Origin of the sequence: Mammaliicoccus sp. B-M6 (assembly GCF_022386965.1) — a bacterium.
Classification (GTDB): Bacteria; Bacillota; Bacilli; order Staphylococcales; family Staphylococcaceae; genus Mammaliicoccus; species Mammaliicoccus sciuri_A.
Map to the genome: position 1 here is coordinate 1 of NZ_JAJNHJ010000008.1, position 57671 is coordinate 57671.

Sequence of the window (57671 nt, forward strand, 5' to 3'; positions counted from 1 at the left end):
AGTCTAACAGACCATTTATCGCTTAATTAAGCTACTTATTTTTAAAAAAATAAGTAGTGATCAAACAACTATATCTGTTTAAACTTCAAAATAAATATAGTTGTTCGATTCATTAAAAACCAAAGGTTGATTACATTCTAAAGATATTACACAAACATATGGACTTGACTATAAAATAAATTACCGGTCCAGAAATGAGAAATACAGGCCGATAAATAAAAATATAGACCCGAAAACCTTGTTTTCGGGTCGCTCAATCTTTAAGATTCTATCAATTTTTCGTTATGTAAATTAATATAATATACTTCGTTATCTGTCCATTCATCAAATTCATAAATAAAGTTCTTTCTTAATACTTCAAATTCAAATCCTAATTTTTTAATGAGTTTTTTAGAAGGTTCGTTATCTACATTAATATGTGCTTCTATGCGATGAAGTTTTAATGTTTTATAACATTGGCTGATGACTTCTTTCATAGCTTCAAATGCATAACCTTGATTCCAAAATTGGTTGTGCAAGAAATAGCCACATTCTCCCCATTGGAAGTCAGACCTGCTTAATACTTTAATATCCAGCATGCCTACATGTTTGCCATTTTCTAGAAATATTCCAAATATAAACGTATCGTCTTGTTTAATGAGCGCTTGTTGTTTATCAACGAGTGCTTTAAACCAAGTTTCGTCGCATTCATCCATATTGATTTTCCCTTTGTCGTGTTTATATTGCGAAGGATATCGATTTTCAAAGCCTTCAATCCAATCTTTGTGGTCATCATAGTTTAAAGGTCGAATCGTCAACCTATTCGTACGGAAAGTTAATTCTTTATCTGTATACATTAAAAATCCCCTTTGTAAAAATATGTGTAATTTATTACATTATATACCTTAATTACCTAGGTTTGTAGAGGAAGCTTACAATAAAGATGTATGCTATTCATGAATTATTAGAGGTAATGAATACTATCCGATATAATTTGGTTATATAACGTCGAGTAAATATTATAGTATTAAATTATGATTAACCATGTAAGGAGGGAATGGAATGATAGATGATTTAAATAAAGCATTAGATTATATTGAAGATAATTTAACAAATGACTTATCTATTGAAAATATTGCTAAACATGTAGGTATATCTGATTATCACTTTCGGAAAATATTTCAGGCAATATCTGGTCTGCCTTTGAGTGAATATATTAAAAAGCGTAAATTGTCATTAGCTAATGTTGATTTAAAAAATGGTGAATCTGTTACTAAAGTAGCCTTTAAATATGGTTATCATTCAGTAGATGGATTTAGTCGCGCATTTAAAAACTGGACAGGTTCTTTGCCATCAAATGCAATGCATCTTGCATGTATAAAATCATTTCCTAAACTTACTTTTACGATAAGTATAAGAGGAGGTATAGATATGGAATATAGAATTGAAAATAAACCTGCTATCAAATTTGTCGGGGTTTCAACAAAGATACCTATGCAGTTTGAAGGTGTAAATCAAAGTATTGTAGAGCTTGCAAATAGTATTTCAAACGAACAAAAATCATATATGCATACACTTAATAATATTGAACCAAAAGAAGTATTAAATATTTCTTATGATGCTGATGCATATTTTGAAAAAGAAGAAGGATACTTAACTCATATGATTGGTGTAATTACTGATAAAGTAGAAATAAATCGTGAGTTATTAGATGTTTTTGAAGTTGAAGCACATACTTGGGCTGTATTTCCTAATGAAGGACATTTCCCATCTACAATGCAAAATACTATGGCAAGCATTTATGCAGAATGGCTACCATCTTCTGGGTATGAATTAGAAGATGTACCAAATTTCTCATTTACAAAAATGAATACCCAGGAAGAAACAGCTTACAGTGAAATTTGGATAGCAGTTAGAAGTATAGAAAAAGTCTAGGGTGCCATACCCTAGACTTTTTCTCATTAATAAGCTTTCTCTATATCATCTAATTGTTTAATTGTTGAACTAATGCCACCAGAACCGAAGAACCATGTGTTGGAATCAAACTTTAGTATATCTTTATTTTTGATGGCACTAACATTTTTAATGACTGGATTTTCAAGTTCTTGTGGTAATCCTTTAGAATCATCATCTGTTCTATTTATATAGAAGATTTTGTCTGGATTCTTTTCTGCGATATATTCATATGATACTAACTGTCCGCTTGAGTTTGCTGGCATGTCTGGATCAATATGTTTGATACCTAAATCACCACTTAAAAAGCCACCATATCTACCAGTTTTACCGTATGTCTTAATGCCTTTTTGGTCAATATTCGCAAACATAACGGTATCGTCATTCACTTTATTTTTTACAGATTTAACTTTTTGATCAAGTTTCTTTATGAGTGATTGAGTTTCATTTTCTTTATCGAATATTTTTCCAATATTTTGTGCATTTTCCTTAATAGATTCTATGTAACGATCATCATCAGGACTCACGTAAAGTACTTTTGCGTTAGGTGCGGCCTTTTTAAATTCTTTTAAGTTTTTAGTATAAGCTTGCCTAAATGATATTAAAATTAAATCCGGATCTTCTTCAGCGATTTTTTCAAAATTCGGTCTGCCGGGATTTCCTAAATTGGTATATTTATCATCTTTAAACTCTGATAAATAACTTGGTAAGAAATCACCATTTGGACCTTTAGGAATAGCTGTTATATGTTTTTGTAATTTCAAATCTTTCATAATATCTACAGCCCCATAATCCATGACAATAACTTTTTTAGGATTCTTAGGTATTGTTAAAGTTTCAGTTTTTTTCTTACCTCTATTATGATCTTTATTCTTTTCTTTATATTCAAAAGTATTCTTAATTGTGACAGTATCTTTATGACTGACTTCACCTTTACTATTACTACATGCAGATAATAATAAAAGAACACAAACGATGACGGTTATATACTTTTTCATGATTGCCTCCTATTTTTAATTGATAACATTTCTCAATTATACAAAATAATTTAAGAATAACAAGTGCTATTTTTAAAAATCGGGAATGTTTTAGAGGGTGCATATTTACTTATTCCCCATATAGAATAATTTGTATATAATTAAAGTAAGTCATGATATGGTGGTATGCAATATGAAGAAAAACTATATATTTATTATTTTATTTACCTTTTTTAGTATTATTGGCAGTAAATTATTTACATTTGCGCTTTCTTTTCATGTTTTAAAGATAACAGGAAGTGTACAAGCATTTTCTAATATTATGATTATATATTCGCTCATATTTATTTTGGGTAGCACTACTATCGGATATTATATAGATAAGATTAATAAAAAATCATTTATTATAACTATGCAGTGCATATCGATTTTATCAATTATAAGTATTTACTTAATACCAAATAGTTTAAACCAACTTCTATACATATACATAATTGTAGTCATTTTAACAGTTACAGATATGGCTGTATCACTCACTTTTAACAGTGGTTTGTTAAGTTTAGTTAGTGAACGTTTTATAGATCAAACAGTTTCATATAGAAATGTCATTCAGAATGTATTACAAATAGGTGCTCCAATTTTAGGTGGAATAGTATACGCTTATTTCGATATTAAGACTTTTATGATTATTATGTTTGTAACTGAGCTCATTTCATTAATAATAGTGCTTAATATTGCGTTTAATAAAGTTCTAGCAAGTAAAGTCTATGAAGAAGTTAAGGATACATTCTTTAACAGTTATAAAGTTGTATTTAAATTTTTGAAATCAAATAAAGATATATTTTTAATACTATTATCAGGATCTATCATTAACTTTATGTTTGGTTTCGTTACGGTAGGTATTCCAGGAAGTTTTGTCACTATATTTAATATGAATTCTAAACAGTTAGGAATCATTGAAACAGGATTTCCGCTAGCAGGTATATTGTTTGGTTTGATTTATCCTAAGTTGAAGAATAAAGGAACACTTGTAGCAAATATGCAAGTTGCCATGATTACTTTAGCTGTGGGAATACTCATATTATGTATTCCGTTTATAACAGATTTATATAATTTATCGATACTTGTAATATATTTTATAAGTATATTTATTATCGGAAGCGGCGTCGTACTGAGTAATGTACCGATAAACATTTATGTACAAAAAAATGTACCAGAACAAATAAAAGGTAAATATTTAGCATTGTCACAAACAATGTCACAAGTAATGATGCCTTTTGGAATTTTAGTTGCAGGTATACTCTTTGACATTAATTCAGTATTCTATATTATTTCGTTCACCTTTACCGCAATATTATGCTTTATCTTGGCATATCTTTACGCATTTATCAAAAAGCATGACGGCGTAATTTGAGGGATTATCAATAAAGAAATAGAAGTATTAGAATAAAGTATATATTAAACCCCAACTCGAAAATATCGGGTTGGGGTTTTTAAATTTATTAAAATGATTATTATTAAACAAAAGTAATAAAAATAAATAAATGTTTTATTTAATATTCCTTGTAATTGAAATTTAAAAGTGTAGGATGAAGGTGTATCATCTTATGATACATAATCTATATAAAGGGAGAGTAATCGAATGAACAAATTTTCAAAAGTTTTTGTTTCAACCGGTTTAGCAGTAGCGACAGTATTTACGGTAGGCGCGGCGGGTAACGGTCATTCCGTTGATGCGGCGAGCAACAGTAATATGGATAGCCAAGCTTCTCAACCTTATACTTCTTATTACAATGGATATGTGAGTTATGATCCTGGATTTTTCATAACGGATACATTCAAAAAAGGATTTGAATCAGGTAATTTCACGTTAAATGGATATGAAACACCTGCACATGAAGATTATGCTAAAGAACATCAAGATGAAGCTAAAAATATAAATTTATATGATCAAAATTTAAATGTATATAGTAACTACGGTTTAGATGCTAATGCACAACCGACAAATGCAAATCAATTTAATTTATCGATAGATGATGTTGTTGATTCTTACGGTACAGATTTCAGTAAATCAGGTAGTCCGAGAAGTGTTGAAGGTCAATATTCTTGGAGTTTAAATGGTTATAAAATTGCCTTCACTTCTGATGAAACAGGTACTGTAACGAGAATTGATTTCTATACGATTGTTGAATAATGCTATAGATTGTTAAATTGTTCTATACGATATTGAAGTTCATCAAAGTCTATTATACGGGCTTGTCGGTGAACTTCTTTTTGGTTGTAATAAAGTAATACGACAGGTGAAGTGAATAAATTTAATTGTCCGACTGCTTCTGGCATTTGATTAGCAACAATTTCGTATGCTGGAATGTCATAGTCTTCCACCATTTTTTGTACGATTGGATGATCTGCTTTACATACCGAACAATTCTCGCTAGATACATAGATTAGTGTGAATGTATGTGCATCAATCTGTTTATTTAATTCATCAAAAGTTGTGATGATTTTCATGAAATTTAGCTCCTATCATTTAATTATAATGGCAAATATTATACCATTATATGAGAACAGGAGGAAAAAATATGTTTGGTAATAAAGATAATGATTCAAAAGATAATAATCGATTTTATGTTAAATAGGTAGATAATGTTAAAGGATTAGGTCGCATTTCGATTCTTGTTGATCGTGAAACAGGCGTCAACTATATCAATGCTTGGGTAGGTACAGGTAGTGGTTTAACACCATTGTTAGATGAGAATGGAAAACCTGTAATAGATAAAGTTTAATAAAATATACATCAAAGTCAAAGGAGTATTTAAATGTCTAGAAGATTTCTAAAAATGATGATAACAGTTGTGACGATAATGTTAATCATCAATGTATCATCTGAAGAAGTAGAAGCGGCCCAAGAAGAAGGTACGATGGGTCATGGTTATAAGAAATACATAGAAAATGAAAATCAAAATACTTTTAGAAATAAACAAGAAATAGAGGAATCTTCGACAGTAGCTAAAGATGATTCGATACTTGATTTATCAGAATGGCAAGGTGAATTAACTGCAGCTCAAGTTAAAAAGCTTAAAGCCAATTATGACTTTATTATTTTAAGAGCACAGTATGGTTCAGACTATAAAGATGCAACATTTGATACAAATTCAAAATTACTTTCTGCCAATAATATGAAGTATGGTGTATATACATATAGTATGTATGAAAATGCAAGTGAAGCAAGAACAGAAGCGAAATCGCTATATAATAGAGCACCTAATGCAAGTTTCTATATCAATGATTATGAGGAAGAATCAGTTGCTTCAGGAGATACGAATGCAAGTACACTCGCTTGGTTAAATGAAATGAGGAAGTATTCAGGCGATAAGAAAGTATTACTATATTCTTATGAAGACTTTATGGTTAATCATACAGCAAATGCTGTCGGCTCTTATGATGGTTATTGGTTAGCCTCATATCAAGAAACACAACCTGAAAGAGAACATGTATTATGGCAATACACAGATAGTTACTATTCATCAGAACTTGATCAAAATGTCGATGCAAATGTACTAGGACCAAATGTGCAAACAAGCTGGTTTATAAATTAATGAGCATTATGATTTCTCTTTTGTAAAGTGAACGGTATAATCACTTGAAGAAAAGAAGGTGAATATAATGAACATATTAGATGAATACTTTATCTTATTTGATGAAGCAAGATACAGTGAAGAAAGTTTTCATAAATTAAATGAACTATTTCATGATGATATAGAATTTGTACTAAATAAGAAGACTTTTAAAGGTAAAGAAGCTTGGAAGCAGTTTGTTAAAAGTGTTTATACAACAAATAAAGATTTAAAACATATGCACAACGGTTGGACGCAAAACGAAGACGGTAGTTACGAAACAGATTGGGCAATTTGTGGTAATCGATATGAAACAGGTGTTTATACACAAGAAGGCAAAGATATCGCAAGATTAGATGCAAACGGCAAAATTATCTACTTAGAAAACCAACCTAAAGATGATCAATTGTTTTCAAATCAATCATAAAAAACTTAGAAGAGTTCCTAAAATTATTTTGGGAACTGTTCTTTTTCCATTAATGGGACGGGACCATTATTGACGATTGTTGTGAAATGTTTGATTAAATGAGATTTATCGATTCTATTTTCGTCTTGTATCCAATGTTTAATAAGTGAAATACCTGCACCTGATACATAGCTTGTGAAATATAGTAATGGAATATCACCAATAGTGTTGTTGATATTCTTATATGAACTTAAATGATCAAATATCAATGGTTAATAGATAAAAATCGAGAAAGAGCTTTTTCTGACAGACGATTATATTAAATAGTACGAATTTAATAGTTAAATAAATATTGTCTAATTTGACATAAATTGGTATAATAATGTTAATAAATAATCGGCGTTGTAGCGCAGATATAAAAATTAATACTACATAGAAATATTAAAAGAGACTGAGACATTACTTTGTGTCCCAGTCTTTTTTTAATTGAAAAATCAATCTAAACGTGAGGTTCTATGTTGCTTGTTTAGGCTGTCTTGCAACATACAGAGGTTCTATGTTGCTTGTTTCACCAGTCTTGATAAATACGAGGTTCTCAACATTGCTTGTCGAGCCCCGCTTGCAATATTCAGCCTCTCAACATTGCTAGTCACGCTCCACTTGCAATATTCAGCTTCTTATTTCTAAAAATGAAAAAAGTCTAGAACATTTCTGTCCCAGACGTTTGTATGTCTTAAATATCTATATAAATAGATACTTTAAAGCTAGGATTTTGTATCCCAGCTTTATTTTTTATGTTCTTCTATAAATGCTTTTGTCTTACTAGTAATGAGTGGTCCGCCTGTGTATATGTCTCTAGTTGATGGGTTTTTGACTTTTTCAGTTGGACGAATGCCATGTGCATGTATACCTATGACATGGTTGTCTTGATTAAATACTGGAGATCCTGAAAATCCTATAGTTCGATGCATGTGTCCGATATATTCGATATAGTCTTGAGTTGGTTTAAGATAGAATCCTTTTGATTGATACATATATTGACCGTCATATGGTTCTTCATTTGGATAACCTGCCATAAATAATGCTGATTTAGGTTTCAATTTTTGAATTTCACGTTCGGATGCTATAGTTAAAGGTTTAATTTTAGGTGTTAATGATTTTTCAGTAATGAGTACTGCGACATCTCTTTCGTTTGATTTATAAAATTGCTTAATCTTGAATTTCATCGGTGTATATTGATTAGATTTAGCTGGAAAGAAATAAAATTGTTTCTTTTCCTTATTTCCGTCATCATCACTTGCGACATGTGAAGCTGTGATAACTGTATGATCATCGACGACAAACCCTGTTGCGCCATTTCCTGACTTGCCTGTTTCATCAGATGTAACTTTACCAACAGCTTGACTGATAGTTTTGTCGTTTGAATGAAATGGTTTGATTTTAAGTTGCTCATTTGGAATTTGTGAACCTAATTTAAAAGCTTCTTGATAATCATGATGTGTTGCTTTAGTAAATGTATCTTTATAGGTTGCAGGGACATCAGTTGGTATCAATAAATAATTGAACATGGAAATTATGAGTATTAAATATAATTTAAGGTATAACAGCATTTAATCACAATCTTTCTCAAAATTGAATCATCACTATGTTATACCCTGATATTTCTATTATAAAAATCCAACGACAATAAATGTGATTACTGATAACACGATTGACGTTATAAGCATTGCTATCATTGGTTTGAATGCTTTCGTTTTTAAGTCACTGAAAGATACATTTAAACCGATACCGACCATTGCCATAATTAAGATGAGTGTTGTAAATGTACTGATTACATTTACTATTGATTCAGGAATAGGAATGAACGTATTCACAGCGCTCATAATTAAAAATCCAATTAAAAAGTACGGAAAGTCTATTTTTTGTGACACTTTATGTGATCTCTTTCTATTAACGATAATTAAGAAAATAATACTTAATGGTATTAATAGAAATACTCTACCTAACTTTGTTAATAAGCCAATGCCTAATGATGACTGTCCTCCGGCATCTGCTGCTAAAATAACGTGTGCAATTTCATGTAAGCTTGAACCTGACCAAATACCATAAAATTCAGCATTCATTGGAAAAATAGCGAATAATAGCGTGTAAGTTAAAGAGAATATTGTACCCATTATGGCCACTAAACCTACACTAATCCCAACATCACTGTCTTTAGATTTAAGAATAGGTGATATTGCGGCAATTGCAGCTGCACCACAAACACCAGTTCCAACACCTAATAACAAGACTAAATTGTTATCTCCTTTAATGATTTTATTTAAAAACAAAATAAACAATATCGCAAAAGCGACGACACCAACATCTAGTAATAATAATGTGCTACCTTGGTGAATAATCGTCCACAAATTTAATTTAAGCCCGTATAGAATAATCGCAAATCTTAATAATTTTTTTGATGAAAATGCAATCCCCGATTCGATTTGCGTAGGATATCCCCTGAAATGTCTATATAAAATAGCTGTAATAATCGCAATTGCGAGTGCACCAACTTTGTTAAATACCGGTAAATACGATAAAAGTATACTGACAATAGCAACTAAAAACGTAAATCCAATACCGAGTAAAAAACGTTTATTAAATTTCTCCCCCATAATGTTCACCTCAACGTAAGTTTAAGTGCAAGATGAATATTTGTGAAATGCTATTTTTAAATATATAATATAACAAAAATGATATGAGGTGGTTGTAATGGAAGATAAATTACAAATCTTAAAAGTTATTGTAGAAGAAGAGGGCTTTACGAATGCTGCCGAAAAGTTATATAAATCACAGCCATCAATAAGTAGAGATATCAAAACACTTGAAGAAAAATATCAAATTAAGATTTTTGAAAATACAAGAAAGCATATTATTTTGACAGAAGAGGGAAGAGAGTTATATAACTATGCATGCCAATTAGCAATATTAGATGAGCAATTGCAAACAAAAATTAATCAGCATAAAGAAGATGTGAAAGGGAAGTTTGTCATAGGAACGAGTCACACTTTCGGTCAATCGATGTTACTAGACTTAACAATCTATCTACAAACAAAATATCCAAAATTAAATATTCATATATATGTCTATAACTCAGCTGATATATTAAATAAGTTGAAAGATTACTCACTTGATCTAGGCATTATCGAAAAGCCAGTACTGGACGACAAAATCAATAGTGAAGTCCTAACGAGAGATAAACTATTACTCGTGAAAAATAAACAAACAAACCAAAATTTAAATCAATTAAGATGTTACGTTAGAGAAACAGGATCGGGTATAAGATATTATCAAGATATGCTATTACAGCAATTGAATTTAACATCTCGTAAAGTCGTCATTAATGATAACCAATTAATTTTAGAACTCGTTAAACAAAACATGGGCTTTACGATATTATCCAATTTCTCTATAAAATCATTTGATGAAGATTATATCGTCACAAACGACCTAGATTTAAATCGTAATTTCTTTATAGTGTCTAACAAATCAAGATACAAGACAAATAAATATAATACGATCGTAAATGAAATTAAGAACTATGAGTTTAGATAAATACATAAAGAGACTGGGACATAATATAATGTCTCAGTCTCTTTAAACATCTTGGCAGTAGCTGACTGAATTGAAAATGCGCTTTTAACAAGCTTTTTTCAACTCTAGTCATCCTTGCCGGGGCGGGACTACGAAATCTTTTTATACAAATTAGATTTCTGTCCCGCTCCCTTATGTAACAACATTTATTTATTATCTTCAATTTCTTTGGCCAATACTGTATCTACAGGATTTTCACTTTTATTAAGTTCCGAAACAATATTCTTTTTATCAATGTCACTACGATTCTGGCTTAGTTTATAAGCAGCATCAATTTCTTCAATTTCCATTTTAAAACCTACAATACCTTTAACTTGTTTTTTCGTTTGATCTGATAAATTGTTCCAAGTTGCACCATTTTGTCGATGACTTTCATATTTATTTAAAAGGATCGTCAAATCATCTACTAACTCTGACTCACTTAACAAATGCCCTTTACCATACGCATGTATACTTTGGTAATCCCAAGTTGGAACATCTTCTTTTTCATACCATGTAGAAGAAATATAAGCATGAGGACCATGGAATATGATAAGGATATGTTCGTTTGATTCGATTGTTTGCCATTGTTTATTAGCATTTGCAAAATGGCCTGACACATATAAGGTATTATCTTTTTCTTCAATATTAACCGGTAAATGTGTAGCAAGAGGTTTTAATTCGTCATAAGTAATGATGGTTACAAAATTATTATGCATCATAAAATCTTTGATTTTTCCATAATCCTTCATTTGATAATATTTTGGTACATACATGTAAAAGCCCCCTTATAAATCATTCATCATAATGCACGAAGGCTGAGAGATATCGTGCGCCACCCACTCTTTAAAATTACTTATTCTCTTAATGATACCCAAGTAATCTAGAAATTTTGTTAGCACATGTTTTTAATTCATCTACAAAGAACTCTTTCTTATCTAATTCTGTTGTAGGGAATGAAAGGCTGATAGCGCCTTGGACTTCGTTTCGATAGTTTACGAAGTATGTACTTACGCAATATATGCCTTTTTCGTTTTCTTCGTTATCAACGGAATAACCTTGTTCCCGGATGACTGCTATTTCATCGATGAATTGATCATAGTCTGTGATTGTATTTTCGGTTAGTTTAACAATGTTCGATTGATTCCATATTTCTTGGATTCTTTCATTCTCATACGTCGAAAGGATAGATTTACCTACTGCTGTGCAATACATTGGTGCTCGTTTCCCAATTTTTGATGCCATCGATCGATTGTTATTACTTGGTATAAATTTATCAATATATACCACTTCGTTATTGTCTTCCACTACTAAATGACATGTTTCCCCAACTGTTGTCATCAGCTGACTAATCATACTTTTAGCTACATTTAAAAAATCAATATTTTGTACACGTTTATTCCCAAGTTGGAACATTTTAAAAGTTATTTCATATTGATTGGTCAATGCGTTTTGTTGAACGTAGCCATTGCTAATCAATGAATTAACAAGTCTATGTACAGTTGCTTTAGATAATTGAGTTTCATCTACTAAGTCTTTTAATGATATTTGTTCTTTTTCAGATATGATTTCTAAAATGCTTAATGCGCGGTCAATGGATTGAACGTTAGAAGCCATAATCATCACCTCTTTGATAAAAATATAGCATAAATTATTCTATGAATTAAGTAACATAGATGAAAATAAATAATTGACAACGTTTTCACAAACGTTATAATAATACTAAATATTACTATACAATACATTGTATCATAATGTGGAACGGAGGGCTATTTTGAAAAAGTATAAAATTTTAAACCAGTTACATGAAAATTACCTCGTTGCAGTTGTTAGAGGGAATGACGAGGATGAAACAAAGAAAATTGTGGATGAAATCATTAAAGGTGGATTTAAAAATATAGAAATTACGTTTACTGTACCGAATGCTGAAGAAGTGATTAATCAAGTACATAAACAATATGGTGATGATATCGTTCTTGGTGCAGGTACAGTGTTAGATGCTGCTACTGCACAAATTGCGATTAATAAAGGGGCGCAATATATTGTAAGTCCGCATTTAGACACCAATATATCTAAATTATGTAATGTATATTCTATTCCATACTTACCAGGTTGTAGTAGTGCAACAGAAATTATAGAAGCGTTACGCTATGGCTCTGATTTAATTAAACTGTTCCCAGGAGGACAATTAGGTGCCGGATTTATTAAAGATATTAAAGGTCCAGTACCTAACGTAGAACTGATGCCTTCCGGAGGCGTGAATTTAGATAACGTATCTGATTGGATTGAAAAAGGTTCATTTGCTGTAGGTATTGGTGGCGACTTAACGAAAGAATTTACAGGAAATAATTATGAAGTTATTTCAGAAAAAGCTCAAAAGTATGTAGAAGCTGTTAGAAATCGATGAAAGTGAGTGGTAGAAATGAGGCTTTTCACAATAGGTGATTCCATGATAGCCATGAATCCTAGTAATAAAGGACCTTTGAAATTTAATCATACATTCCAAAGAACAATTGGAGGCGCGGAATTAAATGTAGCAATTGGTGCGAGTAGATTAGGGTTAGAAACAACTTTTTATTCAAAAGTTGGTAAAGATGAATTTGGTCAACATATTATCAATAATTTACGTGGAGAAGGTATTGATACAGAGCATATCGAACAAGTATCAGGAAAAAACACGTCCGTTTATTTTAAACAAATCAATGCAGATGGAAGCGGTGCTTCATTTTATTATCGAGACAATGCACCCATTAAAGACTTAACAGAAGAAGATGTCGCACATATTAACTTTGATGATATTGATTATTTCCACGTCAGTGGTGTGTTTGTCGCATTATTGCACCATAAAATCGAACTGATTCAATCAATGATAAAAAAAGCACAAAAAGCAAATACAACTGTAACTTTAGATCCAAATATTAGACTAAAAACTTGGTCTAAAGAAACAGCAAGTGAAAGTCTAGGCGCGTTATTGCCTTATACAGATATTCTGTTAACAAGCGATGAAGAACTAGAAATTCTTAAAATAGCGACACCATTTGAAAATATTGAAGATTTATTAAAAGAACAAGGCTTACAAGAAATCATTGTCAAAGGTGGACATTTACCAACACAATTTGTAAGCAATGAAGAACAATTTGAAACAGAAGTCTTTCCAGTAAGTCCAATCGATACAGTAGGCGCTGGAGATGGCTTTTCAAGCGGATACTTGTTCGCTTTAAGTAAAGAATATACAGCAAAAGAACGCGTAAGATTCGCAAATGCAGTTGGTGGAATGGTTACAGAAGTAATAGGCGATAACGAAGGATTGCCATATTTAGAACAAGTAGAAAGTTTCTTGAGTGGTAAAGAACTTATAAATAGATAGAAAAGAGTGTGTATACATGAAAGCAGCTAGAGTAATCGGAAAAAATGAACTTGTTGTAGAAACATTAGATAAACCTAAGATAAACGAAGAACAAAATATTTTAATAAAAACTAAAAAAGTGGGCATATGTGGTTCAGATAGACATATTTTACATGGAACTAACCCATTAGCAACTATTCCTAGAGTGGTTGGACATGAAGTAGTAGGCATTGTAGATGAGGTTTATGGAGAGTCTGAATTACAAGTAGGCGATCACGTGGTCGTTGAACCTATTAGACCTTGTGGAGAATGTTATGCATGTAAGCAAGGTAGACCAAATGTATGTGAGAAGTTAGTCGTTTTCGGTGTGCATGAAGATGGTGGTATGAGAGAGTACTTCGCTATTAATGAGAAGCAACTTCATAAAGTAAATAAAGATATTCCATTTGAAAAGAGCGTTCTGATTGAACCACTTACAATTGGTGCTCAAGCAACTAGTAGAGGCGATCTTCAAGATGGAGATACTCTACTTATACAAGGGGCTGGCCCTATTGGATTATGCATATTACGATACGCTAAATTGAAAGATGTAAAAGTAATCATTTCAGATTTAGATCAATCAAGATTGGATTATGCAAAACAACAAGGTGCAGATATTTCCATTAATGTGGCTGAGAAAGATTTACTTGAAGAAGTCAGATCCATTACGAATGGCGAAGGCGTCAATGTATCGATAGATGCAGTTTGTATGCCTCAAACATTTGAAACAAGTGTTCAAGTAACGTCTGCAGCAGGGAGAGTGGTCGTATTAGGATTTGATGAAAGACCAGCTAACATTTCACAAATGCCAATTACAAAAAATGAACTGACTATTGTTGGTTCAAGATTACAAACTTATAAGTTTGCAGAAGTAATAGAGAATATTGAAAAAGGTAAATTTGATGATTTTGATTTAGTAACACATCAATTTGATTTAAATGAAGCAAAAGAAGCGTTTCAATATATAGATGAACATCCAGAACAAGTTAAGAAGGCTATTATTAATTTCAATTAGGAGATGGATAAAATGGAAATGACATTTCGTTGGTACGGAAGAAACAATGACACAATTACATTAGAAGATATTAAACAAATACCTAATACAACTGGGATTGTATGGGCACTTCATGAAAAGCCAGTTGGTGCTGTTTGGGAAAAAGAAGAAATTAAAGAAGAAGTTGAATATATTGAATCACATGGATTTAATGCAAAAGTTGTTGAAAGTGTGAATGTTCATGAATCTATTAAATTAGGTAATAGTGAACGTGATGAATTAATCGAAAATTATAAACAAACAATTGAGAATTTAGCTGAATATGGTGTGGAAGTTATTTGTTATAACTTCATGCCAATATTTGATTGGACTAGAACAGATATGTTCCATCCATTAGAAGATGGTTCTACAGCACTATACTTTGATTATGAAAAAGTTAAAAATTTAGATCCGAAAGAATTAATAGAAACTGTTTCAAGTGCGAGTAAAAATCTAACAATGCCAGGTTGGGAACCAGAAAAATTAGATCAAATTTCAGAACTATTTGAAGCTTATAAAGACATAGATGAAGAAAAATTATGGGAAAACTTTGCATACTTTATAAACGCAATCATTCCAACTGCAGAACGTTGTGGCATTAAAATGGCAATTCACCCAGATGATCCACCATATTCTATTTTCAACTTACCAAGAATTATAACTGGTGCAGATAGTTACGAGAGAATGTTTGAAATCAATAATAGTCCAAATAATGCGATTACGTTATGTACGGGCTCTATGGGTGCTAGTAAAGATAATGATATGGCAGAAATTGCTTTGAAATACCATGAGCATGCACCATTTATGCATATTAGAAATGTTCGTATCTCCGAAAATGGCAGTTTTGTAGAGACTTCTCATTTTACAGAAGACGGTAATATTGATATTGCACAAATTATGAAACATTTATCAGATGCAGATTATAAAGGATACATTCGACCAGATCACGGTAGACATTTATGGAATGAAGAATGTCGTCCAGGATACGGATTATATGATAGAGCATTAGGCATTATGTACTTAAATGGATTATGGGATGCATATCAACTTGAAAAGGAGTCTGGTAAAAATGTTTAGTAAACATGAAAGTTTAAAAGATAAAGTTGTTGTAATTACAGGTGGAAGCGGAGTGCTTTGTAGAACAATTGCGAAAGAATTAGGCAAACAAGGCATGCAAATCGCCATTTTAAATCGTACTTATGATAAAGGTGTAGAAGTTGTTCAAGAAATAGAAGCTGAAGGTGGTATTGCTCGTAACTATTCAGTTGATGTTACGAATGAAGAATCGCTAACGAAAGCTAAAGACGAAATTTTAGAAGCATTTGGAAAAATTGACTATTTAATTAATGGTGCAGGTGGTAATAATCCTGACGCTATTACAGATTCAGAGTCATATAATGCTGAAGATAAAAAGAACTTTTTTGATTTAGAACAAAGTGGATTTGAACATGTATTTAATAATAACTTTATTGGTTCATTTGTTGCTGCCAAAGTATTCGGTAAAGAATTACTGAAGTCAGAGCATGCAAGTATTATTAATTTCTCTTCTATGAGCAGTTACGCACCAATGACTAAAGTGCCAGCATATAGTGCTGCAAAAGCTGCTATTAATAACTTTACGCAGTGGTTGGCTGTTTATTTTGCAGAGGAAGATATTAGAGTTAATGCGATTGCGCCAGGATTTTTCTTAACAGAACAAAATAGAGACTTATTATTAAACGAAGACGGAAGTCTGACGGCACGTTCAGAAAAAATATTAAGTCAAACACCTCTTGGAGAATTTGGGAAACCAGAAGCACTTATCGGTACGATTTTATGGTTATTAGATAAAGATTATTCATCATTTGTAAATGGCATTACTGTACCAGTCGATGGCGGGTTTATGGCATACTCAGGCGTTTAATAAACATACAAAGGGGATTCGAGCATGGGAAAAATAGGTAGGAATGGCAAGATTATTTTAATATTTCTATTTTTAGCGGGTGTTATTAATTATTTAGATCGTTCTGCACTTTCAGTAGCAGCACCGTTTATACAAGAGGATTTAAAATTAACACCAGGTCAAATGGGTATTATTTTTAGTAGTTTTTCAATTGGTTATGCAATATTCAACTTTGTTGGCGGTGTAGCTTCTGATAAATTTGGTGCAAAAATCACATTGTTTGTTGCAATGATTGTTTGGTCACTATTTAGTGGTGCGATCGTTTTAGTAGTCGGATTTGTAAGTTTGTTTATTGTCCGAATATTGTTCGGTATGGGTGAAGGTCCATTAAGCGCAACCATTAATAAGATGGTTAATAACTGGTATCCACCTTCAAAACGTGCAACAGCTGTAGGACTAGCAAATAGTGGTACTCCTCTTGGCGGTGCTATTTCAGGTCCAATAGTAGGGTATATCGCTTTACATTTAGGTTGGAGAGTATCTTTCATAGCTATTATGGTCATTGGTATAATTTGGGCTATATCTTGGTGGTTCTTTGCGAAAGAAAAACCAGATTATATTGAAGAAACTAAAATTGATGAAAAAGCAGATATAGCACCAGTTACTACATTTAAATTGGGATATTATTTAAAGAATCCTACTGTGCTCTTTACGGCATTCGCTTTCTTTGCTTATAACTATATTTTATTCTTCTTCTTAACATGGTTCCCAAGTTATTTAGTTGATGCTCGTAACTTAAGTATTGAAAACATGAGTTTAATTACTGTTATACCATGGGTTTTAGGATTTTTAGGTCTAGCAATGAGTGGTATCGTTTCAGACTTTGTTTATAAACATACTGTTCAAAAAGGTGTGCTTTTCTCTAGAAAAGTTGTTCTGGTTATTTGTTTATTCCTTTCAGCTGTGTGTATCGGTATTTCAGGAATAGTCACAACAACAGCTGGCGCTGTAACGTTAGTTGCCTTATCTGTTTTATTCTTGTATTTAACAGGCGCAATATATTGGGCAATTGTACAAGATGTTGTAGATAGTAATAATGTTGGATCTGTTGGTGGCTTTATGCATTTATTAGCAAATACTGCTGGTATTGTTGGTCCAACTATTACAGGTTATATTATTCAAACAACTGGAACATATACAGCTGCCTTTTTACTTGCAGGTGGATTAGCAGTGATAGCTTCTATAGCCGTTATATTCTTTGTTAAACCAATTGCAAAACCTGAAGGTGTATAAAATCGAGTAAAGGATGGGTGAAATAATGGAAGGATTACAACAGATTATTTCTTCTGTGAAAAAAGATGAATTACCTGAATCAGAAATCATAAAAGTGTATGAAAAATCTCTATTCAAAGAAAAAGATACAAGTATTATCATTATTAAAGCTGAAAATGAAAAGTATTTATTAGCAGTTGGTAATGATCATTTATTTCAAGACCTTAATGGTGAAGAATATGGTAATGATGCAAAATTGTGCCCATTAACTCATGAAAATAGATTAGTGTTAAACGAATATTTTGATTTTACAAAACCGAGAGCATTTGGTCAGAATGAAACAACGATAGGTTTAGGCGATAGATTAGGTCTTGCGACACCTGGACATGTTGAAGCTGTACGAACTTCTAAAATGAGACCAGTTTTTGCACAGCAAAGTATTAGGGAATTAGATTTAACAAATAGAAAAATGGAAGATGTTATCGATTCAGCAGCATACAGTGTTATACAAGAAGGTTATACAGATGGTTATGGTGCTGATGGTGATCATCTTAAAGAAGAAAGTGATATTAAACATGAATTAGAGCTTGGTATTTCGATGTTGACTTTAGATTGTTCTGATTACATTAGAAATGATGTTGATTTAGACAATCATGATGAAGTAGAAGATGCCTATCAACCGTTTAATCAAGAGATAAAGCAATACTATGAAGATAAGTACCTAGGTAAGTCTTATCAAATCGAGCATAATGATTTAGTGTTTGATAAACACGAACTTATGAAAGTTGTCGTCGTTTATCATAAAGCAATTGAATACATGGTTTATATATACAAAACTTACATCGAACCTTTAGATAGAGATATTGATTTTGAAATTTCTATTGATGAAACAATGACGATTACAACACCTTTTGATCACTTTTTCGTATCAAAGGAATTATATGATCAAGACGTGCAAGTGACAAGTTTAGCACCAAGATTTTGTGGAGAATTTCAAAAAGGTATAGATTATATTGGTGATATTGCTCAGTTTGAACAAGAACTTGAAGTACATGCTAATATTGCAGATTATTTTAAATATAAATTAAGTATTCACTCAGGTAGTGATAAATTTTCTGTATTTCCTTTAATAAGTGAAAAGACGCATAAACGTTTCCATATAAAAACAGCAGGTACTAACTGGTTAGAAGCTGTGCGCTTAATAGCCATACATGAACCGAATCTATATAGGAATATACATCAATATGCTTTGGATCATTTTGCGGAAACGCAAAAATATTATCACATCACGCCTAATATTGAGAATATAAAACCAATTGAGCAATTAACTGAAACGCAATATAAATCTTATTTAGAAGATGATAATGCGAGACAACTCCTACATGTCTCATATGGGTTACTTCTGACTGTTAAAAATGATAATGGTCACTATATTTTTAAAGATGATATATATGCCGTTTTAGAAAAATATGAAGATGAATATGCTGAATTGCTTAAAAATCATATTGGTAAACATTTGGAACTATTGAACTTTAATTCAAAATAAAAATGAAAGAAAGTGTATAATATGAAATCAATTGTTTGTGAAGAACCTGGGAAAATGATTATTCAAGAAACTAAAGAACAAAGCTTCATAGAAGATGACCATATATTAATTAATGTAAAACATATTGGAATATGTGGAACAGATATTCATGCCTATGGTGGCAATCAGCCATTTTTTGAATATCCTAGAATATTAGGACATGAATTGTCAGGGATCGTTAAAGAGATTGGAAAAAATGTTGAAGATATTTCGATAGACGATAAAGTTACAATCATACCTTATGTCCATTGTGGAAAATGTTTAGCTTGTCGTAATAATAAGACGAATTGTTGCCAGAACATAGAAGTAATTGGTGTACATAGAGATGGGGGTATGACAGAATATTTATCAGTTCCAGCTCAAAATGTGATTAAAGTTAACGATTTACCGATTCATATGTCTGCTATGATTGAACCTTTAAGTATTGGTGCACATGGTGTCAATAGAGCAGATGTCCAATCAGGTGAAACAGTATTGGTTGTTGGAGCTGGTCCAATCGGTTTAGGTGTTGCTCGTTTCTCTAAATTAAAAGGTGCAAAGGTTATTGTCGTTGATCTTAGTGCTGAAAGATTAGAATTTTGTAAAGAATGGTCTGAGTGTGATGAAACAATAGTGGTTAGTCCTTCCATTATTGACGACATACTTTCAGTAAATGATAATGAATATCCAACAATTGTGTTTGATGCAACTGGGAATAAGAAGTCTATGGAACAAGCATTCAATTATGTTAATCATGGCGGTAAAATAGTCTACGTCGGTTTAGTTAAAGACACTATTGAATTTGTAGACCCAGATTTTCATGCTAAAGAAATAACACTTATGGGAAGTAGAAATGCGACATTAAATGATTTCGATTTCGTAATTGAGCAAATTCGACAAGGTAAAATAAAAGAAAGCTATTTTACTAAGCATATTAAATTCGAAGATGTCCCAGTATTTTTTGAGCAAGGGAAGTTTCAAACGAACAAAACACTTATAGAACTTTAAATTCAAACTCATTTTAGTAATTTTGCTAAAGTGAGTTTTTTTGTGCGCAATTTTAATTTATATGCAGTCTTTTTACAAATGCAGAATTGTAAAAGAGGTTAATTCATTACTTTAGTAACGCGATAGTTTATAATGAATGATATTTTAATGTCTATTGTAATGGACAAACAAAAGTAAAACGCTTACATATATTTGTTTTATGATAAAGCTACAGGGAGGTTGTAAAAGTCATGGAAGGTGATAATCAAGAGAAGTTAATTCATTACTTATTAAATGCGCATTCGTTTGTCGATTCGAATCGATTGGCGAAACATCTAGATGTTTCTACTAAAACGATTTATCGACTTGTTAAACGTATAAATGATTATTATAAAGAGCCTCTTATTATATCTGAAAAAGGTAAGGGCTATCGTATTGATGATAAAGAATATATTGAACAGCATGAAACGGGGCAACTTCATCAAAATGATTTGTTTTCTCCTATTGAAAGACGAAATATGATGACAAAAGATTTATTGTTAATCTCCCCTAAATCGATATCTATCTTTAATATTATCGAACGTTATTATATTTCTGAGAGTGTTTTGAACACAGATGAGAAAAAAATTGAAGAAATGTTAAAACGTTTTAATTTAAATTTAGAAAGAAAGAATCGTCATTTATCTATAAATGGTGATGAAAGTGATATTCGAAATGCATTGTTAGAACTCATTGGAGATGGGCAACTGTCTAATTTTTCTGCATATAATGTTATCGATCAAAATGAAGATAAAGATGCACATTTTGTGCAAGAACAAATAAATAAGATTGAGAGTTATAAAGATATGATTATTCCTTATCCTTATAATGTGAACATTTTCTCTCATTTATATATTTTAATCATGCGCTTTAGAAAAAGAGGTGTGATCAAACAAGACAAAGATAGAAAGACACCTGAATTGATAAAGTTGAAAAATGAGTATCAATCATTTTATAGAATGAATGACATGGTAATTGGCAATGTTGAACATTATCTTCATACTCAATTACCTGAAAATGAACGGATTTATTTGTTTGAATATCTTATTTCTTCCAGATTTGAAACGCAAAATGTTCAACATAATCAAGAAGATATGCAATATTCACAAGAAGTCATCGATATAACAAATGCATTGATAGATGGTGCGAGTCAGGAATTAAATCATTCATTTAAAAATATTGATTTAGAGCAGCAACTTCTTAAACATATTAAACCAATGCTTAATCGAATTGAACATGGGTTAAATGTCAGAAATGCTTTAATAGAACAAATTAAAATTGAATATCCACATGTTTTTACAGTTATACGACAAATTTCAGATCAAATTTCTGAAACATATCATATTAAAAAAATGAATGATGATGAAATAGGCTTTTTAACATTGTATTTTGCAAAAGAACTTGAGAGAAATCCTAAGAAAATACAAACACTGATTACTTGTACTACAGGCATAGGTACTTCTGAATTATTGAAAACAAAAATAGACAGAAATGTACCTGAAATTGAGATTGTAGATGTTAAATCTTCTTTTGATTTACAAGAAGATGACTTGCATAAAATCGATTTGATTATTTCAACTGTTCATATACCTGAAGTAAAGCAAATTCCAATCGTAGTCATCAGCGCAATGTTTAATAAGAATGATCAAATTAAATTGCGAAAGATGATAGAAATGTTAGGTGATAACAATGAATGAATCGTTATTTTATGAAATTAAAACAACTAACACAATGTATCAAGATGTCATTGAAGAAATAGGTAGTCAGTTAAAGAAAGATCAGTACATTCAGTCTGAAAGTGTTTTTATTGAAGAAGTACACGAGCGAGAACAACATGGGAATATTGAAATTTTTCCAGAAGTGATTTTACCACATATTCAAAGTGAGAACATTTTAAAGACTAAAATATTTTTAATAAAAAATGAGACAAATCTTATGAACTGGCATGACCAGTCATTGAAATTGATTATTTTGTTAAATCTTAAACCACAAGAAGATCAAGCAGTATTGCAAGACGTTCAAGCATTTATGAGGAATTTAGCAGACGAAGACTTTGTAGAGTCATTATTATAATTGGAGGAATGAAATATGAATATCGTGAGTATTTGTGCTTGTACAGTAGGTATTGCACACACACATATATCGCAGCTGAAAAGAAAGGTCATAATATCAAAATTGAAACACAAGGGACAATAGGTGTTGAGAATGAATTGTCACCAGAAGATATTAAACAAGCTGATATCGTGTTACTTGCTGTAGATGTAAAGGTAAGCGCTAAAGAAAGATTTGAAGGTAAAAAAGTCATCGAAATACCGACAGATGTCGCAATAAAATCTCCAAATAAATTAATAGAAAAAATCGAACAAATTTCACAACAATAAAGGAGATGCCATATGAATTTAATAGATGTATTAGATGAGAACACAATCTTAACAGAACTTGAGACAAATAATAGAGAAGAAACTTTAGAAACACTCGTTCATTTATTTGATAAAGAACAATATATAGACAATTCAGAAGCATTTTTAGAAGCGGTTTATAAAAGAGAGTCTGAAGGCGTAACAGGTATAGGTAACTTTGTGGCGATTCCACACGGGAAAAGTAGTAGCGTTAACAAAGTTGGTATTGCAATTGCCGTCTTAAAAGATGAAGTAGAGTGGCCATCTTTAGATGATACAGGTGCGAAAGTCGTTATTTTACTTGCAGTTGGTGAAGATAGCGACAATTCTAAAGAACATTTGAAACTCTTATCATTAATCGCAAGAAAGTTGAGTAATGATGAAGTGATTGAACAATTATTAAATTCTAAAAATAAAACAGAAGTTGTAGCAATATTATCTAACTAACAAAGGGGGAGATAACGTGAAAACATTTTTTAATCAGTTGAATATAAAAGGTCATTTACTTACGGCAATATCTTATTTAATTCCAGTTGTATGTGGAGCGGGATTCATGATTGCAATTGGGATGGCGTTAGGTGGAGATTCATCAACAGATTTAACGAAGACTGGCTATTCATTCTGGGATGTACTAGCAACATTAGGTGGTGCTGGACTGGGCATGTTACCAGTCGTTATTGCAACAGGTATCGCTTATTCAATTGCTGATAAACCGGGTATAGCACCTGGCCTTGTTATTGGTTTAACAGCTAATGCAGTTGGATCAGGTTTTATCGGAGGATTAATAGGTGGCTTCTTGGCAGGTTATCTTGTTGTATTAATTATTAAATATATCAAAATGCCAAATTGGGCTAAAGGCTTAATGCCGATGCTTGTAATTCCATTTATTGCTTCGCTTGTAGGTGGACTCATTATGGTCTATGTAATCGGAGCACCAATTACACAATTCACGCATATTTTGACGGAGTATTTACAATCTCTAAGTGGTACTTCTAAATTAATTTATGGCATTATCATCGGAGTATTAGCAAGTGTCGATTATGGTGGTCCAATTAATAAGACAGTATTTGCATTTGTATTAACACTACAAGCACAAGGTATTCATGAACCTATAACAGCATTGATTGTCGTTAACACAGCTACGCCAATTGGATTCGCATTTGCATATTGGATTGGAAGATTAATGCGTAAAAATATTTATAAAAAAGTAGAAGTAGAAACATTAAAAACAGCATTCCCAATGGGGATTATTGAAATTGTAGAAGGTGTCTTACCGATTGTCTTAAACGACATTATTAGATGTGTTATTGCTACAGGAATCGGTGGAGCAGTAGGTGGCGCGATTTCAATGGTGATGAACGCTGACTCGAAAGTACCGTTTGGTGGCATGTTAGCAATTCCAACAATGTCTCAGCCATTAGGTTTTGTCATCGCTATCGTTGCAAATGTTATTGTTACAGCTCTAGTACTTGTGCTACTTAAGAAACCTGTAAATGAATCAGAAGAAATGGTCGATGAAATCGAAGAAGATGATATAGAATTAGGCGATATTAAAGTATACTAATGGAGGTTTAACACATGGAGAATGTAAAGTTTTCACCATCATTAATGACGATGGACTTAGATAAATTTAGCGAGCAGATTACATTTTTGAATCAGCACGTAGAATCTTATCATATAGATATTATGGACGGTCACTATGTCCCGAATATTACACTGTCACCTTGGTTTATTGAACAAGTGAAGAAAATTTCTGACGTACCTATTTCTGCGCATTTAATGGTCACAGAACCTTCGTTTTGGGTGGATGAATTATTAAAAGTAGATACAGATTATATATGCATACATGCAGAAGTCGTCAATGGTGTTGCTTACCGATTGATTCATAAAATTCATGATCATGGTAAAAAAGTAGGAATCGTATTAAATCCAGAAACACCCATTGAAGTGATTAAACCATATATTCAATATTTAGATAAGATTACAATTATGACCGTTGATCCAGGGTTTGCTGGAGAAAAATTTATCGATGAAACATTAGATAAAATAGTAGAATTAAGAAAGTTAAGAGATGAACATCAATACAAATATTTAATTGAAATGGATGGTTCTTCAAATAAGAAGACATTTAGTAAAATTCAAAAAGCCAATCCAGATATTTATATATTGGGAAGAAGCGGGCTATTTGGTTTAGATGAACGTATTGACGAAGCATGGCACAAAATGATAGCAGACTTTAATAATGCATTAACTGAAGTATAACTAATAATACCGCCACCTGAGTTGGACGACAACTCAGGTGGCGGTTAAATTATATTTAAACTATTTAATTATATCTATTAGTTCTTTCTTAGATGCTGACCTTGCCGGTATCCAACCAAATACAATACCAATTAATGTTGAAACGCCGACAGCAAGTAAAATAGAACCTAGACTCACAACACTTTGAACCATATCAGGCGTAACGGCTTCTACAAGTTTAGAAATCAAGATACCTATGATTAATCCGATAATGCCACCGATCAGACATAGCACGATACTTTCTATTAAGAATTGTATTTCAATGTCTCGACCTTTAGCTCCAAAAGCACGTCTTATCGCAATTTCTTCTGTACGTTCAGCGACTGAAATATACATAACGTTCATCACACCTATACCCGCAATGAATAATGAAATACCTGCTACTGCTGCAACAAAGTACGTAATCGCATCGAATACTTGCGTGATACTTTTCATGATTTCTTCCATATCTGAATACTGATAACTACCTTCGCTCATACCTGAACCTCTTTTATTTAAGAGCTTAGCTGCCTTATTAGCAATTTCTTTTTTGTTATCATCGTTATCTACTTTTAATTCAAGCTGTGGAAGTTCCTGACTTAAGTCGTCCATATATCGATTGAATGTTTCGCTAGGCATATTCACTGTATTTTCATACATAGGATTATTGACGATTCCTACAATTTTAAATCCTTGGTCATCTATAAATAACGTCTTACCAATCGCGTCACCTTTGAACGCTTTTTTAGCGATCGTTTGATCGATTGTGACGACTTTTTCTTTCAATTCATTATCTGATTGCGTGAATCCTTTACCTTCAGATGCATTGTCGACATGGTCTTTCTTAAAGATATTGATGTCAGATTGCTTTTGTGAATTGGTCATTTTTGCCCCATAACTTTGACTGTCATCTTCTATAATTTTAGCGTCTGTGACACCGTCTATTTGTTTGACGAGATCAATATCTTGTTTGTCGAATGGATTTTCTTTAGAGCCTTCCATATTTTCAGGCATGAAGCTAATCATAGCTTGTCCTTTACTCGCACCCGTATCTGCAAATTCATCAGATGCCGTCTTTTTAAATCCATTACCTAAAGACATAATAGTAATGACGGCAGCTATACCGATAATAATACCAATCATCGTAAAGATGTTACGGCGTTTATTCTTCATGATAGATTTGAGAGAGACTGATATGATATTCGGTAAGTTCTTCATTCTATCACCTCTTCTCGCTGAACACGGCCATCTAATATGTGTATCACGCGATCAGCTTGTTCAGCTACTTTACGATCATGTGTAACGATAATCATGGTTGTATTTTGTTCGCGATTAAGTCGCACAAATAAATCCATAATATCTTTAGAAGTTTGAGAATCAAGTGCACCTGTTGGTTCATCAGCAATAATGAATTTAGGTTTATTGACAATCGAGCGCGCGATGGCAACACGTTGTTGTTGACCACCCGATAACTTATTCGGTACAAGATGTTTTTTATCTGCTATTCCAACGTCTTTTAAGACAGATTCAACACGTTGTTTACGTTCTTTTGAAGACATACCTGAATATAATAGGGGGATACTAACATTCTCCATAATCGTATTATTTTGTATCAATTTAAAATTTTGAAAGACAAAACCGACTGTTTTATTTCTAATAAAGGCAAGTTTATTATCTGAAACTTGTTGATAATTCTCATTATCAAACAGATATTCACCTGTGTATCCTCTATCTATAAATCCTAAAATATTAATCAATGTACTTTTCCCAGAACCTGAAGGGCCCATAATCGCGATAAATTCACCTGTATCAATAGATATATTAATATTTTTCAATATATGATTTGTTTCTTCTCCGTTTTTAAAGTGTCGATTCACATTAACTAAATTAATCATGATGCTATCTCAACCTTTTCACCATTATTTAATGTTTTCTTAGGTGAAATGATCAGTTTATCTCCAGATTTAAGTCCTTTCTCAACATATATTTCACCATTTTGTCGTTTAATATTAATATGTCGTTTATGAACTTTATGATTTTTATCGACAACAAATACATGGTTACCTTTTGTTAATACAGACTTAGGTAATTTAATCGTATCTAAAGGAATCTCGCCTTCAGTTGAGAAACCACTACGAACAGAAATGTCTAATTTACCAATCGTTACTTGGTATTTAGAATTACCTTTTCCAACACTTGGATTATTAGAAACAGGATTAGATGTCTGCGTTGTTTCACTTTCTGGATCAGCAGTATTCATCGATTCACTTTGGTTACTATCATCATAACTTGTAGGTAATTCAGAAATCTTTGTCACTTTCCCTTTACCTTCTTCACCAGTACTGTTCACAGTTACATTAACTGCATCGCCAACCTTAATTTTATTAATATCAAATTCTGAAACAGAAGTTTTGATTTGAGGTTCTTTCGCAACTAATTTTAATATCGCTTCACCACTGTTAGCGTCAGTATCATTCTCCATTTCAACTTTACCATCAAAAGATGCATACATACTTTCGTTCACTTGACGATCGTACTGCGATAATTGTTTATTAGCATCATTTAATGTATTTAAATCTTTAGATAAAGTGTTTTGTAAATCATTATTGTTCGGTTGCTGATTAATATTTTGGTAGTCTTGATCCACTTTGTTTTGTGCAGCATTTACTTTATCTTGTAAATCTTGGCGTTTTTGATCATTCACATTATAGTTAATCAATTGATCACCTTGTTTAACAGATTGACCATCTTCAACAACTGTACTCACAAATTCACCTAACTGATCATTATTGTTATAAGTTTTAATTTTTGTAGGTGCAGCCTTACCAGAAATACTTAAAGGAGATTCATTTTTAACTTTATATGTATCATAACCGTCTTTTTTATCGTCTGTGTCATTTGTCGTTTGTTTTACAATAAGGGCAACAACAACTAACAAAATGATAACGATAATCCCTATTATCCAAAATAATTTACGCTTCAACTTATTCCACTCCTATATATTTTTATTCTCACATGGGAAATGTTATCACAGTTAGGAACAATAAAAAATAATACTTATGAGATTTAAGAATATTAAATTTGTAATTAATTATTCATGAGTTTTTATGTAATTCACAAACAATAGTGGAATCAAACATGAGTTTTAGAGCATAAAATTAAAAATATCCATAAAAAAGCACAAAAAAATAACCATCGCTAACTTTGATACACTCCCCTAAAAGCAGACACTTTAAATATAAAAAGTGGACTATATTAGAGGAGTGTATTTTTATGACTATAAATAAAATGCCTTTAGAAGAACGTATTAAATTAGTAGAAGATATAATTGGTGGTAATCTAACAAGATACAGTGCAGCAAAAACCCATGGGGTTTCTAGTGCTACATTACAAGAATGGGTAAGAAGATATAAAGCATATGGTGAAGAAGGACTAAAACCGCTTGGTAAAAGAACTAAATATACTTCTGAACTAAAAGCAATGGCAATAGAAGATATTTTAGAGAAAAATATTCCACCATATAAAGTTGTGAAAAAGTATGACATTAGTTCTATAGCAGTTTTAAAGTTTTGGGTAAAGAATTATAATAAAGGAAAATCTAACAAGCACACAGGGAAAGGCTTTTCCACTATGAGCAAATCGAGAAAAACAACTTTATCTGAACGTATTGAAATCACTGAAAATACTATAGCTAAAAATTATAACTATCAAGAAGCTTCCGAGGAATATGGTGTTTCTTACCAACAAATATATAACTGGGTTAGGAAGTATAAAGAGAATGGTATAGATGGATTAAAAGATAAACGTGGGAAAAACAAGCAGCAAGAATTATCAGAAATAGAACTAATAAAATTAGAAAACAAAAAGTTAAAAACAAGAATAGAATACTTAGAAATGGATAAAGCGATCGTAAAAAAGTGGCAAGAGTTCAAGTATCGAAACAATCATTTTCACTAGGTCATAAAGAACATTTATATCAAATGATATTTGAGCTCAATAGAGAACGAAATTATAGTATCAAAATGTTAAGCGTCTAGAAGTGAGCCGTAGTGGCTATTATAAGTGGTGTAATAAAGAAGTTTCTAATAATGAAAAACGTTCTAAGTTAATTGCGAAAGAAATTAAACGTATATTTGAGGAATCAAAAGAAACCTTCGGTGTGGTAAGAATACACTATGCTTTAAGAAGAGAATGTAATCTAAATATTAATATAAAATGTATTAGAAGGATTATGAGAATTCTTGGTTTACAAGCACAAATCAGGAAAAAGCGTCCTAATTGGATTAGAGTCAAACCACATTTTACAGCTGAAAATATATTAAATAGAAACTTTGAAGCTAAAAAGCCTAATCAAAAATGGTTTACTGATATTAGTTATTTAAATTATGGAAAAGGTCAAAAAGCGTATATTAGCGCTATAATTGATCGGTACGATTTAAGTATAGTGGCTTATAAAGTAAGTAAACGTAATGATTTAAAACTCGTTATGGACACATTAAGATTAGCCTTACAAAATAACGATGTATCTAATACAGTTATACATAGTGATCGAGGTTTTCAATATACTTCTAAGCATTACAAGAAATATTTAGATACAAATAATGTGAAAATTAGCATGTCAAATGCAGGAAGTTGTTTAGATAACCAACCGATAGAAGCTTTTTGGGGCACGTTGAAATCAGAATATTACTATAGAAATCAATTCAGTACATATGAAGATCTTGAAACAGGAATCAGCAAATATATAGATTTTTATATGAATAAAAGATACGTTCCAAAATTTGATGGATTAACACCAAATGAATATCGGAACGTATCTTAATTAAAGTTTTTGTTTTTAAGTTGTCCACCTTGACGGGAGTGGTTTACTTTGGAGGTTTAGATGGTTATTTTTAACCTAATCAAAAATCCACCGTCTTTTTAACGGGCTCACAGGCAACGTGTTACAGCACGTTGCCTTTTTCATTTACATAATAGCATAATTTGGTATATTTTGTCTATTTATGTTGAGTGATTATATGAATCTTTAATTTCCATAGTTCTTTAAGAAGTACATGAATATCATATTCTATGCAAAAATTAAATAAAGGTTATAAAATTTAAGAATATTAATTATATAATTAACTATTTTATTAATGATTTATGAATGTTAACCTTAAATTATACAAAAAGCAAAGGAGTATAGTGATGAAACATTCAAATTTATTATTTGCACCAACTTTAAACAACTATAGAGAACGACCTAAATGGTTGTTAAATATGATTTTGGTCATTATTTTATCAGTTGCTTCAATATGGATTACTTCAATAACAAATGATCTTACTGCTGATTTAAAAGAAGCTGGATTAAGTGAAACAGAAATTGATCAAATGTCTACATTTACTACAGTATTTGCATACATAGGTGGTATTTTAGCACCAATTATAGGCGTTGCTTTTTCATTTCTAATTTTTCTTATTATCTCAAAAATTATGAAATCTGATGTGAAAGCTTCAAGTTTATTTGCAGCTGCAACATTTGTAAAATTAATTACAACAATCTTCAATCTCATCGTTATAGCTATTATAGCAATTGTAGGTTTAGATCCAGTTAAACATTCTATTACAAGTTTGGCAGTATTTAGTCAAAGTAATGACTATCTTGGTGTATTTGATTTATCAACATTATTAGCAGCATATTTATTTGGAGTTGTATTATATGCAACAAGTAGATTTAAAGGAAAGACAGCAGTAATATGGACTGTGATTTATCTTGTTGTTGTAATTGGACTAGGTTTAATTCAAGCAAGTATATAAGGAATTGATTAATAAAGCCCGTTTTCAACAAAACGGGCTTTAAATATTATTTATAGTTTTTCAAGTAATACGCGCCACCTAAAAGTCCGACAGGAATTCCAAATAAAGGTGTGATTAGGACGCTTAAGATAACAACCGCAAGGAGTACAACTGCGATATTATAACCTGTTAATTCTAACTCAAGTAAATCGTTGAAACTTTTCTGAAGTAATTCTTTTACTTTCATGTTTAACCCTCCATTGATATTTTATCTATAATTTATGTGAAATTATTCATTTCATATTATACCATCTCATATAATTACTGGTAAAACAGAAGTCATTTTCATCTCTTTAATATATATGATTACCATAAATATATATAAAATGTTATATTTATATTGTAAAGAAATATATTATGAATATCATAAGTTTTTGAGTCTTTAAAATAATATTATCAACGAAAGAGGTATGTCACATGGGTTTTTATATAATGTTACTTTCATTTATATTAGGTTTAGTTATTGTAGTAGTTGGTATAAAACGTAGAAAAGAACATAATATTTATAAAGGATCTATAGTTGTTGGTGCGGTTCTTATTATCTTTGCTATTTATTTAGGATGGCCAAAATAAAGAATAGTGTACTAAAGGGTGAATCTTTATGAAACAAATTATTTTATTAATATTAATAGCAGGTATACTTCCAGTTATCGCAACTAATTTAGAAGGAAGTTTAACCAACTTATCTGCTGTATTATGGGGAGTTTCAATATTTCTCTTTATAATTGCTGCATATAAAGTAGTAAAAAGGGTCATAAATTGAGGTGGCTCTTTTAAAAAATAAACGATACACTCTATAACTTTATCTCTTATTTAAGTGAAAAGTGTCGGAGTGTATCGTTATTTTATATTTACATATTTTGAGCTTTTAACTTTTTAGAAGTGATGATATTGACGATTAACCATACGAGTTGTGTTAAGAATGGAATTATAAAAAGTGTTGCCATGATACCTATAGAGAACCATTTTAATTCTGTTGTTTGCACAGCTCCAGTGGCATCGACTTCTCTAAACCATAAAAAGATTGAGAACGTTAAAAATGCACCGACTTCAATGATTGTTAATATCCACCACAATATCCAAGATACTTTCATGAGAATGCCTCTTTTCAGTATATTTATAGAATATAATATTATATATTACATTATCATTCGTTTAGTATATTAGCAATATGAATCAAATTTTTATATATTTAAATTGTTATCATATATTTAGGCGGTGATTCATATTGAAATATGATGATATTATTCAAAAAACTATATTCTGGATAGAAGACAATTTACAAGAAGATATAACTACTAAAGATATAACGAATATTGCTGGCTTTTCAAAATATCATTTCCATAGAATATTCTTAGCATATACTGGAGTTTCATTTACAAATTATATTAGGAAAAGAAGAATTACTCAGTCAGCTCAAATGTTATTAAATTCAAAGTATAAAATTATAGATATAGCTATGTATTATCGATTTGAATCTCAAGAAGCTTTTACTAGAGCATTTAAAAAATATTATGGATTACCTCCTGGACAATACAGAAAAATAATGAAAGATGTAAAAATAAAAGGAGGAAAATATAATATGAAAAATGATATTAATGGTTGGTTTCTAAGTGGTAGTAATCCAGATGATTATGTAATGAGTATTGATGATGAAGTTGTTTATCAAGGGAAAGTTTCAGCAAGGTTAGAATCAAGAAATAATAAGAAAAATAATGGCTTTGCTACTATGATGCAACAGTTCAATGCTAAGAAGTATCTTAATAAACGAATGAAATTATCAGCATTTATTAAAACAGATAAAGTTATTGAATCTACTGGCTTGTGGATGAGAGTAGATGATAAATATGAAAATATTTTGCAATTCGATAATATGTCGAATAGACAAATTAAAGGTACAAATAGTTGGAATATTTACTCTGTAGTATTAGATATCCCCGAACAAAGTGAAGTGATTTCTATGGGCATTTTATTAAATGGCTCTGGAAAAGTTTGGATTGATAATATTAAATTTACAAATGTAGATCTAAATATACCTTCTACAAATATGTCCATGGAGAGAAATTTATTAGATGAACCAATCAATTTAAGTTTTGAAGATTAATATGAGTTTGAGGAGGGTTATAGTGGTTAAGAATTTAATGGAATGGGTTGCGTCTATCGTTGTTGCTATTGTTGTGGCGTGGCTTATTACGACTTTTTTATTTAGTAGATATGAGGTGCATGGACAGTCTATGTATCCTACGTTTAATGATAAAGACAATTTGATTGTTAGTAAAATTTCGAAAACGCTTGGTACGATTGATAGAGGTGATGTGATTATTTTTCATGCGAATGAAGAAAAGGATTATATTAAGAGATTAATAGGTGTACCTGGTGACACTGTCAGTTATAAGAATGATCAATTATATATCAATCACGAAAAAGTTGCAGAACCTTATTTAGATTTTAATAAGAAACATAAATTCACGGAGTATTTAACGGAAAACTTTGATGTTTCAGATACAAAAAATTCTGATGGTGAAAAAGTAATTCCAGAAGGTAAATATTTAGTCCTCGGTGATAATCGTTTGAATAGTAATGATAGTCGCCAAGATGTTGGACTCATTACCGACGAACAAATTGTAGGGAAAGCTAAATTAAGAATTTTACCAACGAATAATATGAAAAATGACTTTTACGCTGATTCGTTTGATCAAGTAAATGAGAATTGATTGGAACAATATGCTAAACTTTAATTAACTGCATGAAGACTTTATAGAATAGGATGAGGCTAATGTCATTTGAGATTGAGACTTTAGATAAAGAGAAGAATATAGATTTGATTACACTCTATGATGAGCGTTCAAAGATTCAATTTACGAATTTTGGTTTGCGGATTGTCGATTGGAAAATTGATGGTAGATCCGTTATCCTTGGTCCGACTGAAAGCGATGATTTAATAGAATATTATGAGCAAAATCCTTATTTCTTTGGTGCGACCGTTGCAAGATATGGTGGCAGAATTGAAGATGGTCAGTTTGTATTAAATGGTGAGTCCTATCAGCTTGAACAAAATGATGGTGTTCATAATTTACATGGTGGTTCTAATGGTTTATATACTCAAGTGTGTGATTATGACATTGTTAATGAAGATGATATTGTCCGCATTGTATATCATGTAGAATTGAAACATTCAGTTGATCATTTCCCAGGTGATATTAACATGACCGTAACACATCAATATGATTTAACAAATTTGAAATGGACAATTATATATGAAGCAACGAGTACTGAAGATACTTTATTGAATCCGATGAATCATGTATATTTTAATTTGAATGATACAAATGCATCTATTGAAAATCATCAACTTCATCATAACGTTCAATTCTATCCGCTTAAGGATAATCAAATTGTAGAATCTCTAGATACAGACAATATTAATGTAGAAATTGGGAAAGATAGTATAACTTTTAAAGATATATTTGAAAGTGGATTACAACAAATCAATCAATTTAATGGTATTGATCATCCAGTGACATTAGAAGATGGCACTTTCAAAGTGTCAAATGATGAATTGGAACTTGAAATGATGACTGATCAGAATGAAGTGGTCATCTTTACATTGAACGAAGTAGATTGGAATGATCATCAAGACTCTATTAATGTACATAGTGGCTTTACATTAGAAACGCAATCATTACCTAATGATATTAATTTATTAAATGAAACAGCACCATCAATTTTAAGAAATGGCGACACATTTAATAGTGTCACAAGTTATCAAATCAATTATAAGAAATAGTATATATAATAGAATACAATCATACTTTCATAACCAACCTTGTTTAGAAGCGTTGGTTATGAAAGTATTTTTTATGTCTTGTTTATCAATGACTTTCATAAATAATGTCTTTTAATTTTAAAATAGCAGGTTCGATATCTTCTCGATTTATTTTCGCAAACCCAATAATGAGTGTCTTAAAGGGTGTATTTTCAGGTTCATCAGCCATGAAACGTCTAATCGTATATAATTCTATATCGTGGTCATGCGCCTTCTGTTCAATATCTTGATACCTTAAATCTGTCTTAATATTAATTAGAAAATGAAGTCCTGCCTCCATGTCGTAAATTGAGACGTCTTCTTTAAATGCTTTTTTTAATACTTTTAGAAAAAGCTCTCTCTTTTCAGTATAAGTATGATGCATCTTACGAATATACTTCTCATAGTTTCCAGATTTAATAAACAAATGTAGCGCGTAAGCATTTATTAAGCTTAAATCTGTAATGGATGTATCTGTTATCGCATCGAATTTATATAAGAGTGGATATGGTAAGACCATATAGCTTATTCTCAAACTTGGCATTAATGTCTTCGCGAATGTACCCAAATATATGACACGTTCATTCTTATCTAAACTATATAATGAAGGAATATTGTCTGTACCATATTTATATTCACTGTCATAATCGTCTTCTATAATATATTTATTATGTTCAGTTACCCAGTTGAGTAATTCAATTCTTCTTGAAATTGGCATAATCGTGCCTGTTGGAAATTGATGTGAAGGTGTTGTCACGACAAAATCAGGCTTTGCCTGTTTCACATGTTCAACAGATAACCCTTTGTTGTCGAGTGGAATATTAACGACATCCTGTCCCATGCCGATAAATAGCTTTCTCATTCGTGAATACCCAGGATTTTCGATAGCAATTTTTTGATTATTTGAAAATGCTTTGAATAAGCTGCTCAATAAGTTCGCTGTACCTGATCCGACAATGATTTGTTCAGGGTAACAGACGACACCTCTTTTGTATGAAATCAATTGAGCTATTGATTTTCTTAGCTCAAGCGGACCTTTATATACAGGGATTTCTGACATTTCATGTTTGAAAAGGTGAAAAGCTTCTTTCACATATTTTGACCATAAGTCTATTGGAAATTGTGAGATGTCGGTTGTCATATGCGATAAAGAATAACGATATGAAGATTTAATTTGAGTTGGGTTATTGTTTAAAGGTTGCGTAATATGTTGATCTTGAATGATTAACTTATTTAATGCTTCAACAAAGTAACCTTGTCTTTCCTTTGTGTAAATATAACCCTCAGCGAAAAGTTGTTCATAAGCATTCTTAACAGTGTTAATACTGACATTTTGATCAATTGAAAGTTGTCTTTTAGATGGTAATTTTTCGTGACTGTTATATTTCTGAGAGAGTATATCTTGTTTTAATTTGAGATAAATTTCTCTATATTTGTAAGTTTGAGTCATATAGTTCGCCCCTCTGGTACTATTAAAAATTAAAAACTGGTACTTTTCATTATACCAATCTTTTTTTAATATGTACTAAATAAACAATAGGAGGGATTTTGATGGGTAAGACTCAAGAACAATTAGAATCTTTACGTAACGAATATGTAGCAAGAGGTGTCAGTAATGGTAATACACATATTGCTGATTTTGCAAAAGGGGCAACAGTTACAGATAAAGACGGTAAAGAGTGGATTGACTTTGCAGGAGCAATCGGAACGTTAAACGTTGGTCATTCACATCCTAAAATAACTGAACATTTAAAAAACGAGCTTGAAAGATTTATTTTACCTGGTTTCAATGTGATTATGTATGAAAGTTATATTAAATTAGCAGAGAAATTAGCAGAAATTACACCAGGTGACCATAAAAAGAAAACAGTATTACTAAATTCTGGTGCAGAAGCAGTAGAAAACGCTGTGAAAATCGCTAGAAAATATACAGGTAGACAGCAAGTTGTATCATTTATTAGAGGCTTCCATGGTAGAACAAATTTAACAATGTCTATGACAAGTAAAGTAAGACCATACAAATCTGGGTTTGGCCCATTTGCACCAGAAGTATATCAAGCACCATATCCTTATTTAGCAGACAAACCTGAAGGATTAAGTGATGAGGCATACATAGATTCAGTCATTAAAGATTTGAAGAATTTCTTTATCGCAACAGTGGATCCTTCAGAAGTGGCATGTGTTGTGATTGAGCCAGTACAAGGTGAAGGTGGATTTATCATTCCAGATAAGAAATTTATTCATGCATTAAAAGACATTTGTGAAGAACATGGCATCGTATTTATTGCAGATGAAATTCAAACAGGCTTTGCACGTACTGGTAAGACATTTGCAATTGAGCATTTTGATGTTATACCAGATTTAATGACTGTATCAAAATCTCTAGCAGCAGGATTCCCATTAAGTGGGGTTGTAGGACGTAGTGAAATTATCGACAGCCCAAATCCAGGCGAAATTGGTGGTACATATGCAGGAAATCCACTTGCATGTGAAGCAGCATTAAAAGTAATTGAAATTATTGAAGAAGAAAACTTAAATGCTAAAGCTGAACAACTTGGTGCAACGATTCAATCAAGATTAGAAGCATTTAAATTAGAACATTCATTTATAAGAGATATTCGTAGATTAGGCGCAATGGTTGCAATGGAAATTATTGATCCAGAAACGCAATCACCTGATAAAGTTAAAACGTCACAAATTGTTAAAGCAGCAAATGAAAATGGTTTATTATTATTATCAGCTGGTATTAACGGAAATGTGATTAGATTTTTAGCACCATTAGTCATTACAGATCAAGAATTAAACAAAGGATTATCAATCTTAGAATCTAGTCTTTAAGAAATTTGACTAATAAAAATGGGGTATAATTATGAATTCTCAATTTAATAAATCAATGAATATAGCAGACGTATTATTTCTCGCGATTGGCGCCATGCTTGGATGGGGCTGGGTTGTTCTTTCGGGAGAATGGATTTCAAAAGCAGGATTTCTAGGTAGTATTATCGCATTTGTAATTGGTGGATTATTAGTAATTTTTATTGGATTAACATATGCAGAGCTTGCCTCTGCAATTCCTGAAACAGGTGGCGGATTTGTCTTCGTTAAGAAAGCATTTAGTCCAGGTGTAGCATTTATATCTGGTTGGTCAGTGTTATTTGGCTATGTATCTGTCATTACATTTGAAGCAGTCGCATTGCCAACTGTTATAGATTATGTCATACCATTTGAACATTCTGGTTTATTATGGAATTTAGCTGGATGGGATGTTTACTTAACTTGGGTACTTATCGGTTCTATAGGTAGTGTTATATTAACGTCATTAAACTACTTTGGCGTTAAACCAGCTGCAGTTATGCAGACTGTATTTACAATATTTATTGTAGGTGTCGGTTTATTATTATTCTTTGGTGCAGGATTCAATGGTGACTTTACACATCTTAAACCATTATTTAATGGTGGTGTAGGCGGAACAATGTCTGTGCTAATCATGATTCCATTCCTATTTGTAGGGTTCGATGTTATTCCACAAATAGCTGAAGAAGTAAAAGCACCTTCTAAAAAAATTGGTGGTATTTTAGTTATCTCTATCATAGCATCTGTTATCTTCTATTTATTAATTGTGTTTGGTGTTGCAACAGGTTTAACACCGAGTCAATTAAATACAAGTGAATTAGCTACAGCAGATGCAATGGTGAATTTATTTGGATCAAGTGGATTTGGTATATTACTCGTATTAGGTGGAATTGCTGGTATTATCACAAGTTGGAATGCATTTATTATCGGTGGTAGTCGTATTTTATATGCGATGGCGAAAAATAATATGATTCCTAAGTGGTTTGCATACATTCACCCTAAATACAAAACACCAACACACGGTATTATATTCCTTGGTGTATTAGCATTTGTTGCACCATTATTAGGTCGTCCTGCATTAGTATGGATTGTTGATGCTGGTGGCATCGGTGTTGTATTAGGTTATTTCTTAGTTGCTTGTGCATTTTTAAAATTAAGAAAAAGTGAACCTAACTTAGAAAGACCATATCGTATTAAAAGTGGTAAAGTAGTCGGTTGGATTGCTGTTATTTTAAGTATTGCATTTATCGCAATTTATTTACCAGGAATGCCTTCATCACTTATTTGGCCACATGAATGGATTATCGTATTCGTATGGTATGGCATAGCAGCAGTCTTATATTTAACAAAATCAAAAGGGGATGAAGTATTTGAAACAGCTAAAAGTATACAATCCAGCAACGAATGAAATCGTTAAGTCGATTCCTTATACTTCTGAAGAAGAAGCTATTCAACAAATTGATAAAGCACAAGTTGCATATGAATCATGGCGCGAAAAAGACGCACATGAACGTTCATCTCTTTTATTAAAATGGTATCAATTAATTGATGAACATAAAGAAGAATTAGCGGAATTAATTACATTAGAGAACGGTAAACCTTATAAAGAAGCATTAGGCGAAGTTGCCTATGCGAATAGTTACATTCAATGGTATCAAGAAGAAGCAAAACGTATTTATGGTAAGACAATACCTGCTAATCAAAAAGGTAAAAAGATTATTACTGATCCGTTTCCTGTAGGAGTTGTTGGTGCAATTACACCTTGGAATTTCCCAGCAGCAATGATTGCGAGAAAAATGGCGCCAGCATTAGCTGCAGGTTGTACAATTGTTTGTAAACCAGCTTTAGAAACACCATTAACGACGATAAGAATGGTTGAATTGGCACATGAAGCGGGTATCCCTGAAGATGCCATTCAATATGTTGTATTAAGTGGTAAAGACGCAGGTAGAATATTTACTGAAAGTCCAATTATACAGAAAATAACATTCACAGGATCTACACCAGTCGGTAAACATTTAATAAAAGATTCTGCAAATACAGTTAAAAATGTCACGATGGAATTAGGTGGATTAGCACCAGTTATTGTTCATAAAGATGCAGATATTGAATTAGCAGTTGATCAAACAATCGCGACTAAATTTAGAAATTCAGGTCAAACTTGTATAAGCGCAAATAGAATTTATGTACATCAAGATATAGAAGAAGCTTATACAGAACGTTTAACTGAAAAAGTAAATGCATTAAATGTAGGAAATGGCTTAGAAGAAGGCGTTGAAATGGGACCTCTCATTAATCAACAAGCTGTAGATAAAGTCATTGACCAAATTGAAGATGCTGTTCAAAATGGTGGAGAATTGTCATTACCATTAGAACAATTAAAATTAGGTGGAAATTTCTTAAAGCCAGTCGTTATTAGACAAGCTAATCTTGAAATGAAAGTGATGCACGAAGAAACATTCGGACCAATCGCAGCAGTCATGGCATATGAAGATTTAGAAGAGGTTATTAAAGTTGCCAATGATACCGAATATGGTTTAGCAGCTTATTTCTTCACGAATGACTATCGTACAGGATTTGATATTTATAAGAAGCTTGATTTCGGTGTGATAGGTTGGAATGATGGTGCGCCATCAGCAGCGCATGCGCCATTTGGAGGGTTTAAAGAAAGTGGATATGGTCGTGAAGGCGGTATCGAAGGTATCGAACCTTATTTAGAAACTAAATATTTATCAATCGGTAATATGTAAGAAATGAACCCCCTAAAAGTGACAACTTTTAGGGGGTTTTCATATGTTTCTATTTCTAGAATACATTTTAAATACTATGATATTATCTAATGTCTTTGACAATTTTGCCATCTATTGAAACGACTTTAATTTTATTTGGATCCTTTAATACTTTGATATCTTCTAAAGGATTTTGATCTAGTAAAATGAAGTCTGCTTTTTTGCCTACTTCAATTGTACCTAAGTCTTCGTCATAACCTAAACATTCAGCAGCTGTCTTAGTAGACGAAACAATGGCTTCCATTTCTGTCATGCCGTGTTCAACCATAAGCTCTAATTCTCTTAAATTAGTTCCATGTTTGAATACACCTGCATCAGTACCCATTGCTATTTTCACGCCAGCTTGATGTGCTTTTTTAAAGCTATCAATATGGTCTTGCATGACTTGTTTAGATTTCTTAATAGAATTTTCACTCATACCTAATTCTTCGGCAAATTCTATAACGGAAAGAGGTGCGAGTAATGTAGGTACGAGGTACATTTCTTTTTCTTTCATTAATTGAACAGCTTCATCATCTAAATAGATACCATGCTCAATTGAATGAATGCCTGCTTCTATACATTGTTTAACACCTTGCAAACCTTGAGCATGTGCCATAACTTTTCGATTATTTCTAAATTGAGCTTCTTCTACAATGACTTTTAATTCTTCTAATGAGAATTGCGTATAATCTGGATGGTCAGTTGCACTTGTTACGCCACCAGTTGCATGTACTTTTAATACATCAGCACCGGCTCTTAACATTTCGCGTGCTTTTTTACGAACTTCATTGACACCATCACATATGCCACTCGGTAAACCAGGATAGCCATCTTGCAAAATAGGTAGTTGTATACCAGATTTAGTATAACTGTCCCCATGACCCCCTGTAATGGTTAATGCGTTAACACTTATTTGTAAACGTGGTCCGAGTATTAAACCATCATTCACAGCTTCTTTTAAACCTAAATCTGCGCCTAAAGCATCTCGAACGGTTGTAACACCTGCATCAACTGTTCGTTTTAAATGATCAATTGCTTTGTAGAAGTTATATGAAAAAGGTGTAGCCAATCTTCTCTCTAAAGGTTCCATTTCCAACATAACATGTACGTGACTATCGATCATACCTGGTAATAGATATTGACCATTTCCTTCTATTATATTGTCGCCATTTAAATGAGTACCAATTTCAGAAATGACATGATTTTCAATCTTTATATCAACACATCGTTGAATGTCTTTTCCAGTACCGTCTATTAAATTGATGTTTTTTATAATCATATCTATGTCCTCCTCAATTACTTAATAAAGTTCATTAATATAGATGTTAAAATAACGGATGCAACTGTAACGGTTGTAAATCCACCAATAATCATCGGGCTTAATAACTCGTTAAATACATCTTCTCTGTCTTCCTCATTATCAGTAACAGATCGACTGACTTCTTCACATAAAATAAAATCACCTGGGAAACCATACAATGCGGTTAAAGCAACAGGTAATGCTTTAGTAGGTTTCCAACCAATTAATTTAGCACCGATAAATCCGCCAATTAAAATACCAATTGTACCTATAACAAGAATAGATAAAATAGCAGGTAAGAATTCCCATAAATCATGTGGTTTAATGCCACCCATAGAACCGATAACGATTAAAATGATAATAACCATCATAATTGTGAATGATTGATTACGTTCCAGTTCTTTTTGTTCAAACAATCCAATTTTCAAACCGATAACACCAAATAATAAACTGACGAGTGTGAAATGAATGCCTGTTACTTCGCCAATCATGAAGGCAATACTTGCTAAGAAGAACATAATAAAGAGTCTGATAACATTGTTTTGAAGTAACGGATTCTTATTAAATATCGTTTCTTTCTTAGGTTCATTTTTGTTAGAAATATTAGCGACATTTTTGTCTGTATGTCTATTCGCTAAGTAATATTTTGAATAGCGCTTCATAAGAATAGAACTTAATGGCATACCGATAACGCCTTGAAGGGCCTGCACGATAGCGGGTAAAACAATTAAATTTGCTAATCCTAAATCTTGAAGCTTTTCGACTGTGATGAGCAGCGCGACGATACCTCCAGCAATAGGTCCAACACCTGAAGCAGCAGTACGGAAATCAAATAGGAGTGTAACGAAGACTAATATTAAGATTGTAGAACCCAATATACCCAATATTGATATAACAACTGCTTTCCATTGTGATTTAAGTATATGAAGCGGCATCATTGTACCCATATGCATGATAACTGGTGCAATAATAAGCGCACCTAGCGAAGGTAAAATGGCATTATCTAATATCTTTTCAGGTAAGACGCCTACCCATGATAAAAGCAAATAACTGACCATTGCCGTTAATAACATTGGTACACGAGCCTTTGTAAGATAAGATATAATTTCCCCGAGAACGATTAATGCGAATAGTATTGTTGCTGAAATAAGCGGTTCACTAACCATTTGCATTCCCTCCTTTTTAAAGTTAATAGTCAAACTTTAGCATATCTAAATCAAGAAGTTAATAGTATTTTCTAAAAATTTAGAATATATAGATAAATATCACACTATTAATTGTATTCAATATATAACAAGAATTTAAATATTATTCGATGGTATATAACATTTGTTCAATAAAAAACAGTAAACACGTCATATGACGATGTTTACTGTTTATTAGAGTTATTCATTTGAAGTAGATTGCTTGCGATGATTCAAATAATAAATAACAAGCAATAGTACAATCCATAAAGGTGAGTACATTAATGCTGTACGTGTATCATTTGCAAAGAACAAAATAACTAATACAAATACAAAGAATATTAATGCAAGATATGATCCAATCACACCGAATGGATTTTTGAATTTAGATTTTTCGTGTAAAGATTTGTCTTCTTTTCTAAATTTGATATAACAAATTAAAATGATAGACCAAATAAAAATAAAGAATATCGTAGCCAATGTCGTAACGAGTGTAAATACGTCATCTGGTATAAAATAATTTAATATCGCAGCGAAGAATAATACAACACCTGAGAATATCAATGCTGGATAAGGTACACCACGTTTATTTGTCTTGCTTAACCCTTCAGGCGCATGACCCGTTTGACCTAAACCATAAACCATACGACTATTACTGAATAATCCACTGTTTGCAGCACTTGCAGCTGAAGTTAACACGACAAAGTTAACTATTCCCGCAGCAGCTGGAATACCAGCTAATACAAATAAATTAACAAAAGGACTTTCAGCAGGATCAATTTTATTCCATGGTGTGATACTCATAATGATTAATAAACTTAATACATAGAAAATTAAAATACGAATACCGATAGAATTAACCGCTTTAGGTAAATTCTTTTCAGGATCTTTCGTCTCACGAGCTGTTACACCTACAAGTTCAATTCCTACAAAGCTAAATACTGCCATTTGGAAAGCCAGTAAGAAGCCCATAGCACCATTTGGGAAGAAACCATTATGGCTATATAAATTATGAAATCCAGATTGAATACCTGTGCTAGATTTAAAACCATTAAATATCATCCATAAACCAATGACAATTAATAATATAATGGCGATAATTTTAATGAGTGCAAACCAAAATTCGACCTCACCAAATAATTTAACAGTCATAAGATTTAAACCTAATAGAATAACAACTGTTGCAATTGCAGAAACATATGCAGGAACATCAGGATACCAAAACTGAATATACTTAGCCACAGCCGTAATATCCGCTATTCCCGTTGCAACCCAACAAAACCAATACGTCCATCCAGTTAAAAATCCGAATAAAGGACCTAAATAATGTTCTGCAATATCAATGAAAGAATTATAGTTACTATTTGAAAGTAATAATTCCCCTAAGGCTCTCATCATAATAAATAAGAAAAAACCAATAATAATATAAACTAATAAAATAGATGGACCCGCTAGTGAAATACTCTTACCAGCTCCAAGAAAAAGACCGGTACCAATCGCGCCACCAATAGCAATTAACTGAATATGCCGATTAGACATACTTCTTTTTAACTCATGATTTTCCATTTTTAATTCGCTCTCCTTAAACACAATAAAACATATGTAAACAATAAGATTTATAAAACAATATAAAAAGCATTATACTACGATTATTTGTATTTTGCATATTAATATAAATAAATGTTTCTGTTCCACTAGTAGAGGAAAATGATTATATCGATATGTAAGCGTAACCAAAATATAATGAAAATATATTCGAAAGGGGAAATCAAGATGAAAAATATTTTATTAGCATGTTCAGCGGGAATGTCTACAAGTTTATTAGTAAATAAGATGGAAGAAGCAGCAGTAGCGGATGGAATTAAGGTGAATATCAAAGCAATGTCTAGTGATAACGCATTTCATTCTTTAGATGAGTATGATGTGTTATTAATAGGACCACAAATGAGGTTTATGAAGAAAAAATTTACGAAAGCAGCTGAAGAAAAGGGACTAGAATTACCAATTGAAACAATAGATTCTGTAAGTTACGGAAGAATTGATGGGGAAGGCGTTCTTAAACAGGCATTAAAATTATTAGGGGAATAGGTGATAAAAATGCAAAGCACTTTTATGGAGAAGTTAGAAGATGTTTTACTGCCAATTGCAGATAAGTTAAATAATAATAAGTATTTAGCATCTTTACGTGATGGCTTTATGGTTGCACTACCTTTAATTATATTTGGTTCTATATTTGTTGTAATTGCTAATTTTCCATTTTTAGATAAATTACTTTCTGAAAGCCAATATACAGCATGGCAAAATGCTGTGGGTCCAGCATCTGCAGCGACGTTATCAATAATGGGGCTTTTTGTAATATTGGGAATAGGATATAAGTTAACTGAGCGAAATGGGTTAGAAGGAATATATGGTGCTGTAACTGCATTAAGTGCAGTACTTATTTTAACACCTCAAGTTGTAGGTAAAACTGAAGGCGTTATTCCTACAGAAATATTAGGTGCTAAAGGTATGTTTTTAGGAATTATTGTTTCTATAATTACTTCAGAGTTATATAGCTATTTTACAAAGAAGGAAATAACAATAAAAATGCCTAAAGGTGTACCTGACCAAGTATCTAAATCATTTAGTGCACTGTTACCAGTAGCATTTACTTTAACTATATTTTTGGTAATAAGAATCTTAATTGCCTTAACACCTTTTAATACATTACAAGATTTAATCTATACAATTGTTCAAGAACCTTTAACTGCCTTAGGTAAAGGACTTCCTGCAACAATTATTGCGGTTTTATTTATTCAGATATTTTGGTTCTTCGGATTGCACGGCCAGATTATTGTGAACACTGTATTTGATCCAATATGGTATTCATTAAATAATGAAAATTTTGAGGCATTCCAAAAAGGAATTGAGTTACCTAATATCATTACAAAGCAATTTATAGATACATTCTTAGTTGGTATGGGAGGAACAGGTGGAACGATAGCAGTCGTAATTGCAATTTACTTAATTTGTAGAAGTAAACAAAATAAAGAAATTGCTAAATTAGGAACACCAGCATCCATTTTTAATGTGAATGAACCGATTCTATTTGGTTTACCTATCATAATGAATCCTTTAGTAATAATTCCTTGGATTATATCACCAGTGATTGTAACTATTGTAAGTTATTCAGCTATGTATACAGGTATAGTTCCGAAACCTTCTGGCGTTATCGTACCTTGGACTACTCCAATATTTATAAGTGGATATTTAGCAACTGGTAATGCATGGCAAGGTGCAGCATTACAACTTGTAAATCTAATTATTACATTTATTATTTGGTGGCCATTTTTAAAATTATTAGATAAAAACTATTTAAAGCAAGAAATAGAAAAATAGTATAAGGACGGAGGAATATACAATGGCAACCTCAATTAATGAGATAGCTTTTCAAATTATTTTATATGGAGGAAATGGGCGTTCATGTGCAATGGATGCTATACAATATGCAAAAGAAAGAAATTTTGAAGAAGCAACAGGTCTTATTAAAGAAGCGGAACAAGAAATTAATAAGGCTCATAAATTTCAAACTGAATTGTTACAAAATGAAGCGCAAGGAACAGAAAGTGAATTGAATTTGTTATTAATACATTCTCAAGATCATTTAATGAATGCAATTACTGTAAAGGATTTAGCGAATGAAATGATAGATCTATATAAGGAGATGAAATCATGACTCAATATAAATTTCCAAAAGACTTTTGGTGGGGAAGTGCAGCTAGTGCAACACAAACGGAAGGTACAAAAACAATAAATGATCAAACTATTTGGGATAAATGGTTTGAAGAAGAACCAAATCGATTTTTTGAAAATGTTGGTCCTAATAAAACGTCAGATTTTTATAATAAATTTGAAGAAGATATTTATTTAATGAAGGAAACAGGACATAATTCATTTAGATTATCTATATCTTGGACCCGTTTAATAAATCAAAGTAGTAATAAAATTAATGAAGATGCAGTTCAATTTTATAATAAAGTTATAGATAGCTTAATTGAAAATAATATTGAACCTTTTGTGAATTTATATCACTTTGATATGCCATATGAAAAGCAAAAACAAGGTGGTTTTGAATCACTTGAAGTTGTAGAACGATATGTAGAATACTCGAGAAAGTGCTTTGAGTTATTTGCCGATCGAGTTAAGTATTGGTTTACATTTAATGAACCAATAGTACCAGTTGAAGGTGGATATTTATATAATTTCCATTATCCAAATATTGTAGATGCTAAAAGAGGATTTCAGGTTGCGTATAATACTATCCTTGCTAATGCTAAAGTAATTAAAGAATATAAGGAATCAGGGTATGATGGAAAAATTGGGATTATCCTAAATTTAACACCATCTTACCCAAGAAGTAAAAACGAAGCAGATGTTAAAGCTTCCGAAATTGCAGATTTATTTTTTAATAGAAGTTTTTTAGATCCTGTAACAAAAGGATACTATCCAGAGCAATTAGTAGATATTATAAAACATCATGATCTATTACCAACTTTTACACAAGATGACCTTGAAATTATAAAAAATTATACAGTAGATTTATTAGGAGTAAATTATTATCAACCTAGACGGGTAAAAGCTAGAGACACTTTGCCAAATCCTAATTCCCCATTCTTTCCGGAATATTACTTTGAAAATTATGAAATGCCAGGTAGAAAGATGAATCCATATCGTGGTTGGGAGATTTATCCTAAAGGGATTTATGATATTATGATTAATTTGAAGGATAATTACAGTAATATAGAAAGTTTTATTTCAGAAAATGGTATGGGTATTGAAAATGAATCGAGATTTATCGAAAATGGTAAAATAAATGATACCTATAGAATAGATTTTGTGAAATCACATTTAATATGGTTGAATAAAGCTATAGTAGAAGGTGCAAATTGTAGAGGATATCATATGTGGACTTTTATGGATAATTGGTCTTGGATGAATGCATATAAAAATAGATATGGTTTTGTATCTATTGATCTTGAAACAATGGAAAGAACAATTAAAGAAAGTGGAAGATGGTTTAAAGAAGTTTCTTCAAGTAATGGTTTTACAGATTAATCTGTAATATATATACAGAACTACTAGGAGAGAGCGTGATGGAAACCAGACACCTCAATATAGTAAAGATATTGTATCAACATCAGCACGAATATATGAATAGTATATCCATAGCCAAACTTTTAGGGTGTTCGTCTAAAACTATTCGAGAAAACATAAAGGTTATCAATGAAACGAGTAAAGAAAATGGGTTCGTAATCTTTATAAAAAAATCGAAAGGCTATCAATTAAATATTACTGATGAGGGTAAGTTTAATTATTTTTTAAATGAGCGTTTTTTAAAAGATGAAAACTTAAATTTCAATAATCAAGATAGCAGAATTAGATTTATCATGAAAAAATTACTTCTTGATAATCATTATACAAAATTAGAATCTCTGAGTGAAAGCTTGTTTGTCAGTGTGGGAACTTTAAAGAATGACATGATTGAAATGAAGAGAGTTTTAGCTCGTTATGAAATAGAAGTAGTCAGTAGACCAAATTATGGAATGAAGTTAATTGGCAAAGAATTTCAGATAATATATGCAATAGCAGAGTTTCTATTGAATAATCAGCACTTAAACATTGGATTTACTGAAGATGATATTTCCAGTGTAAAGTCATATCTTGTGAAGTTACTTAGAAAATACCAAATTGAGATACCTGAAGTTAAACTTGATAATCTTGTAACACACATTAACATTGCGATAGTTCGAATCAAAAATCAACTGATGGTTGAACAGCAATTCCAAATTGATGATCTTCCATTAACAAATGAATTGAGTCAATTTTTTGATGAACTTATACTGTTTGTTGAAAAAAGATTTGATTTGACATTGCCTATAAAAGAAAAAGATTGTTTATATATCCATTTTGTTACTACTGGAATTATGAATGAAGGTAATATGATACAAAAAAATAATGTTATTGATAGTATGATTACACATATGTTAGATCATATAAAACTTATTTTTTATTTAGACCTAATTACGGATAATACACTTAAGAAAAATTTATATTTACATTTGAGTACATCAATAAATAGATATAAATACAAGATGAATATTAGAAATCCAATGTTAAATGAAATCAAAAAAAATTATCCCTTCGCATTTGATATTGCTTTAGTGGCTAGTAAAATGATTGAAAAAGACTTGAAAGTGCAAATTTCAGAAAGTGAAGTTGGTTATTTAGCATTGCACTTTGAAATGGCTCTCAATAGAATTGAAAATGAAAAAGAAAAGTTAAAGGTTATACTAGTTTGTAACTCCGGATTAACGAGTTCTCAATTAATTAAATATAAGTTAATCCAAAATTTTGGTAATCAAATTCAAATTACTGAAATTATAGAATTATACAATATTCAGAGGGCTCAACTTGAGCATTCAGATTTAATAATTTCAACAGTACCAATAAATGATGATGTCAGTTTACCAATACTTTATGTTAACCCTATTATGTCACAGCAAGACTCAGACAAAATTCAACGTTATATAGATTTAAAAGATTCTCGACACTCAGAAGAACTAATAGAAATTATTGAATTAAATAAAAAAATAAACAGTAAAGATGAGTTGTTGGAATACTTAGGTAAACAACTTAAAAACAAGAATTTAATTCACAATAATTTTATCGATAGTGTAAAAGAAAGAGAATATCATGCTTCTACAGCTTATGGTAATCTGGTGGCCATTCCACATCCACTAATGCCTTTAGCTAAACAAACTTTTATTTATATAATAACGATGGATAAACCAATTGCTTGGGAAGATAAAGAAGCACAAATTATTTTTTGTTTAGGATTGAAAAAGAATACTACGATTAATTTAGAAAAAGTGTATCAAAATCTTTCTGAAATAATAAATGATTATTCTAAAGTATTAAAACTATTAGAGGCAGATTCTAAAGAATCTTTTAAAAAAATATTTTCACCTTAAATTTAAGAGTAAGCTTACATTACATAACTTGTGATGTAAGTTTACTCATTTTTTGTACTTATAATTATTTGATATAGAATAAGAATAACTTAAACAAAGGAGGAGATTTCTTATGTTAACAAGTATCTTACAACCGATCGTAGATTTGATTACAGCTTTAGGTCTTTAATTTAAATTGGATTTATTTTTTAACTGTATATGCAAACAAAGGGGTCAGTACATAGTGCTGTAAGTACTAAATAAGCCACCAATTCGTATTTTGTGAATTGGTGGCTGTTTTATTTAATAACAATAATTGACCAATATGGTCGATAGCGTTATGATGTAGTCGACCGAACTGGTCTAATATGTTTCGGAAGGTGTATATGATGAATGATGCATTTTATAATTTAGATGATGAAAAGCGTCAAAAAATAATCAATTCAGGGCTGATGGAGTTCTCTAATTATGGATATCAACAAAGTTCTACGAATCGTATTGTTGAAAATGCTGGTATTGGTAAAGGGATGCTTTTTTATTACTTTAAAAATAAAAAAGGATTATTTAAATTTCTTGTGGATTATTCATTAGATTTCATTGAGGAATATTATTTTAAACAAATTGATACTTCTGAGAAAGATATTTTTAATAGGTTAGTTAAACAAGCGAAGATTAAATCTAATTTAATGACGATTCATCCTCATATGTCGAAGTTTTTAACGAAAATTGTTCTGGAGGAATCTGAACATCATTATATATCTGAAGAACAAGATCAACATATTAAACAATTACAAAGTAAAGTTCAAAATGCACTATTTGAAGATTTAGATAAGGATCTTTTTAAAGATAATTTAAATGTTGAAATGTCTATCAATATTATAAAGTATTCGATTGACGGTTTAGCAGAATCTATGAAGACACGAATAACGCATCAAATGATTGAGCAGAATGATTATCAAAGCTTTTATGATGAATTCGATTTGTATATAAAGGAAATGCGTAAAATCTTCTATAAGGATCGTGATTAATATGACATTGTTAAAAGTAAATAATGTTACGAAGACGTTTGGTAAATTTAAAGCTTTAAACGGTGTGAATTTCACTGTTGAAGAAGGAGAAATATTTGGGTTTATCGGTCCAAATGGTTCTGGGAAATCTACGACAATTAAAGCAATTTTAGGCATGCTGAAACCTGATTCTGGTACTATTGAGGCATTTGATAAAGATGCTTGGAAAGATGCAGTTCAAATTCATAAACAAGTTGCCTATGTTCCAGGTGATGTTAATTTGTGGCCAAACTTAACAGGTGGAGAAGTGATAGATTTATTTCTGAAATTAAGCGGCACTAAAAATGATGAAAAAAGAGATGAACTGATTAAAAAATTTGATTTAGATCCTACTAAAAAATGTGGGTCATATTCTAAAGGTAATAGACAGAAAGTTGTACTTATCGCTGCATTTACAACAGATGCACAACTGCTTATATTAGATGAACCGACATCTGGATTGGATCCTTTAATGGAACAAGTATTCCAATCATGTGTATTAGAAAAGAAAAAAGAGGGCAAAAGTGTTCTACTATCGAGTCATATATTAAGTGAAGTAGAAAAACTATGTGACCGAGTCGGCATTATTAGAAAAGGTGAAATCGTAGAAATGGGCACGTTGGATGATTTGAGACATCTCACGAGAATGCATTTCGTCGTTCAGTCTAAAGAAGCTTTAACAGATTTAGACGAGCAAGAAGGTGTACATGATATTTCTAAAGAAGGAGAAATATATCATTTTCAAGTGGATTCGGAGAAAGTTTCTAATATTATTAAATATTTAAGTCGATTTGAGTTGTTGAAATTAGAAAGTATGCCACCTACATTAGAAGATTTATTTATGAGACATTATGGTGTGAATATTGAAAGAGGTGAGTAATATGAATAATCTCTTTAGCGGTGTTGGTCAATTAACGTTGTTTTACCTCAAGACACATAAATGGAAAATGCTGTTTTGGATATTAGGTATTGTCGTTTTAACAGTTATCATACCACCAACATTTAAAAGTATGTATCCACACCAATCAGATATGCAACCAATTGTTGAAACTTCCAAAAACCCTGCAATGGAAGCAATGTTAGGGCCAGGACAATTTGAACAAGTATCAATTGGTGTGTTATTTACACACGAGATGTTACTATTTACAGGTATTCTCGTTGCAATAATGAGTATTTTACTTGTTTCAAAAAGTACAAGAGGAGATGAATCTGCAGGTCGTATTGAAATGATTCGAGCATTGCCAGTTGGAAAAGTATCACCTCTCGTAAGTGCACTTATTGAGATGATAATTGTGAACATCATGATAACCATTTTGATTATGGTGATATTACCTTTCATGAATATTGATAGTGTGGATTGGCAAGGTTCAATCGTGTATGCAGCTTCAATAGGATCAATTGGTATTCTATTTGGTATGATGACAGCTATATTCGCACAGTTAACTGAAACAAGTAGTAGTGTGACGGGCTATAGTATTACAGTATTGCTCTTAAGTTATTTAGTGAGAGCGGTTGGTGATGTCATAAATGAAGATATTTCTATGATTTCACCTCTAGGATGGATTACAAGAACGTTTGCGTATTCTGAAAATAATTGGTGGCCAATCGTCATAACTTTGATAACAGCTATTATATGCTTAATGATAGCGATGATACTTTATTTTAGAAGGGATATAGAGTCTGGTTTACTACCTTCTAAACTAGGTAAAAGAACTACACATAAACTATGGTTATCTCCACTAGGTTTACAACTTAAATTGTATAAAGTAGGGCTTATTTCCTGGGCAATAGGAATGTTTGTATTTGGCGCTTCATATGGATCAATATTTGGTGAGTTAGATGACTTTATTAAAGATAATGAAATGTTGCAGCAAATGGTAGCTGGAAAAGGTGATCATTATATAGAAGCATTCTTACCTACTTTAATGATTATAATGGCAATTGTATCAACTATACCTGCACTGTTAAGTTTATACAAAATAAAAAACGAAATAGATACTCATCGTATTGAACTTATAATGTCTCGACCTATTTCAAGAATTAAATTGTTGAGTAGCTATTTAGTTGTTTCATTATTTAATGCTATTTTTATGATTTTTATCGCTGCATTCGGTTTGTATATTGCCCAAGCATCTGTGTTAGATGATCCATTTAGTTTTTGGAGCATTATAAAGGCAGGGGTTGTGCATATACCAGCCATTATATCTTTCGTAGCACTCGGTGTTGTACTTTTAGGATGGTTCAATAAAGGGCATTTTATCGTTTATTTATATCTAACTTATACATTTTTCGTCGTATACTTAGGACAATTATTAAATATTAAAGACTGGTTAAAAGATATAACGCCATTTCATCATATTCCTGAAATACCTGTTGAAGATATGAATTATTCGGGTATAAGTATATTAATCATAATATCTGTAGCGCTTATCATAATTGGATTTATAGGGTTTAAACGAAAAGACATTTCATAAAGGGAGCTGTGTTCGGATGACAAATTTGCCGAAAATAGGGAAACCAGCAACAAATGCTTTGAATACGATCAATATTACGACGTTAGAACAGGTTGCACAATTAGATGAACATAATTTGGCGAAACTTCATGGTATGGGACCAAAAGCAATAGGCATTTTGAAAGAAGCATTATTAGAACAAGGGTTATCATTTAGTCAATTAGATGAGGATTTAAAAAATGTGAAATTCACTGTACTGGGAGATTTAAAATGTGATAACGCACCAAAAAGAAGAATTATACGAGATATTGTGATAGCTTCAATAGTTGGTGACGAAAAGTGTCTCACTGAATGGCTAACAGATGATTTAGTATGGAATGTACCTGGTTCTTTTGAACTAATAGGTAGAAAAGCATTTTTAGAAGAAATAAATGAGCACTTGCAAAAAGTATCTAGCCTTGAAATTAAATCAATGCTTACGCACGGTAAAGAAGCTTCTACACATGGCACAATTATATTGAATTCTGGTGAGGAAATTTATTTTGCTGAAATGTATGAATTTGAAAATCATAAAAAAGATGCTAAAGTCAAAGCGATTACGTCATATATCATCATGAATCCTTAAATTTATGAAAAATCCAATACCAGTATTTATGAAAATGTGATAAATTATAGAGGTTATTATAAACTTTCGGAGGTTGAAAGATGGAAGCAATATTACCAAATTGCCCTAAATGTGATTCAGAATATACTTACGAGGACGGACAATTTTATATTTGTCCAATGTGTAATCATGAATGGTCTATAAACGACGAAGATGCATCAAATGAAGAAAACACAGTTATTAAAGATGTAAATGGTGTTGAATTAAATGATGGAGATACTGTAACAGTCATTAAAGATTTAAAAGTAAAAGGATCATCTAATTCTATTAAACAAGGCACTAAAGTTAAAGGTATCAAATTAGTGGACCCAGAAGATGGTCATGACATTGATTGTAAAATACCTGGCTTTGGACAAATTGGATTGAAGTCATCAGTTGTTAAAAAAGTGAATAAATAAACACTTAAGAGCCTGAAACATTGAAATTGTTGCAGGCTCTTAGTTTTTAGAAAGTATGTTGATATAAATATTAACGAGGTGCTTATTATTTTTTGTTAAAAATAATTAATTGATTATTTTAAGTTTTTGAAATATTAATTCGTTATATACATCAAATGTTTTTTGTGGTAAATATGTAGTAGAGATTACGTTTCCAACAACTATATAAGGGGAGAAAAATATGAAGGCTTATATGCAAAAATTTGCACAGTCTCTAATGCTACCTATTTCGATTTTACCGGTAGCGGGGTTACTACTAGGTATCGCATCTTTTATTGATTCAGGTGCAATTAACGGGGAAGGAAATAGCGTTGCGAACTTTTTAGCAAATGGTGGTTTAGCAGTTATTGATAATTTACCAATACTATTTGCGGTAGGGTTAGCATTCGGTATGTCTAAAGATAAAAATGGTGCAGCAGCACTTAGTGGACTTGTATCATTTTTAGTGGTTACACAAGTACTAAAGCCAGAAGCAATGGCGAAAGTATTGCATATTGCTGAGGATAAAGTTGATATAGCATTTACGGGTATTAGTAATGTATTTATCGGGATTATTTGTGGTTTAGTTACAGCAGCAATTTACAATAGATTTAAAGATACGAAATTACCAACAGCGTTTGCTTTCTTTAGTGGTAAACGTCTTGTGCCGATATTATCAGCAGCGGCTATGTTAGTCATTTCTATCGCACTTATGTTTATTTGGCCGCCAGTATATAATGGCTTAGTGTCATTTGGTGAAATGATTTCTAAACTTGGTCCTCTTGGGGCAGGGTTATATGGATTCTTTAACCGTTTATTATTACCATTTGGATTGCATCACGCGTTAAACCAAGTATTCTGGTTTGATATTGCGGGTATTAATGATATTGCAAACTTCTGGTCTAGTAAAGGTGAAGCGGGTATAACAGGTCGTTACCAAGCAGGCTTATTCCCAATTATGATGTTTGGATTACCAGCTGCAGCATTAGCGATTTGGAAAAATGCTGAAAAGCGTAACAGAAAAGTAGTAGGTTCTTTAATGGTTACAGCAGCGATTGCTTCATTCGTAACTGGTATCACAGAACCATTAGAGTTCTCATTCTTAGTAGCAGCACCGATGTTATTTGGTATTCACGCGTTATTAACAGGTATTTCATTATTTATAGCAGCAACATTCCATTGGACTGCAGGATTTACATTTAGTGCAGGATTAATAGATTATTTATTAAGTTTAAGTATTCCAATTGCTAATAAACCATTAATGTTACTTGTACTTGGTTTGATTATGGGTGTCGTATACTTCGTCGTATTTGATTTTGCGATTCGTACATTTAATCTTAAGACACCAGGTAGAGATGGTTTAATGGAAGAAGCGGCAAAGCAAGATCCTAGTCTTGAAGAAGATGAAGCGGGTACTTCAACATACAACAGTGGTGTGAAAGTATCTAATAAGACAAAGCTTATATATGAAGCAATTGGTGGTAATGATAATATAGAAGTTATCGACCACTGTGCAACAAGACTGCGTCTAACATTAAAAGATACAAGTGTTGTTGATCAAGATAAAATCAAACAATCTGGCGCATTAGGAAACAAAGTGATTAGTGATAAAAATATCCAAATTATTATTGGAACTGATGTACAATTTACAGCAGATGAACTGATGCAAATGCAGCATAATCAAGGTCATTAATTCAATATATCAATATTTAAACAGTAGACATTCATTTTTATAATTTGAATGCCTACTGTTTTTCATTTATAATAATAACAATTTTGAACAAATATGAACAAAAAATAATGATAAATGTGTGATTTTTTACTTTTATAGTAGTAATATGAAACTATTGAATGATAAAGGGGGACGATTCAATGGGTATAAAAAAAGCGATTTTGTTAGGTGCAGGTGACCGTGGGGGAAGAGTTTACGCGAATTTGATAAAGTCTTTACCCCATAAAATTAAATTAATTGGGGTAGCGGAACCTGTTAAAGAAAGAAGAGAACGCGTAAGTCGTCATCATAGTCTTGATGAACGATATGTACAAGAATCATGGAAAGCATTATTGGACTTAAAGCCAGAAGCTGATATAGCAATTATATGTACTCAAGATAAAGTACATTTTGAACCAACAATGAAAGCATTAGATTTAGGATATCATGTGTTGCTTGAAAAACCGATGTCTCCTAGTCCTGAAGAGTGTATTAAAATGGTAGAAAAAGCGAAAGAAATGGATAGAACATTAACGATTTGTCACGTATTAAGATATACATCATTCTGGAGTAGAATCAAATCTATCGTTCAAAATGGAGATGTTGGTCAGATTGCGTCAATTCAACTTAATGAAAATGTAGAATATATGCATATGTCTCATAGTTTTGTAAGGGGAAATTGGAAAAGTAAAGAACAGTCAAGTCCGATGATATTAGCTAAATCTTGCCATGATATGGATATTATCAATTATATCATGGATCAAGATTGTAAAAGAATCAATTCCTTTGGCTCATTAATGTACTTTAACGAAGCAAACAAACCAGAAGGCGCACCATTAAGATGTCTAGACGGATGCCCAGTAGAAAATGAATGTCCATTTCATGCTGGAAGGTATTATTTAGGTATCGGTAGAGGATGGGCGATGAAATTTACAGAAGAAAATTCTAACGAAGCGATCATAGAAAGATTAAATCATACGGATTATGGGAAATGCGTCTTCCAATCAGATAATGACGTTGTCGATCACCAAGTTGTGAATATGGAATTTGAAAATGGTGCAACAGCAACATTTAGTATGAGCGCATTTACAAGAGAACAAACAAGAGTAGTTCAAATAATGGGAACAAAAGGTGAAATAAGAGGGAATATGGAAACAAATGAAATAAGCATTTTTGACTTTTTAACAAGAGAAGAAAAAATCATTAAATTCCCAGAAGTGAGCAGTGGACACGGAGGCGGGGATGAAGGTATTATAAGA

60 protein-coding genes and 1 pseudogene (1 of these 61 running past the window's edge) are annotated in these 57671 nt (G+C 31.6%); 44 read left to right on the forward strand and 17 right to left on the reverse strand.

Annotated elements, in window-relative coordinates:
* Nucleotides 1-260: 260 nt before the first annotated feature.
* Nucleotides 261-836: a GNAT family N-acetyltransferase gene (locus LQ693_RS04380; RefSeq protein WP_025904781.1), complete on the reverse strand. Its 576-nt coding sequence runs from the start codon at nucleotides 834-836 to the stop codon at nucleotides 261-263.
* A gap of 205 nt (nucleotides 837-1041) precedes the next feature.
* On the opposite strand from LQ693_RS04380, the gene LQ693_RS04385 reads away from it, so the two are divergent.
* The gene (locus LQ693_RS04385; protein ID WP_025904780.1) at nucleotides 1042-1914 is read left to right on the forward strand and encodes an AraC family transcriptional regulator; all 873 of its coding nucleotides are present in this window, start codon (nucleotides 1042-1044) and stop codon (nucleotides 1912-1914) included.
* Between the two features lie 26 nt (nucleotides 1915-1940).
* Here the strand turns inward: LQ693_RS04385 and LQ693_RS04390 are convergent, their stop codons facing one another.
* Nucleotides 1941-2930: a siderophore ABC transporter substrate-binding protein gene (locus LQ693_RS04390; RefSeq protein WP_239703083.1), complete on the reverse strand. Its 990-nt coding sequence runs from the start codon at nucleotides 2928-2930 to the stop codon at nucleotides 1941-1943.
* Between the two features lie 172 nt (nucleotides 2931-3102).
* Between LQ693_RS04390 and LQ693_RS04395 the strand changes: the two genes are divergently transcribed.
* Nucleotides 3103-4323 carry an MFS transporter gene (locus LQ693_RS04395; RefSeq protein ID WP_158011153.1) on the forward strand — a complete coding sequence of 407 codons (1221 nt, stop codon included), beginning with the start codon at nucleotides 3103-3105 and terminating at the stop codon, nucleotides 4321-4323.
* A 228-nt stretch (nucleotides 4324-4551) separates the two neighbouring features.
* A complete protein-coding gene (gene isaB / locus LQ693_RS04400; protein ID WP_049319496.1) occupies nucleotides 4552-5103 on the forward strand; it encodes an immunodominant staphylococcal antigen IsaB family protein in 552 nt (183 codons plus the stop codon).
* A gap of 2 nt (nucleotides 5104-5105) precedes the next feature.
* Here isaB and LQ693_RS04405 read toward each other — a convergent pair whose 3' ends face one another.
* Nucleotides 5106-5420, reverse strand: a complete 315-nt coding sequence (locus LQ693_RS04405; protein WP_058590832.1) for a thioredoxin family protein — start codon at nucleotides 5418-5420, stop codon at nucleotides 5106-5108.
* A 161-nt stretch (nucleotides 5421-5581) separates the two neighbouring features.
* Between LQ693_RS04405 and LQ693_RS13745 the strand changes: the two genes are divergently transcribed.
* The 3 genes from LQ693_RS13745 to LQ693_RS04420 all read left to right on the forward strand — a co-directional run bounded on the left by LQ693_RS13745 (nucleotide 5582) and on the right by LQ693_RS04420 (nucleotide 6953).
* Nucleotides 5582-5695: a DUF6440 family protein gene (locus LQ693_RS13745; protein ID WP_308192878.1), complete on the forward strand. Its 114-nt coding sequence runs from the start codon at nucleotides 5582-5584 to the stop codon at nucleotides 5693-5695.
* Between the two features lie 33 nt (nucleotides 5696-5728).
* Nucleotides 5729-6508, forward strand: a complete 780-nt coding sequence (locus LQ693_RS04415; RefSeq protein WP_119495325.1) for a GH25 family lysozyme — start codon at nucleotides 5729-5731, stop codon at nucleotides 6506-6508.
* Between the two features lie 67 nt (nucleotides 6509-6575).
* The gene (locus tag LQ693_RS04420; protein ID WP_025904774.1) at nucleotides 6576-6953 is read left to right on the forward strand and encodes a polyketide cyclase; all 378 of its coding nucleotides are present in this window, start codon (nucleotides 6576-6578) and stop codon (nucleotides 6951-6953) included.
* Nucleotides 6954-6976: 23 nt separating this feature from the next.
* Here the strand turns inward: LQ693_RS04420 and LQ693_RS04425 are convergent, their stop codons facing one another.
* The 3 genes from LQ693_RS04425 to LQ693_RS04435 all read right to left on the reverse strand — a co-directional run bounded on the left by LQ693_RS04425 (nucleotide 6977) and on the right by LQ693_RS04435 (nucleotide 9586).
* Nucleotides 6977-7201: a TetR-like C-terminal domain-containing protein gene (locus tag LQ693_RS04425; RefSeq protein WP_107565792.1), complete on the reverse strand. Its 225-nt coding sequence runs from the start codon at nucleotides 7199-7201 to the stop codon at nucleotides 6977-6979.
* A gap of 516 nt (nucleotides 7202-7717) precedes the next feature.
* Nucleotides 7718-8542 carry a trypsin-like serine peptidase gene (locus LQ693_RS04430; RefSeq protein ID WP_025904773.1) on the reverse strand — a complete coding sequence of 275 codons (825 nt, stop codon included), beginning with the start codon at nucleotides 8540-8542 and terminating at the stop codon, nucleotides 7718-7720.
* Between the two features lie 57 nt (nucleotides 8543-8599).
* Nucleotides 8600-9586, reverse strand: a complete 987-nt coding sequence (locus tag LQ693_RS04435; protein WP_107572851.1) for a YeiH family protein — start codon at nucleotides 9584-9586, stop codon at nucleotides 8600-8602.
* 97 nt (nucleotides 9587-9683) lie between these two features.
* Here LQ693_RS04435 and LQ693_RS04440 point away from each other — a divergent pair, with 97 nt between their 5' ends.
* On the forward strand, nucleotides 9684-10526 hold the full coding sequence (locus LQ693_RS04440) for a LysR family transcriptional regulator (RefSeq protein WP_025904771.1): 843 nt from the start codon (nucleotides 9684-9686) through the stop codon (nucleotides 10524-10526).
* 185 nt (nucleotides 10527-10711) lie between these two features.
* Here the strand turns inward: LQ693_RS04440 and LQ693_RS04445 are convergent, their stop codons facing one another.
* Both LQ693_RS04445 and LQ693_RS04450 read right to left on the reverse strand, forming a co-directional pair.
* Entirely contained in the window at nucleotides 10712-11320 is a 609-nt protein-coding gene (locus LQ693_RS04445) for an FMN-binding negative transcriptional regulator (RefSeq protein WP_107565794.1), read from the reverse strand.
* Between the two features lie 88 nt (nucleotides 11321-11408).
* Nucleotides 11409-12161, reverse strand: a complete 753-nt coding sequence (locus tag LQ693_RS04450) for an IclR family transcriptional regulator (protein WP_107565795.1) — start codon at nucleotides 12159-12161, stop codon at nucleotides 11409-11411.
* 157 nt (nucleotides 12162-12318) lie between these two features.
* Between LQ693_RS04450 and LQ693_RS04455 the strand changes: the two genes are divergently transcribed.
* From LQ693_RS04455 to alsE, 14 genes and pseudogenes are all read left to right on the forward strand, one after another.
* Complete coding sequence (locus LQ693_RS04455; protein WP_107572852.1) at nucleotides 12319-12951, forward strand: bifunctional 2-keto-4-hydroxyglutarate aldolase/2-keto-3-deoxy-6-phosphogluconate aldolase; 633 nt, start codon at nucleotides 12319-12321, stop codon at nucleotides 12949-12951.
* Between the two features lie 15 nt (nucleotides 12952-12966).
* On the forward strand, nucleotides 12967-13911 hold the full coding sequence (locus LQ693_RS04460) for a sugar kinase (protein ID WP_107572853.1): 945 nt from the start codon (nucleotides 12967-12969) through the stop codon (nucleotides 13909-13911).
* 16 nt (nucleotides 13912-13927) lie between these two features.
* Nucleotides 13928-14944 carry a zinc-binding alcohol dehydrogenase family protein gene (locus LQ693_RS04465; protein WP_107590838.1) on the forward strand — a complete coding sequence of 339 codons (1017 nt, stop codon included), beginning with the start codon at nucleotides 13928-13930 and terminating at the stop codon, nucleotides 14942-14944.
* Nucleotides 14945-14956: 12 nt separating this feature from the next.
* Entirely contained in the window at nucleotides 14957-16039 is a 1083-nt protein-coding gene (gene uxuA, locus LQ693_RS04470) for a mannonate dehydratase (protein WP_107572855.1), read from the forward strand.
* Nucleotides 16032-16865 (forward strand): SDR family oxidoreductase, encoded by an 834-nt coding sequence (locus LQ693_RS04475; RefSeq protein WP_119495327.1) that lies wholly within the window; start codon nucleotides 16032-16034, stop codon nucleotides 16863-16865. Before uxuA ends, LQ693_RS04475 begins: the two co-directional genes overlap by 8 nt.
* Before the next feature lie 24 nt (nucleotides 16866-16889).
* Complete coding sequence (locus LQ693_RS04480; protein WP_103362056.1) at nucleotides 16890-18137, forward strand: MFS transporter; 1248 nt, start codon at nucleotides 16890-16892, stop codon at nucleotides 18135-18137.
* A 25-nt stretch (nucleotides 18138-18162) separates the two neighbouring features.
* Entirely contained in the window at nucleotides 18163-19662 is a 1500-nt protein-coding gene (locus LQ693_RS04485; RefSeq protein ID WP_107572856.1) for a tagaturonate epimerase family protein, read from the forward strand.
* A gap of 21 nt (nucleotides 19663-19683) precedes the next feature.
* Complete coding sequence (locus LQ693_RS04490) at nucleotides 19684-20688, forward strand: zinc-binding alcohol dehydrogenase family protein (protein WP_107572857.1); 1005 nt, start codon at nucleotides 19684-19686, stop codon at nucleotides 20686-20688.
* A gap of 230 nt (nucleotides 20689-20918) precedes the next feature.
* Nucleotides 20919-22403 carry a BglG family transcription antiterminator gene (locus LQ693_RS04495; RefSeq protein ID WP_119495329.1) on the forward strand — a complete coding sequence of 495 codons (1485 nt, stop codon included), beginning with the start codon at nucleotides 20919-20921 and terminating at the stop codon, nucleotides 22401-22403.
* Nucleotides 22396-22779: a PTS sugar transporter subunit IIA gene (locus LQ693_RS04500; protein WP_107572859.1), complete on the forward strand. Its 384-nt coding sequence runs from the start codon at nucleotides 22396-22398 to the stop codon at nucleotides 22777-22779. Before LQ693_RS04495 ends, LQ693_RS04500 begins: the two co-directional genes overlap by 8 nt.
* A 15-nt stretch (nucleotides 22780-22794) precedes the next feature.
* A pseudogene (locus LQ693_RS04505) lies at nucleotides 22795-23087 on the forward strand (PTS fructose transporter subunit IIB).
* A gap of 12 nt (nucleotides 23088-23099) precedes the next feature.
* Nucleotides 23100-23552 carry a PTS sugar transporter subunit IIA gene (locus LQ693_RS04510; protein WP_107572860.1) on the forward strand — a complete coding sequence of 151 codons (453 nt, stop codon included), beginning with the start codon at nucleotides 23100-23102 and terminating at the stop codon, nucleotides 23550-23552.
* A 16-nt stretch (nucleotides 23553-23568) separates the two neighbouring features.
* The gene (locus tag LQ693_RS04515; RefSeq protein ID WP_119495330.1) at nucleotides 23569-24669 is read left to right on the forward strand and encodes a PTS fructose transporter subunit IIC; all 1101 of its coding nucleotides are present in this window, start codon (nucleotides 23569-23571) and stop codon (nucleotides 24667-24669) included.
* 14 nt (nucleotides 24670-24683) lie between these two features.
* Nucleotides 24684-25367, forward strand: a complete 684-nt coding sequence (gene alsE / locus LQ693_RS04520; RefSeq protein WP_107590832.1) for a D-allulose 6-phosphate 3-epimerase — start codon at nucleotides 24684-24686, stop codon at nucleotides 25365-25367.
* Between the two features lie 60 nt (nucleotides 25368-25427).
* Here the strand turns inward: alsE and LQ693_RS04525 are convergent, their stop codons facing one another.
* The 3 genes from LQ693_RS04525 to LQ693_RS04535 are packed head-to-tail and all read right to left on the reverse strand — an operon-like array spanning nucleotide 25428 to nucleotide 28368.
* Nucleotides 25428-26603 (reverse strand): ABC transporter permease, encoded by a 1176-nt coding sequence (locus LQ693_RS04525; protein ID WP_107590831.1) that lies wholly within the window; start codon nucleotides 26601-26603, stop codon nucleotides 25428-25430.
* Complete coding sequence (locus LQ693_RS04530; protein ID WP_107590830.1) at nucleotides 26600-27280, reverse strand: ABC transporter ATP-binding protein; 681 nt, start codon at nucleotides 27278-27280, stop codon at nucleotides 26600-26602. Before LQ693_RS04530 ends, LQ693_RS04525 begins: the two co-directional genes overlap by 4 nt.
* Nucleotides 27277-28368, reverse strand: coding sequence for an efflux RND transporter periplasmic adaptor subunit (locus LQ693_RS04535; RefSeq protein WP_107590829.1), 1092 nt, complete (start codon nucleotides 28366-28368; stop codon nucleotides 27277-27279). The genes LQ693_RS04530 and LQ693_RS04535 overlap by 4 nt, the downstream gene beginning before the upstream one ends.
* Before the next feature lie 290 nt (nucleotides 28369-28658).
* Between LQ693_RS04535 and LQ693_RS04540 the strand changes: the two genes are divergently transcribed.
* The 3 genes from LQ693_RS04540 (at nucleotide 28659) to LQ693_RS04550 (ending at nucleotide 31181) form a co-directional block, all read left to right on the forward strand.
* A complete protein-coding gene (locus tag LQ693_RS04540) occupies nucleotides 28659-29342 on the forward strand; it encodes a helix-turn-helix domain-containing protein (RefSeq protein ID WP_107590828.1) in 684 nt (227 codons plus the stop codon).
* Nucleotides 29343-29424: 82 nt separating this feature from the next.
* Nucleotides 29425-30207, forward strand: a complete 783-nt coding sequence (locus LQ693_RS04545; RefSeq protein ID WP_107590827.1) for an IS3 family transposase — start codon at nucleotides 29425-29427, stop codon at nucleotides 30205-30207.
* 365 nt (nucleotides 30208-30572) lie between these two features.
* On the forward strand, nucleotides 30573-31181 hold the full coding sequence (locus tag LQ693_RS04550; protein WP_158259029.1) for a YIP1 family protein: 609 nt from the start codon (nucleotides 30573-30575) through the stop codon (nucleotides 31179-31181).
* A 46-nt stretch (nucleotides 31182-31227) separates the two neighbouring features.
* On the opposite strand, the gene LQ693_RS04555 is transcribed toward LQ693_RS04550, so the two are convergent.
* The gene (locus LQ693_RS04555) at nucleotides 31228-31407 is read right to left on the reverse strand and encodes a VraH family peptide resistance protein (protein WP_107590825.1); all 180 of its coding nucleotides are present in this window, start codon (nucleotides 31405-31407) and stop codon (nucleotides 31228-31230) included.
* A 230-nt stretch (nucleotides 31408-31637) separates the two neighbouring features.
* Here LQ693_RS04555 and LQ693_RS04560 point away from each other — a divergent pair, with 230 nt between their 5' ends.
* A complete protein-coding gene (locus LQ693_RS04560) occupies nucleotides 31638-31793 on the forward strand; it encodes a hypothetical protein (RefSeq protein ID WP_037590088.1) in 156 nt (51 codons plus the stop codon).
* A gap of 28 nt (nucleotides 31794-31821) precedes the next feature.
* Nucleotides 31822-31983, forward strand: a complete 162-nt coding sequence (locus LQ693_RS04565; protein WP_158259030.1) for a hypothetical protein — start codon at nucleotides 31822-31824, stop codon at nucleotides 31981-31983.
* An 88-nt stretch (nucleotides 31984-32071) separates the two neighbouring features.
* Here the strand turns inward: LQ693_RS04565 and LQ693_RS04570 are convergent, their stop codons facing one another.
* Complete coding sequence (locus LQ693_RS04570; RefSeq protein WP_058610966.1) at nucleotides 32072-32314, reverse strand: DUF3923 family protein; 243 nt, start codon at nucleotides 32312-32314, stop codon at nucleotides 32072-32074.
* 134 nt (nucleotides 32315-32448) lie between these two features.
* On the opposite strand from LQ693_RS04570, the gene LQ693_RS04575 reads away from it, so the two are divergent.
* From LQ693_RS04575 to LQ693_RS04585, 3 genes are all read left to right on the forward strand, one after another.
* A complete protein-coding gene (locus tag LQ693_RS04575; protein WP_119489699.1) occupies nucleotides 32449-33324 on the forward strand; it encodes a helix-turn-helix transcriptional regulator in 876 nt (291 codons plus the stop codon).
* Nucleotides 33325-33346: 22 nt separating this feature from the next.
* Nucleotides 33347-33934 carry a signal peptidase I gene (gene lepB, locus LQ693_RS04580; RefSeq protein ID WP_107591037.1) on the forward strand — a complete coding sequence of 196 codons (588 nt, stop codon included), beginning with the start codon at nucleotides 33347-33349 and terminating at the stop codon, nucleotides 33932-33934.
* Between the two features lie 62 nt (nucleotides 33935-33996).
* A complete protein-coding gene (locus LQ693_RS04585; RefSeq protein ID WP_239703085.1) occupies nucleotides 33997-35007 on the forward strand; it encodes an aldose epimerase family protein in 1011 nt (336 codons plus the stop codon).
* Nucleotides 35008-35092: 85 nt separating this feature from the next.
* On the opposite strand, the gene gabR is transcribed toward LQ693_RS04585, so the two are convergent.
* Nucleotides 35093-36475 carry a MocR-like transcriptional regulator GabR gene (gabR, locus tag LQ693_RS04590; RefSeq protein WP_107572869.1) on the reverse strand — a complete coding sequence of 461 codons (1383 nt, stop codon included), beginning with the start codon at nucleotides 36473-36475 and terminating at the stop codon, nucleotides 35093-35095.
* 101 nt (nucleotides 36476-36576) lie between these two features.
* Between gabR and gabT the strand changes: the two genes are divergently transcribed.
* Genes gabT through LQ693_RS04605 form a run of 3 tightly spaced genes read left to right on the forward strand, consistent with a single transcriptional unit; the run spans nucleotide 36577 to nucleotide 40628 of the window.
* A complete protein-coding gene (gene gabT / locus LQ693_RS04595; RefSeq protein ID WP_107591035.1) occupies nucleotides 36577-37863 on the forward strand; it encodes a 4-aminobutyrate--2-oxoglutarate transaminase in 1287 nt (428 codons plus the stop codon).
* 31 nt (nucleotides 37864-37894) lie between these two features.
* Entirely contained in the window at nucleotides 37895-39286 is a 1392-nt protein-coding gene (locus LQ693_RS04600) for an APC family permease (protein WP_107591034.1), read from the forward strand.
* Nucleotides 39249-40628 carry an NAD-dependent succinate-semialdehyde dehydrogenase gene (locus LQ693_RS04605; protein WP_107565887.1) on the forward strand — a complete coding sequence of 460 codons (1380 nt, stop codon included), beginning with the start codon at nucleotides 39249-39251 and terminating at the stop codon, nucleotides 40626-40628. The genes LQ693_RS04600 and LQ693_RS04605 overlap by 38 nt, the downstream gene beginning before the upstream one ends.
* A gap of 82 nt (nucleotides 40629-40710) precedes the next feature.
* Here LQ693_RS04605 and LQ693_RS04610 read toward each other — a convergent pair whose 3' ends face one another.
* From LQ693_RS04610 to LQ693_RS04620, 3 genes are all read right to left on the reverse strand, one after another.
* On the reverse strand, nucleotides 40711-41928 hold the full coding sequence (locus LQ693_RS04610) for a metal-dependent hydrolase family protein (RefSeq protein ID WP_107565886.1): 1218 nt from the start codon (nucleotides 41926-41928) through the stop codon (nucleotides 40711-40713).
* A 17-nt stretch (nucleotides 41929-41945) separates the two neighbouring features.
* Nucleotides 41946-43115: a hypothetical protein gene (locus LQ693_RS04615; protein WP_107565885.1), complete on the reverse strand. Its 1170-nt coding sequence runs from the start codon at nucleotides 43113-43115 to the stop codon at nucleotides 41946-41948.
* Nucleotides 43116-43334: 219 nt separating this feature from the next.
* A complete protein-coding gene (locus LQ693_RS04620; protein WP_107565884.1) occupies nucleotides 43335-44699 on the reverse strand; it encodes an amino acid permease in 1365 nt (454 codons plus the stop codon).
* 207 nt (nucleotides 44700-44906) lie between these two features.
* On the opposite strand from LQ693_RS04620, the gene LQ693_RS04625 reads away from it, so the two are divergent.
* The 12 genes from LQ693_RS04625 to LQ693_RS04680 form a co-directional block, all read left to right on the forward strand.
* Nucleotides 44907-45221, forward strand: coding sequence for a PTS sugar transporter subunit IIB (locus LQ693_RS04625; RefSeq protein ID WP_239703086.1), 315 nt, complete (start codon nucleotides 44907-44909; stop codon nucleotides 45219-45221).
* 9 nt (nucleotides 45222-45230) lie between these two features.
* The gene (celB, locus tag LQ693_RS04630) at nucleotides 45231-46511 is read left to right on the forward strand and encodes a PTS cellobiose transporter subunit IIC (RefSeq protein WP_103360928.1); all 1281 of its coding nucleotides are present in this window, start codon (nucleotides 45231-45233) and stop codon (nucleotides 46509-46511) included.
* Nucleotides 46512-46533: 22 nt separating this feature from the next.
* Nucleotides 46534-46848: a PTS lactose/cellobiose transporter subunit IIA gene (locus LQ693_RS04635; RefSeq protein ID WP_239703087.1), complete on the forward strand. Its 315-nt coding sequence runs from the start codon at nucleotides 46534-46536 to the stop codon at nucleotides 46846-46848.
* On the forward strand, nucleotides 46845-48227 hold the full coding sequence (locus LQ693_RS04640) for a glycoside hydrolase family 1 protein (RefSeq protein ID WP_107596680.1): 1383 nt from the start codon (nucleotides 46845-46847) through the stop codon (nucleotides 48225-48227). Before LQ693_RS04635 ends, LQ693_RS04640 begins: the two co-directional genes overlap by 4 nt.
* A gap of 38 nt (nucleotides 48228-48265) precedes the next feature.
* Nucleotides 48266-50143, forward strand: coding sequence for a BglG family transcription antiterminator (locus tag LQ693_RS04645; RefSeq protein ID WP_239703088.1), 1878 nt, complete (start codon nucleotides 48266-48268; stop codon nucleotides 50141-50143).
* A gap of 368 nt (nucleotides 50144-50511) precedes the next feature.
* On the forward strand, nucleotides 50512-51150 hold the full coding sequence (locus tag LQ693_RS04650; RefSeq protein ID WP_182477783.1) for a TetR/AcrR family transcriptional regulator: 639 nt from the start codon (nucleotides 50512-50514) through the stop codon (nucleotides 51148-51150).
* Nucleotide 51151: 1 nt separating this feature from the next.
* Complete coding sequence (locus tag LQ693_RS04655) at nucleotides 51152-52048, forward strand: ABC transporter ATP-binding protein (RefSeq protein WP_239703089.1); 897 nt, start codon at nucleotides 51152-51154, stop codon at nucleotides 52046-52048.
* A 1-nt stretch (nucleotide 52049) separates the two neighbouring features.
* Complete coding sequence (locus tag LQ693_RS04660; RefSeq protein WP_239703090.1) at nucleotides 52050-53642, forward strand: ABC transporter permease; 1593 nt, start codon at nucleotides 52050-52052, stop codon at nucleotides 53640-53642.
* A 16-nt stretch (nucleotides 53643-53658) separates the two neighbouring features.
* Complete coding sequence (locus LQ693_RS04665) at nucleotides 53659-54246, forward strand: helix-hairpin-helix domain-containing protein (RefSeq protein ID WP_107590541.1); 588 nt, start codon at nucleotides 53659-53661, stop codon at nucleotides 54244-54246.
* An 80-nt stretch (nucleotides 54247-54326) separates the two neighbouring features.
* Complete coding sequence (locus LQ693_RS04670; RefSeq protein WP_037590102.1) at nucleotides 54327-54683, forward strand: zinc ribbon domain-containing protein YjdM; 357 nt, start codon at nucleotides 54327-54329, stop codon at nucleotides 54681-54683.
* Between the two features lie 220 nt (nucleotides 54684-54903).
* A complete protein-coding gene (nagE, locus tag LQ693_RS04675) occupies nucleotides 54904-56394 on the forward strand; it encodes an N-acetylglucosamine-specific PTS transporter subunit IIBC (protein ID WP_239703091.1) in 1491 nt (496 codons plus the stop codon).
* Between the two features lie 179 nt (nucleotides 56395-56573).
* Nucleotides 56574-57671 carry the 5' portion of a Gfo/Idh/MocA family protein gene (locus tag LQ693_RS04680; protein ID WP_239703092.1) on the forward strand. Its footprint extends 168 nt past the window's final position, so only the first 1098 of its 1266 coding nucleotides appear in the window; it begins with the start codon at nucleotides 56574-56576; the stop codon falls past the right edge of the window.

Bases quoted from the DNA above. Each gene is read 5' to 3' on its own strand.
- LQ693_RS04380 (WP_025904781.1), bottom strand. From the start codon at position 836: ATGTATACAGATAAAGAATTAACTTTCCGTACGAATAGGTTGACGATT.
- LQ693_RS04385 (WP_025904780.1), top strand. From the start codon at position 1,042: ATGATAGATGATTTAAATAAAGCATTAGATTATATTGAAGATAATTTA.
- LQ693_RS04390 (WP_239703083.1), bottom strand. From the start codon at position 2,930: ATGAAAAAGTATATAACCGTCATCGTTTGTGTTCTTTTATTATTATCT.
- LQ693_RS04395 (WP_158011153.1), top strand. From the start codon at position 3,103: ATGAAGAAAAACTATATATTTATTATTTTATTTACCTTTTTTAGTATT.
- isaB (WP_049319496.1), top strand. From the start codon at position 4,552: ATGAACAAATTTTCAAAAGTTTTTGTTTCAACCGGTTTAGCAGTAGCG.
- LQ693_RS04405 (WP_058590832.1), bottom strand. From the start codon at position 5,420: ATGAAAATCATCACAACTTTTGATGAATTAAATAAACAGATTGATGCA.
- LQ693_RS04415 (WP_119495325.1), top strand. From the start codon at position 5,729: ATGTCTAGAAGATTTCTAAAAATGATGATAACAGTTGTGACGATAATG.
- LQ693_RS04420 (WP_025904774.1), top strand. From the start codon at position 6,576: ATGAACATATTAGATGAATACTTTATCTTATTTGATGAAGCAAGATAC.
- LQ693_RS04430 (WP_025904773.1), bottom strand. From the start codon at position 8,542: ATGCTGTTATACCTTAAATTATATTTAATACTCATAATTTCCATGTTC.
- LQ693_RS04435 (WP_107572851.1), bottom strand. From the start codon at position 9,586: ATGGGGGAGAAATTTAATAAACGTTTTTTACTCGGTATTGGATTTACG.
- LQ693_RS04440 (WP_025904771.1), top strand. From the start codon at position 9,684: ATGGAAGATAAATTACAAATCTTAAAAGTTATTGTAGAAGAAGAGGGC.
- LQ693_RS04445 (WP_107565794.1), bottom strand. From the start codon at position 11,320: ATGTATGTACCAAAATATTATCAAATGAAGGATTATGGAAAAATCAAA.
- LQ693_RS04450 (WP_107565795.1), bottom strand. From the start codon at position 12,161: ATGGCTTCTAACGTTCAATCCATTGACCGCGCATTAAGCATTTTAGAA.
- LQ693_RS04460 (WP_107572853.1), top strand. From the start codon at position 12,967: ATGAGGCTTTTCACAATAGGTGATTCCATGATAGCCATGAATCCTAGT.
- LQ693_RS04465 (WP_107590838.1), top strand. From the start codon at position 13,928: ATGAAAGCAGCTAGAGTAATCGGAAAAAATGAACTTGTTGTAGAAACA.
- uxuA (WP_107572855.1), top strand. From the start codon at position 14,957: ATGGAAATGACATTTCGTTGGTACGGAAGAAACAATGACACAATTACA.
- LQ693_RS04475 (WP_119495327.1), top strand. From the start codon at position 16,032: ATGTTTAGTAAACATGAAAGTTTAAAAGATAAAGTTGTTGTAATTACA.
- LQ693_RS04480 (WP_103362056.1), top strand. From the start codon at position 16,890: ATGGGAAAAATAGGTAGGAATGGCAAGATTATTTTAATATTTCTATTT.
- LQ693_RS04485 (WP_107572856.1), top strand. From the start codon at position 18,163: ATGGAAGGATTACAACAGATTATTTCTTCTGTGAAAAAAGATGAATTA.
- LQ693_RS04490 (WP_107572857.1), top strand. From the start codon at position 19,684: ATGAAATCAATTGTTTGTGAAGAACCTGGGAAAATGATTATTCAAGAA.
- LQ693_RS04495 (WP_119495329.1), top strand. From the start codon at position 20,919: ATGGAAGGTGATAATCAAGAGAAGTTAATTCATTACTTATTAAATGCG.
- LQ693_RS04500 (WP_107572859.1), top strand. From the start codon at position 22,396: ATGAATGAATCGTTATTTTATGAAATTAAAACAACTAACACAATGTAT.
- LQ693_RS04510 (WP_107572860.1), top strand. From the start codon at position 23,100: ATGAATTTAATAGATGTATTAGATGAGAACACAATCTTAACAGAACTT.
- alsE (WP_107590832.1), top strand. From the start codon at position 24,684: ATGGAGAATGTAAAGTTTTCACCATCATTAATGACGATGGACTTAGAT.
- LQ693_RS04525 (WP_107590831.1), bottom strand. From the start codon at position 26,603: ATGAAGAACTTACCGAATATCATATCAGTCTCTCTCAAATCTATCATG.
- LQ693_RS04530 (WP_107590830.1), bottom strand. From the start codon at position 27,280: ATGATTAATTTAGTTAATGTGAATCGACACTTTAAAAACGGAGAAGAA.
- LQ693_RS04540 (WP_107590828.1), top strand. From the start codon at position 28,659: ATGACTATAAATAAAATGCCTTTAGAAGAACGTATTAAATTAGTAGAA.
- LQ693_RS04550 (WP_158259029.1), top strand. From the start codon at position 30,573: ATGAAACATTCAAATTTATTATTTGCACCAACTTTAAACAACTATAGA.
- LQ693_RS04555 (WP_107590825.1), bottom strand. From the start codon at position 31,407: ATGAAAGTAAAAGAATTACTTCAGAAAAGTTTCAACGATTTACTTGAG.
- LQ693_RS04560 (WP_037590088.1), top strand. From the start codon at position 31,638: ATGGGTTTTTATATAATGTTACTTTCATTTATATTAGGTTTAGTTATT.
- LQ693_RS04565 (WP_158259030.1), top strand. From the start codon at position 31,822: ATGAAACAAATTATTTTATTAATATTAATAGCAGGTATACTTCCAGTT.
- LQ693_RS04570 (WP_058610966.1), bottom strand. From the start codon at position 32,314: ATGAAAGTATCTTGGATATTGTGGTGGATATTAACAATCATTGAAGTC.
- LQ693_RS04585 (WP_239703085.1), top strand. From the start codon at position 33,997: ATGTCATTTGAGATTGAGACTTTAGATAAAGAGAAGAATATAGATTTG.
- gabR (WP_107572869.1), bottom strand. From the start codon at position 36,475: ATGACTCAAACTTACAAATATAGAGAAATTTATCTCAAATTAAAACAA.
- gabT (WP_107591035.1), top strand. From the start codon at position 36,577: ATGGGTAAGACTCAAGAACAATTAGAATCTTTACGTAACGAATATGTA.
- LQ693_RS04600 (WP_107591034.1), top strand. From the start codon at position 37,895: ATGAATTCTCAATTTAATAAATCAATGAATATAGCAGACGTATTATTT.
- LQ693_RS04610 (WP_107565886.1), bottom strand. From the start codon at position 41,928: ATGATTATAAAAAACATCAATTTAATAGACGGTACTGGAAAAGACATT.
- LQ693_RS04615 (WP_107565885.1), bottom strand. From the start codon at position 43,115: ATGGTTAGTGAACCGCTTATTTCAGCAACAATACTATTCGCATTAATC.
- LQ693_RS04620 (WP_107565884.1), bottom strand. From the start codon at position 44,699: ATGGAAAATCATGAGTTAAAAAGAAGTATGTCTAATCGGCATATTCAG.
- LQ693_RS04625 (WP_239703086.1), top strand. From the start codon at position 44,907: ATGAAAAATATTTTATTAGCATGTTCAGCGGGAATGTCTACAAGTTTA.
- celB (WP_103360928.1), top strand. From the start codon at position 45,231: ATGCAAAGCACTTTTATGGAGAAGTTAGAAGATGTTTTACTGCCAATT.
- LQ693_RS04635 (WP_239703087.1), top strand. From the start codon at position 46,534: ATGGCAACCTCAATTAATGAGATAGCTTTTCAAATTATTTTATATGGA.
- LQ693_RS04640 (WP_107596680.1), top strand. From the start codon at position 46,845: ATGACTCAATATAAATTTCCAAAAGACTTTTGGTGGGGAAGTGCAGCT.
- LQ693_RS04645 (WP_239703088.1), top strand. From the start codon at position 48,266: ATGGAAACCAGACACCTCAATATAGTAAAGATATTGTATCAACATCAG.
- LQ693_RS04650 (WP_182477783.1), top strand. From the start codon at position 50,512: ATGAATGATGCATTTTATAATTTAGATGATGAAAAGCGTCAAAAAATA.
- LQ693_RS04655 (WP_239703089.1), top strand. From the start codon at position 51,152: ATGACATTGTTAAAAGTAAATAATGTTACGAAGACGTTTGGTAAATTT.
- LQ693_RS04660 (WP_239703090.1), top strand. From the start codon at position 52,050: ATGAATAATCTCTTTAGCGGTGTTGGTCAATTAACGTTGTTTTACCTC.
- LQ693_RS04665 (WP_107590541.1), top strand. From the start codon at position 53,659: ATGACAAATTTGCCGAAAATAGGGAAACCAGCAACAAATGCTTTGAAT.
- LQ693_RS04670 (WP_037590102.1), top strand. From the start codon at position 54,327: ATGGAAGCAATATTACCAAATTGCCCTAAATGTGATTCAGAATATACT.
- nagE (WP_239703091.1), top strand. From the start codon at position 54,904: ATGAAGGCTTATATGCAAAAATTTGCACAGTCTCTAATGCTACCTATT.